This is a genomic window from Streptomyces sindenensis (assembly GCF_014649035.1).
GTDB classification, from domain to species: Bacteria; Actinomycetota; Actinomycetes; order Streptomycetales; family Streptomycetaceae; genus Streptomyces; species Streptomyces sindenensis.
This window is the reverse complement of the sequence record NZ_BMSG01000008.1, coordinates 1-57,671: the sequence shown is the minus strand read 5'-3', so window position 1 is coordinate 57,671 and position 57,671 is coordinate 1. Positions and strand designations below refer to the sequence as shown.

Annotated in this window: 48 protein-coding genes and 1 riboswitch (1 of these 49 running past the window's edge); of the genes, 31 read left to right on the top strand and 17 right to left on the bottom strand. The window is 71.7% G+C overall.

All coding sequences use genetic code 11. The features are described from left to right. From IE145_RS12075 to IE145_RS12065, 3 genes are all read right to left on the bottom strand, one after another. Window positions 1–165, bottom strand: the beginning of a protein-coding gene (locus IE145_RS12075; protein WP_010060032.1) for a phage tail protein. 276 nt of this gene lie to the left of the window's left edge; the window shows 165 of its 441 coding nt (coding positions 1–165); its start codon is at window positions 163–165; its stop codon lies off the left edge, out of view. A gap of 62 nt (window positions 166–227) precedes the next feature. Beyond that, complete coding sequence (locus tag IE145_RS12070; protein WP_189520926.1) at window positions 228–1,769, bottom strand: phage tail sheath family protein; 1,542 nt, start codon at window positions 1,767–1,769, stop codon at window positions 228–230. 816 nt (window positions 1,770–2,585) lie between these two features. Then, window positions 2,586–3,899, bottom strand: a complete 1,314-nt coding sequence (locus IE145_RS12065; protein ID WP_189521034.1) for a COG1470 family protein — start codon at window positions 3,897–3,899, stop codon at window positions 2,586–2,588. A gap of 237 nt (window positions 3,900–4,136) precedes the next feature. On the opposite strand from IE145_RS12065, the gene IE145_RS12060 reads away from it, so the two are divergent. The 4 genes from IE145_RS12060 to IE145_RS12045 all read left to right on the top strand — a co-directional run bounded on the left by IE145_RS12060 (window position 4,137) and on the right by IE145_RS12045 (window position 11,198). Then, window positions 4,137–4,859 (top strand): helix-turn-helix transcriptional regulator, encoded by a 723-nt coding sequence (locus tag IE145_RS12060; RefSeq protein WP_189520925.1) that lies wholly within the window; start codon window positions 4,137–4,139, stop codon window positions 4,857–4,859. Between the two features lie 224 nt (window positions 4,860–5,083). Continuing rightward, window positions 5,084–8,371, top strand: a complete 3,288-nt coding sequence (locus IE145_RS12055; protein ID WP_229825521.1) for a DUF11 domain-containing protein — start codon at window positions 5,084–5,086, stop codon at window positions 8,369–8,371. After that, the gene (locus tag IE145_RS12050) at window positions 8,368–9,072 is read left to right on the top strand and encodes a Pvc16 family protein (protein ID WP_189520924.1); all 705 of its coding nucleotides are present in this window, start codon (window positions 8,368–8,370) and stop codon (window positions 9,070–9,072) included. Before IE145_RS12055 ends, IE145_RS12050 begins: the two co-directional genes overlap by 4 nt. Further along, a complete protein-coding gene (locus tag IE145_RS12045; RefSeq protein WP_189520923.1) occupies window positions 9,069–11,198 on the top strand; it encodes an AAA family ATPase in 2,130 nt (709 codons plus the stop codon). The genes IE145_RS12050 and IE145_RS12045 overlap by 4 nt, the downstream gene beginning before the upstream one ends. Before the next feature lie 63 nt (window positions 11,199–11,261). On the opposite strand, the gene IE145_RS12040 is transcribed toward IE145_RS12045, so the two are convergent. The 8 genes from IE145_RS12040 to gcvT form a co-directional block, all read right to left on the bottom strand. Further along, window positions 11,262–12,518, bottom strand: coding sequence for an arginine deiminase (locus IE145_RS12040; RefSeq protein ID WP_189520922.1), 1,257 nt, complete (start codon window positions 12,516–12,518; stop codon window positions 11,262–11,264). A gap of 51 nt (window positions 12,519–12,569) precedes the next feature. Next, complete coding sequence (locus IE145_RS12035) at window positions 12,570–14,009, bottom strand: basic amino acid/polyamine antiporter (protein WP_189520921.1); 1,440 nt, start codon at window positions 14,007–14,009, stop codon at window positions 12,570–12,572. Window positions 14,010–14,236: 227 nt separating this feature from the next. Beyond that, window positions 14,237–14,932: a hypothetical protein gene (locus IE145_RS12030; protein ID WP_189520920.1), complete on the bottom strand. Its 696-nt coding sequence runs from the start codon at window positions 14,930–14,932 to the stop codon at window positions 14,237–14,239. A 202-nt stretch (window positions 14,933–15,134) separates the two neighbouring features. After that, window positions 15,135–15,782 carry a hypothetical protein gene (locus tag IE145_RS12025; RefSeq protein WP_189520919.1) on the bottom strand — a complete coding sequence of 216 codons (648 nt, stop codon included), beginning with the start codon at window positions 15,780–15,782 and terminating at the stop codon, window positions 15,135–15,137. Between the two features lie 509 nt (window positions 15,783–16,291). Next, window positions 16,292–17,677 carry an L-serine ammonia-lyase gene (locus IE145_RS12020; protein ID WP_189520918.1) on the bottom strand — a complete coding sequence of 462 codons (1,386 nt, stop codon included), beginning with the start codon at window positions 17,675–17,677 and terminating at the stop codon, window positions 16,292–16,294. Window positions 17,678–17,846: 169 nt separating this feature from the next. Further along, window positions 17,847–19,106: a serine hydroxymethyltransferase gene (gene glyA / locus IE145_RS12015; RefSeq protein WP_010060010.1), complete on the bottom strand. Its 1,260-nt coding sequence runs from the start codon at window positions 19,104–19,106 to the stop codon at window positions 17,847–17,849. Between the two features lie 19 nt (window positions 19,107–19,125). Continuing rightward, on the bottom strand, window positions 19,126–19,503 hold the full coding sequence (gene gcvH, locus IE145_RS12010; RefSeq protein WP_006127740.1) for a glycine cleavage system protein GcvH: 378 nt from the start codon (window positions 19,501–19,503) through the stop codon (window positions 19,126–19,128). Window positions 19,504–19,635: 132 nt separating this feature from the next. Further along, on the bottom strand, window positions 19,636–20,751 hold the full coding sequence (gcvT, locus tag IE145_RS12005) for a glycine cleavage system aminomethyltransferase GcvT (protein ID WP_189520917.1): 1,116 nt from the start codon (window positions 20,749–20,751) through the stop codon (window positions 19,636–19,638). Between the two features lie 177 nt (window positions 20,752–20,928). After that, window positions 20,929–21,026, bottom strand: a riboswitch (glycine riboswitch). A 175-nt stretch (window positions 21,027–21,201) separates the two neighbouring features. Between gcvT and IE145_RS12000 the strand changes: the two genes are divergently transcribed. The 10 genes from IE145_RS12000 (at window position 21,202) to IE145_RS11955 (ending at window position 31,632) form a co-directional block, all read left to right on the top strand. Then, window positions 21,202–21,894: an AAA family ATPase gene (locus IE145_RS12000; RefSeq protein ID WP_189520916.1), complete on the top strand. Its 693-nt coding sequence runs from the start codon at window positions 21,202–21,204 to the stop codon at window positions 21,892–21,894. 71 nt (window positions 21,895–21,965) lie between these two features. Further along, window positions 21,966–22,736, top strand: coding sequence for an enhanced serine sensitivity protein SseB (locus IE145_RS11995; RefSeq protein WP_189520915.1), 771 nt, complete (start codon window positions 21,966–21,968; stop codon window positions 22,734–22,736). A 223-nt stretch (window positions 22,737–22,959) separates the two neighbouring features. Continuing rightward, the gene (locus tag IE145_RS11990; protein WP_189520914.1) at window positions 22,960–23,748 is read left to right on the top strand and encodes an enhanced serine sensitivity protein SseB C-terminal domain-containing protein; all 789 of its coding nucleotides are present in this window, start codon (window positions 22,960–22,962) and stop codon (window positions 23,746–23,748) included. Between the two features lie 252 nt (window positions 23,749–24,000). Next, a complete protein-coding gene (locus tag IE145_RS11985; protein ID WP_189520913.1) occupies window positions 24,001–25,671 on the top strand; it encodes an ABC transporter substrate-binding protein in 1,671 nt (556 codons plus the stop codon). A gap of 85 nt (window positions 25,672–25,756) precedes the next feature. After that, the gene (locus IE145_RS11980) at window positions 25,757–26,761 is read left to right on the top strand and encodes an ABC transporter permease (RefSeq protein WP_189520912.1); all 1,005 of its coding nucleotides are present in this window, start codon (window positions 25,757–25,759) and stop codon (window positions 26,759–26,761) included. Window position 26,762: 1 nt separating this feature from the next. Next, entirely contained in the window at window positions 26,763–27,725 is a 963-nt protein-coding gene (locus IE145_RS11975) for an ABC transporter permease (RefSeq protein ID WP_189520911.1), read from the top strand. Between the two features lie 6 nt (window positions 27,726–27,731). Then, on the top strand, window positions 27,732–28,724 hold the full coding sequence (locus tag IE145_RS11970; RefSeq protein ID WP_189520910.1) for an ABC transporter ATP-binding protein: 993 nt from the start codon (window positions 27,732–27,734) through the stop codon (window positions 28,722–28,724). Further along, window positions 28,721–29,977, top strand: a complete 1,257-nt coding sequence (locus IE145_RS11965) for an ABC transporter ATP-binding protein (RefSeq protein ID WP_189520909.1) — start codon at window positions 28,721–28,723, stop codon at window positions 29,975–29,977. Before IE145_RS11970 ends, IE145_RS11965 begins: the two co-directional genes overlap by 4 nt. 29 nt (window positions 29,978–30,006) lie before the next feature. Beyond that, entirely contained in the window at window positions 30,007–30,678 is a 672-nt protein-coding gene (locus tag IE145_RS11960) for a trimeric intracellular cation channel family protein (RefSeq protein WP_189520908.1), read from the top strand. Between the two features lie 72 nt (window positions 30,679–30,750). Further along, a complete protein-coding gene (locus tag IE145_RS11955; RefSeq protein ID WP_189520907.1) occupies window positions 30,751–31,632 on the top strand; it encodes a thioesterase family protein in 882 nt (293 codons plus the stop codon). Here IE145_RS11955 and IE145_RS11950 read toward each other — a convergent pair. From IE145_RS11950 to IE145_RS11940, 3 genes are all read right to left on the bottom strand, one after another. Next, window positions 31,629–32,441 (bottom strand): MerR family transcriptional regulator, encoded by an 813-nt coding sequence (locus IE145_RS11950; RefSeq protein ID WP_189520906.1) that lies wholly within the window; start codon window positions 32,439–32,441, stop codon window positions 31,629–31,631. The two genes, IE145_RS11955 and IE145_RS11950, sit on opposite strands and share 4 nt — an antisense overlap. A 47-nt stretch (window positions 32,442–32,488) precedes the next feature. Further along, window positions 32,489–33,373 (bottom strand): DUF2268 domain-containing putative Zn-dependent protease, encoded by an 885-nt coding sequence (locus IE145_RS11945; RefSeq protein WP_189520905.1) that lies wholly within the window; start codon window positions 33,371–33,373, stop codon window positions 32,489–32,491. Between the two features lie 204 nt (window positions 33,374–33,577). After that, window positions 33,578–34,204: a TetR family transcriptional regulator gene (locus IE145_RS11940; RefSeq protein WP_189520904.1), complete on the bottom strand. Its 627-nt coding sequence runs from the start codon at window positions 34,202–34,204 to the stop codon at window positions 33,578–33,580. A gap of 116 nt (window positions 34,205–34,320) precedes the next feature. Between IE145_RS11940 and IE145_RS11935 the strand changes: the two genes are divergently transcribed. The 3 genes from IE145_RS11935 to IE145_RS11925 all read left to right on the top strand — a co-directional run bounded on the left by IE145_RS11935 (window position 34,321) and on the right by IE145_RS11925 (window position 36,344). Next, complete coding sequence (locus IE145_RS11935) at window positions 34,321–34,476, top strand: hypothetical protein (protein ID WP_189520903.1); 156 nt, start codon at window positions 34,321–34,323, stop codon at window positions 34,474–34,476. 85 nt (window positions 34,477–34,561) lie between these two features. Beyond that, window positions 34,562–34,945: a DUF4190 domain-containing protein gene (locus IE145_RS11930; protein WP_189520902.1), complete on the top strand. Its 384-nt coding sequence runs from the start codon at window positions 34,562–34,564 to the stop codon at window positions 34,943–34,945. A 229-nt stretch (window positions 34,946–35,174) separates the two neighbouring features. Continuing rightward, window positions 35,175–36,344 carry a cysteine desulfurase family protein gene (locus tag IE145_RS11925; protein ID WP_189520901.1) on the top strand — a complete coding sequence of 390 codons (1,170 nt, stop codon included), beginning with the start codon at window positions 35,175–35,177 and terminating at the stop codon, window positions 36,342–36,344. Between the two features lie 75 nt (window positions 36,345–36,419). Here IE145_RS11925 and IE145_RS11920 read toward each other — a convergent pair whose 3' ends face one another. Then, window positions 36,420–37,157, bottom strand: a complete 738-nt coding sequence (locus IE145_RS11920) for an N-acetylmuramoyl-L-alanine amidase (RefSeq protein ID WP_189520900.1) — start codon at window positions 37,155–37,157, stop codon at window positions 36,420–36,422. A 61-nt stretch (window positions 37,158–37,218) separates the two neighbouring features. On the opposite strand from IE145_RS11920, the gene mnmA reads away from it, so the two are divergent. Further along, the gene (gene mnmA, locus IE145_RS11915; RefSeq protein ID WP_189520899.1) at window positions 37,219–38,355 is read left to right on the top strand and encodes a tRNA 2-thiouridine(34) synthase MnmA; all 1,137 of its coding nucleotides are present in this window, start codon (window positions 37,219–37,221) and stop codon (window positions 38,353–38,355) included. Window positions 38,356–38,498: 143 nt separating this feature from the next. Here the strand turns inward: mnmA and IE145_RS11910 are convergent, their stop codons facing one another. Then, the gene (locus IE145_RS11910; RefSeq protein ID WP_189520898.1) at window positions 38,499–39,302 is read right to left on the bottom strand and encodes an alpha/beta fold hydrolase; all 804 of its coding nucleotides are present in this window, start codon (window positions 39,300–39,302) and stop codon (window positions 38,499–38,501) included. Between the two features lie 77 nt (window positions 39,303–39,379). Then, a complete protein-coding gene (locus tag IE145_RS11905; RefSeq protein WP_189520897.1) occupies window positions 39,380–39,715 on the bottom strand; it encodes a DUF427 domain-containing protein in 336 nt (111 codons plus the stop codon). Window positions 39,716–39,845: 130 nt separating this feature from the next. Between IE145_RS11905 and IE145_RS11900 the strand changes: the two genes are divergently transcribed. The 13 genes from IE145_RS11900 (at window position 39,846) to IE145_RS11840 (ending at window position 57,425) form a co-directional block, all read left to right on the top strand. Next, a complete protein-coding gene (locus IE145_RS11900) occupies window positions 39,846–40,385 on the top strand; it encodes an LOG family protein (RefSeq protein ID WP_189520896.1) in 540 nt (179 codons plus the stop codon). A gap of 97 nt (window positions 40,386–40,482) precedes the next feature. Continuing rightward, window positions 40,483–41,172 carry an SDR family oxidoreductase gene (locus tag IE145_RS11895; protein ID WP_189520895.1) on the top strand — a complete coding sequence of 230 codons (690 nt, stop codon included), beginning with the start codon at window positions 40,483–40,485 and terminating at the stop codon, window positions 41,170–41,172. A gap of 45 nt (window positions 41,173–41,217) precedes the next feature. Continuing rightward, window positions 41,218–42,246, top strand: a complete 1,029-nt coding sequence (locus tag IE145_RS11890; protein ID WP_189520894.1) for a methionine synthase — start codon at window positions 41,218–41,220, stop codon at window positions 42,244–42,246. Window positions 42,247–42,278: 32 nt separating this feature from the next. Continuing rightward, window positions 42,279–44,510: an NAD-dependent DNA ligase LigA gene (gene ligA / locus IE145_RS11885; RefSeq protein WP_189520893.1), complete on the top strand. Its 2,232-nt coding sequence runs from the start codon at window positions 42,279–42,281 to the stop codon at window positions 44,508–44,510. Between the two features lie 417 nt (window positions 44,511–44,927). Then, a complete protein-coding gene (locus IE145_RS11880; protein WP_189520892.1) occupies window positions 44,928–47,108 on the top strand; it encodes a putative bifunctional diguanylate cyclase/phosphodiesterase in 2,181 nt (726 codons plus the stop codon). 182 nt (window positions 47,109–47,290) lie between these two features. Beyond that, window positions 47,291–47,587, top strand: coding sequence for an Asp-tRNA(Asn)/Glu-tRNA(Gln) amidotransferase subunit GatC (gene gatC, locus IE145_RS11875; RefSeq protein WP_003966094.1), 297 nt, complete (start codon window positions 47,291–47,293; stop codon window positions 47,585–47,587). 6 nt (window positions 47,588–47,593) lie between these two features. Beyond that, window positions 47,594–49,087: an Asp-tRNA(Asn)/Glu-tRNA(Gln) amidotransferase subunit GatA gene (gene gatA, locus IE145_RS11870; RefSeq protein WP_189520891.1), complete on the top strand. Its 1,494-nt coding sequence runs from the start codon at window positions 47,594–47,596 to the stop codon at window positions 49,085–49,087. A 5-nt stretch (window positions 49,088–49,092) separates the two neighbouring features. Then, entirely contained in the window at window positions 49,093–49,326 is a 234-nt protein-coding gene (locus IE145_RS11865; protein ID WP_069738393.1) for a hypothetical protein, read from the top strand. Between the two features lie 17 nt (window positions 49,327–49,343). Continuing rightward, entirely contained in the window at window positions 49,344–50,852 is a 1,509-nt protein-coding gene (gene gatB / locus IE145_RS11860; protein WP_189520890.1) for an Asp-tRNA(Asn)/Glu-tRNA(Gln) amidotransferase subunit GatB, read from the top strand. A 74-nt stretch (window positions 50,853–50,926) separates the two neighbouring features. Beyond that, window positions 50,927–52,222 carry an arsenic transporter gene (locus tag IE145_RS11855; RefSeq protein WP_229825519.1) on the top strand — a complete coding sequence of 432 codons (1,296 nt, stop codon included), beginning with the start codon at window positions 50,927–50,929 and terminating at the stop codon, window positions 52,220–52,222. Window positions 52,223–52,356: 134 nt separating this feature from the next. Further along, complete coding sequence (locus IE145_RS11850; protein WP_189520889.1) at window positions 52,357–54,459, top strand: phosphocholine-specific phospholipase C; 2,103 nt, start codon at window positions 52,357–52,359, stop codon at window positions 54,457–54,459. A 190-nt stretch (window positions 54,460–54,649) separates the two neighbouring features. Continuing rightward, window positions 54,650–56,890 carry an MMPL family transporter gene (locus IE145_RS11845; protein ID WP_189520888.1) on the top strand — a complete coding sequence of 747 codons (2,241 nt, stop codon included), beginning with the start codon at window positions 54,650–54,652 and terminating at the stop codon, window positions 56,888–56,890. Next, window positions 56,868–57,425, top strand: a complete 558-nt coding sequence (locus IE145_RS11840; RefSeq protein WP_189520887.1) for a GNAT family N-acetyltransferase — start codon at window positions 56,868–56,870, stop codon at window positions 57,423–57,425. The genes IE145_RS11845 and IE145_RS11840 overlap by 23 nt, the downstream gene beginning before the upstream one ends. Window positions 57,426–57,671: the final 246 nt, after the last annotated feature.

The window sequence follows — 57,671 nt, the reverse complement described above, 5'->3', positions numbered from 1 at the left end:
ACCCGGCTGCTTGCGGATGATCTGCTTGCCGTCGGCGGTCACCTGGCGGACCTCGACGACTTCTTCCTCGACGGTCATGCCGCTGATCTCCTGGATGGACTCCACGAGATAGCCGCCGAGCTGAACGCCGAAGATGTGGGTGGAAAGAGCGTCGCCCTCTGCCATGACTGTGTGTCACCTGTTCCGGTTGCGATGGTGCTGCGGGTGGTGGGGAAGGGCCGCGAGGGTCACTCGTCGACGAGGCTGGTGCTGTCCGAGAACTGCGAGAGCCGGAAGATCACGAACTCCGCGGGCTTCACCGGCGCCACCCCGATCTCGCAGACGACCTGACCGAGATCGATCGACTCCTGCGGGTTGTTGCTCCGGTCGCACCGCACGTAGAACGCCTCCTCGGCGGTGCGGCCGAACAGCGCTCCGCGTCGCCACTCCTCGGTGAGGAACGCGGTGACGTTGCGCCGGATGCTCGACCAGAGGCGGTCGTCGTTCGGCTCGAACACCACCCACTGGGTGCCCAGGAGGATGGACTCCTCCAGGTAGTTGAAGAGCCGGCGGACGTTGAGGTAGCGCCAGGCCGGGTCGGAGGAGAGGGTGCGCGCGCCCCAGATGCGGATGCCGCGGCCGGGGAAGGCGCGCACGCAGTTGACACCGATCGGGTTGAGGAGGTCCTGCTCGCCCTTGGAGAGCCGGATCTCCAGGTCCACGGCACCCCGGATGACCTCGTTGGCGGGGGCCTTGTGGACTCCGCGCTCGTTGTCGCTGCGGGCCCAGACACCGGCCACGTGACCGCTCGGCGGGACCAGGGAGTTGCGGCCGCTCGCCGGGTCGAAGACCTTGACCCACGGGTAGTAGAGGGCGGCGTAGCGGGAGTCGTAGCCGGCGTCCTCGTTGCGCCAGGTGCGGACACGCTGGGCGTTCATGCCGGGCGGGGTGTCGAGGACGGCGACGCGGTCGCCCATCTGCTCGCAGTGCGAGATGACCGCGAGCTGCACGGTCTTGACGCCCTCGGCGTCGATGTCGCCGCGCTGGAAGGCGCTCATCAGGTCCGGGACGGCGACCATCGTGATCTCGTCGATCGCTTCGAGCCCGGCGAACCCGGTCCGCGCGGAGGCGTCGCCCACGTATTCGGAGGCGTCCAGCCGGGCCACGCCGCTGCCGGGCGCCGTTGCCGCCGCGGGGGCCAGGGCCACGGTCTGCTTCTCCGGGCGGCTCTGCGCCGTGCCGGGCTGCTCGGTGACCTGGATGAGCTTGGAGTCGCGGGTCTGGGTGACCAGATAGCCCTTGACGTTCTTGCGGGTGGAGACGTCGTACGTCTCCACGGCCTTGCCGCCCTGGCGCACCAGCAGCCGGAAGCGGTCCTCCGGCGGGTTCTCGCCCTCGGCGTCGGCGATCTCCACGGAGAGGCCGTCGCCCGTGCCGGGCCTGGCGGCGACCAGGAAGCCGCCGAGCGCGACGGGGGCGGGGGCCTGGGCGACGGAGCCCTGGCCGGCGGGCTCGGCGCCCTGCGCGGGGCCGCCGATGCGCACGATGTAGGCCGCGCCGCCACCGTTGGCGAAGAAGCCGTGGACGGCGTGCGCCAGATAGGTGTCGGCGGTGAAGGCACCGAACGTCTGCACGTACTGGTCCCAGTTGGTCACCAGCGTCGGCTGGTGGAAGGGGCCCGTCCCCGCGAAGCCGACGAAGGCTGCGACCGCGGTGCCGACTCCTTCGATGGGCCGTGCTCCGGACTGCACCTCCTCCACGTAAACACCGGGGGTGAGGTACGACGGCATGCTCGCTCCTTCTGGACGGTCACTCGATCACCGCCCAGTCTTGACCGGCCGCACGGGCCGGGAGTAGGCCCCGGAGTCCTGGACACGGGGCAAGGAGACTGCCCTTTCCGGGCTCTCGTACGCCGGGTAACCCTGCCCTCGGCGGCCAGGTCGCAACCCTTCGCCGCTATTCCCGTTCACCCACGCGCATTTCACCTTCCTCGTGAAGAGAAGGAAAACACCGTGTTACGGAAGGGATCAAACCGGCCACATCACACGGGCTCGGGGGAAGGGTAGACGGCGCGCCGGGGACCCCATGTGTTGGGTATCTCTTTTTCCCGGTAAACCGTCGACGGCCCATATCCGTCCGGGGGGTGCGGGGCAAGCGCGCCGAGGTGATGTGATTCGGCCAGAATGGGTCGCGAAGACTGGCGGATTCGATCGGGTGCGGACGAGGGAAACGGGCGCGAAAGCGCTCCGAACGGGCATCAGTCGACCTTCGTCGAACCATCAGAACCGCTTCTGAGCAGGCTTGTTCGTGCGCACGGCCACCGGAAGCAGATATTCTTCCGGTGCCGCTGACGTCGCGGACGACCGAATCGGGGGAGATCTTCGGCGCGGCGGGGAGGGGGTATTCGCCACCGCCCGGCACGCCGGGTTTCCTCCCGGCCGGGTTTCTGTTGTTGTCTCGTCAAGAGGCGCGACAGAGGGTTCGGCGTCGCTGATTCCGCCGTGCTCCGAACGCCCTCCGCGCGCCCTTCTCCTGCCCTTCCGCCGTCCTTCTATCGTCCCTTCAACGCCCCTCCAGCGTCCTTCCAATGTCCTTCTAACGTCTTTCTATCGAGCGAGATCGCTCAGTACGCCGCTGACATTCAGAACCTGATGGCACCCGGAAGCCTGTGTTCCGGTTGCCGGAGTGCCGGGCTTGGCGCAGGTGACGGAAGCGGTGACGGCGGCGTTCTCCGGAACCTGAATGGGGGTGACCCAGTGATAGTCCTGGTTGCGGAAGGTTTCCAGAGCGATCGTCGTGATCTTGTTCTCGCCGAAGGAGATCGTCACGAGGCCCTCGTCGCCCTGGAAGTTCGCCACCACGACGTCCGTGACGCGGAACACCTTCCCGGCCGGAACCTTGTAGGTGCCTTCCCCCGTGGCCCCCGCACGGGTCTGTACGTCGATGGTCCTGGAGGCCTGCTCGCCCCCGCCGCCACCGCTCCCGCCCGTGCCGCCGCCCCCGCCGGGGGAGTCCGGGCCGGATCCGGCCCCGCCGGGGCCCGTGCCGTCCGGACCGGTCCCCCGGCCCTGGCCGCCTGCCGGGTTCTCCGCACCGCCGGGCGGCGCCGACCCCTGCTCCTTGCCCCGCTCGGTCTCCTCCTGCGCGGCCTTCGTTCCGGCCTGCTCGGCGGTGCTCCGCACCGCGGGCCGCACCAGGGCGAACCAGGCGAGCAGCAGGGCCAGCAGCGCGGCCAGCACGATCAGCAGCCACTTGGGCAGCACGGGTATCTGCGCGAACTCCCCGGGCAGCGGCTCGGCTTCACCGGGCTGTCCGGCCTCGGCGGCCGTCCCGGCCTCGGCGTCCGCTTCACCGCCCTCGGCCGCCAGGACCTCGAACGGCCAGGTGACGGGCTCGCCGAACCAGATCAGCTTCCGGGCCCGGACCTTCAGCGCCACCTCCGCGGACTCGCCCGGCTCCAGCCGCTTCTTGTCCGGCGTGAAGGCGAGGCGCAGATCCTCCCCGTCCTGCCGGCCCGTCAGGGCCACGTCGACCGGAGTGTTGCCCCTGTTCTGCACGGCGGTACGGAACCGGGCCCCCAGCCAGCCCCGGCGGCGGCGCGGTTCCAGCTCCGCGCGCAGCTCGTGAAAGGGCTCAACGGTCACCGTGGACTCGGGGACCACCACCGACTCGGGGCGCTCGGCGGGCAGCACCCGTACGGCCAGGGGGGTCTCGCCCGCCCGGACCTCGTGGGATCGGGGCGGGGCGAAGGTGAGGGTCACCGTCTCGGAGGTGCCCGGGTAGAGCGACACACGCGCCGGCTCGACGGTGGTCCAGGCGGCACAGTCACCGACCACTGCGAGGGAGTAGGCCTCGACGATGTCGCCGTCGTTGCGCACGGTCAGGGTGGTCGTCGCGGTGCCGCCCGGCGACACCGTCACCGTGGGGCTTGCGAGTTCGGCAGATGTGGTCACTCTGCGACGTTAGGCCGCCGGTGCGGCCCGGCAGCAGAGACGCAAGGGCAAGAAGCGGGCAGCGGTGGTGCCCCGCGGGCCCACCGGCACGGTGTCCCCGCGCCCCCGCGCCGGGCCCGCTCGCCCTGCCCCGGCCGGCACGGGCGATCACGAGCACAGCAGGCATATCGGGCTGAAGTACCTGAGGAAGACGGGCACGGAACGATGACGATCACGGAAACGACGACCAGCACGGCGGCGCGCGGGCAGTACCGCAGGCCCGACGCAGCCGACCGCCGCACCCCCGGAGCCGGGGGAGCGCCCGGGGGCAGGGTCTCCGTCGCGGTGTACGCGGAGGACCTGATCCTGCAGACCGGCATGATCCACCAACTGCGCGTGCGTCCCGAGATAGAACTGCTGCCGGAGGCCGAGGCGGACCGGGCGCAGGTCTCCCTGGTCGTGGTGGACACGGTGGGCGAGCACACCGTCCAGCTCCTGCACCGCCTCCAGCGCAACACCTCCACCCGCACCGGACTGGTCGTCGGGTACTTCGAGTCGGGCGCCCTCCAGACCATGATCGAGTGCGGGGTCGCCGCCGTCCTCCGGCGCGGTGAGGCCGACCAGGACCGGCTCGTCCACCTGGTGCGGGCGATGGCCAACGGTGAGGGCGTCCTGCCGGGCGATCTGCTCGGCAAGCTCCTCGACCACGTCAGCTCCCTCCAGCGCACGGTCCTCGACCCCCGGGGGCTCACCCTGTCCACCCTCACCGCGCGCGAGGCGGAGATGATCCGGCTGGTCTCGGAGGGCTGCGACACCGCGGAGATCGCGCGGAAGACCTCGTACTCGGAACGCACCGTCAAGAACGTGCTGCACGAGGTCGCGACCCGCCTCGAACTGCGCAACCGGGCCCACGCGGTGGGGTACGCGATGCGCCACGGGCTGATCTGAGGCGGGGCGACCGCAGCAAAGGGGCCGTAGTTCCCGCGATGACCGCCGCAAAGGGGCAGTGGTTCCCGCGACGACCGCCGCGAAGGGGCGGCGGTCCGCGGGGCGACCGCCGCAAAGGGCAGCGGTCCCTTCCCCCGTTCCGGGTACTCGCGGCCTGTTCCCCGGCCCCGCCCGAGCGCGAGGCTGGCCGGTGGAGAGTCGATCGACAGACTGTGAGGTGGGCCGTGACCGGCACTGCTGGCCCGGCGAAGCGTTCCCGGCTGGGCCGACTGACCGGCGCGGTGGTGCTGTTGGCGCCGCTGCTGCTGGTCGGTTCGGCCGCCGCACCGGACGGGGCGGGCCAGGCCGTCGCCGCTCCGGCGGATACCGGACCGGCCCAGGCGGGGCGTATCGCCTTCGCCGGTACCGAACACCGCAGCCTGGGACGGGCCAACGACCAGGACCACACCGACCCGCTGTTCGGCGACGGGCCCGCCCACTACGACCAGGACCCCTCCGCCCGCGGTGACGTCCTGGTCTTCACCAGCCTGCGCGACAGCGCCAAGCCCCAGGTGTACCTGCGCGGCGCGGACGGGTCGGTGCGCCGGCTCACCGACGGCCGGGACGCGGCCCGCCCCGAACTCTCCCCGGACGGACGGACCGTGGTCTTCGACTCGGCGGAGCCCGGCCCCGGCGGAACGGTCCAGCGCGATCTGTGGTCGGTAGGTGTCGACGGCTCGAACCCGCGGCGGCTCACCGACACCGCCGACAACGAGGAGTCCCCGACCTGGTCCCCGGACGGCACGAGGATCGCGTACGCCTGCGACGGCGACGCCCCGCGCGGCTGGCAGATCTACGTGCGGGACGTCGCGGGCGGCCCGCAGACCCGGATCAGCGACGCGGGGGCCGGCGACGCCACCGAGCCGTCCTGGAACCCGGGCACCGACCCCGCCGACCGGAACACCGTCGCGTACACCCTCACCACCGACCCGGACCCGGACGTCGACGACGGCACCGAACTGCGGGCCACCGAGGGGCTCGGCACCGACCGCCCGCTGCTGGCCGGCGGGCACGCCGAGTGGGGCACCCGGTCGGCCTCCTGGCTGCCCGACGGCAAGGACGTCGTCTTCCTCAGCCCGTACCACACCTGCGGCTGCGACGACTTCGACCACGTCTACCGGGTGACCGCCTTCGACGGCACGAACCCGCCGGACCAACTGGTCAACGAGAACCGCCAGGTGGGGCCGCCCACCTGGTTCCCCCCGGCCGGGACCGTCGTCGTCCCCCGGATCACACCGGATCCCGAGACCGTCAGGAAGCCCGACGAACTCCTGGCCGCCGCGCAGATCGTGACGCTCCAGGACGTACGCCAGGACGGCTCCGACCCCCGCGACCTGGGCCTCACCATCCTCAAGGAGGACCCGGCGGCCCGCACCAACGAGAACCCCGCCGTGGACCCGCTGTTCAGTCCGGCCGCGGGCTTCGACCCCTGGACCGAGCGGCAGAGCTACACCCCCGACGGCCGCCGGATCGTCGTCACCCGCTTCGAGGACACCGACGCCGGGCGGACCGAGCGGATCTGGATGGCCGACGCCGACGGCGGGAACGCGGCGGTGCTGCCGCTCGCCGGGCGAGGCCCGAACGACTGGGACACCGACCCCGCCTTCTCGCCCGACGGCACCAAGCTCGCCTTCACCCGCACCTCGCCCGGCGGCACCGGCGACGCGGCGGGCCCCAGCCGCATCCTCCTCGCCGATGTCGCCAGCGGTGAGATCCTCGACGAGATCCGGCCGCCCGAGGGGCAGCAGACCGGCGGTGACGCCCAGCCCACCTGGTCCTCCGACGGGGTCAACCTCGCCTTCACCCGTAACCACGTCATCAACGGCCACGGCGGCAACAAGCACATCTGGGTCGTGCCGGTCGCCGACCTCCGCCGGCAGCGGGACCTGAGCTCCACCATCTGCCCCGGCGACTGCGACGTCATCGACGACAGCCCCGCGTTCTCCCCGGACGGCCTGAAGGTGGCGTTCAACCGCAAGGACGGCGGCGGCAGGGTCAACCAGCAGGCCGGCGTCCTCATCAAGCCCCTGCGCGGCGGCGGCTGCCGCGTCGTGCTGCCCTCCGTCCAGAAGGACAACCCCGACGGCTGCGACCTGCCGGTCCCCGACACCACCGTGACCGGCCCCCACCAGCCCCGCGACGTGGCCTGGACCCCCGGCGGCGACAAGCTCGTGTTCACCGCGCGCCGCGAACTCGCCCCGAACTCCATGGAGCAGCTCTCCGTCCTCGACATCGCCTCCGGCGACCTGACCGCCGTCGACGACACGCATGCCGGACGGCAGAAGGAGCCCGCCCTCCAGCAGTCCGTCGACCTGTCGCTGACCGCGCCGCCCGACCGGCCCGCCGTGGAGGTCGGCTCCGAGACCGAGGTGACCATCACCGTCACCAACCGGGGCCCGGCCCCCTCGCCCGGCACCACCCTCACCGTCGACGCCCCGCCCGGCGTACGGCTGGAGGAACTCTCCACCGACACCGCGACCTGCGCACCCGGCACCCCCCAGTGCGACCTGGGCACCGTCCCGCCCGGCACCGACGTGGAGATCACCGCACGGCTGACCGGCGTCACCACCGGAATCCAGCGCGTCAACTGGTCCGTCACCGGCGCCGTCATCGACCCCAGCCCCACGGACAACGCCACCGGCACGATCGTCCCGGTCGAGGACGCCCCACCGCCCACCCCGCCCCCGACGACACCCCCACCGACCACGGCCCCGCCGACCACACCTCCGCCGCCCCCGACCGCCACGCCGACACCCCCCGCACCCACCCCGCCGCCCACGACGACACCCCCGCCGCCCCCGGCCCCCGCACCCCTGCCGCCCGCGCCCGAGGCGGGACCCGCCGTCACCGTGCGGGCCCAGCCCAGCCCCGGGTACGTCGGCGGCAGGGTGGTCGTCACGTACACCGTGCGCAACGGCAGGAACGCCCTGGCCACAGGCCTCCGGCTGGACCTCGGACTGCCCCGGGGCACCCCCGCCGGCCCGCTCCCGGCAGGCTGCGCCGCGGGCGCCTGCACGCTCCCCGACCTCGCGCCCGGCGCCGCCACGGTCATCAGCGTCGTCCTCTCGCCCGACAAGGCGCTCCGTACGACGATCACCGCGTCGCTCACCACCACCGGCACCGACGCGAACCTCCGCGACAACGTCTCCCGGATCCCGCTGCGCATCCTCCAGCCCCGGATCATCGCGGTGCCCAAGGTCGGCAAACCCGGCTTCGTCACCTCCGTACGCGGCAAGGACTTCCCGCCCGGCGCGCCTGTCACGCTCAGCTGGAAGCCGGGCATCACCGCCGCTGCCGCCCCGGCCCGGCCGCTGGGCGACGGCACGTTCATCGCCCAGCTCCTCATCCTGGCCAAGGACGAGATCGGGCCGCGCGACATCACGGCGAAGGGCCCCGGGTTCAGCCCGGTGAAGACGGACTTCCTCGTCGTGCTCGGCACCATCACCCCGCCCGACGAGGTGATCCGCCGATGATCCACGAAGTCGACGAGGGGCTGCGGCTGTTGCTCGCCGAGGCCGGACTGGAGGACAGCGGCGTCGACCTGGTCTTCGACGCCCCGACGAAGGACTGGTCCGCCCGCCGCAACGCCCCGACCATCAGCGTCTTCCTGCACGGCATCCGCGAGGACGCGGCCCGGCGGCGTACCGGCACGGCCGGGACGCACGACGAGGAGGGTGTCGTCACCGGGTGGCGGACCCCGCCGCGCTGGTTCGAGCTGACCTATCTGGTCACCGCCTGGACCAACCGCCCGCAGGACGAGCACCGTCTGCTCTCCGAGGTGCTGCGGACCCTCGTGCGTACGGACACGCTGCCTGCGCGGCTGCACACCGGCAGCCTCGCCGAACTCGGCCTGACCGTCGAGCTGGAGGCGGCGGGTCCCGGAGCCGGCGGCCCGTCCGCCTCCGACGTCTGGTCCGCGCTCGGCGGCGAGCTGAAGGCCGCCATCGACCTCCGGGTCCTCGCCCCGCTGGCCGGCGAACGCACCGCCGCCGGACCTCCGGTCACCGAGGGCCTCGTCATGAAGGCCGCACCGCACGTGGACGGCGAACCCGGCGACCCCGGCCGCCGCCTGCGCTACGACGGGGCGGCCGACCCCGGCGGGCAGGGTTTCGCCGCACCCCGGGAACGGCGACTGCCGCCCGGCCGACGCAGGCGGGGGAACGCCGCACGATGACCCTGGTAGCACAACAGGACGGACAGGAACGCGAGTCGGCCGGCACCGAGGTGCTCTGGGAGCGGCTCGGCCAGGTCGAACAGCGGGTCAGGGAAGCCGTCGCCGCCCGCCGCGCCGCCGACCCGGACCCCGACGACCCCTACCGGGGGCAGTACCTCACCCCCGAGGCGGCGGCCCGCATCCTGGAGACTCGCGACGCGTTCACGCCCGTACCGGCGTACGGGGACGGGGACCGGGTTCCTTCCGGCGCGGGGGACGGCGGCCGGCTCGGCGAACTGGCCGGACGCTTCGGTCTGGCGCCGCCGGACGTCGACCTCCTGCTCATCGCCCTGGCCCCGGACATCGACCCCCGGTTCGAGCGGCTGTACGGGTACCTCAACGACGATCTCACCCGCCGCCGCCCCACCATCGGCCTGGCCCTGGAACTGCGCGGGCTGCCCGCCGCCGGTCCGGGCCGCTTCCGGTTCGCGCCCGCCGCCCCGCTCGTCGCGGGCGGCCTGCTGGAGATCGCAGAGCCCGAACGCCCCCTGCTCTCGCGGCTCTTGCGTGTACCCGACCGGGTCACCGCGTATCTCCTCGGCGACGACGGGATCGACGGCCGACTGCGCGGGATCGTCCGGGAGGACACCCGCACCCCGGAGCCGGACGAGCGGCCCGAGGTCCCCCGGATCGCCGCCGCCCTCGGCACGGGCAGCGGCCTGGTGCACCTGCTCGACCGGGGCGGCGACCCGCACGGCCTCGCGGTCGCGGCCCTGCGCGCAGCGGCCCGGCGCCCGCTCGTCGTCGACATCGCCGCGCTCGCGATCGCACCCCAACCGACCGCTCTCGTACGGGCACTGGCGACCGAAGCCCGCCTCGGCCGCGCCGGAGTGGTCCTCGGCCCGCTCGAAACACTCGCCCCCGAACGCCCCGAGGGGGCCCGGCTGCTCGGGTCCCTGTGCGCGGCGCTCGGCTCCACGCCCCTGATCGCGTACGGGAAGAAGAACTGGGACCCGCTGTGGACGCCGGAGAGCCCGGTGCCCGTCACCGTCCCGCCCCCCGGCCCCGACGGCATGGCCCGGCAGTGGCGGCGGGCGCTCGCCGAAGCGGGCCGCTCGGCCGGCCTCTCCACCGCGCACGCCGCCGCCGACGACACGCTGATCGAGGCGGCCGTCGCCTACCGGCTCGACTCCGGCCAGCTGCGCCGGGCCGCGACCGTCGCCTCCCGGCTCGCCGCCCTGGAGCCCCGACCGGTCGGCCCGGACGACCTGCGGGCGGCGGTCCGCGCCCAGAACGGCGCGGGCCTGGAACGGCTCGCCCGCCGCATCGAGCCCGGCGTCGGCTGGGACGACCTGGTGCTGCCCCCGGCCACCCGCACCCAGCTCGCCGAACTCGCCCTGCGCGCGCGCCACCGCGAGACGGTCCTCGGGCAGTGGCGGATGCGGCCGGGCGGCGGCCGGGGGAGAGGCGTCATCGCCCTGTTCGCCGGGGAGTCCGGCACCGGGAAGACCATGTCCGCCGAGGTGGTCGCCGCCGAACTGGGCATGGAACTCTACGTGGTGGACCTGTCCACGGTGGTCGACAAGTACATCGGGGAGACCGAGAAGAACCTGGAGCGCATCTTCGTCGAGGCGTCCGACGTCAACGGCATCCTGCTGTTCGACGAGGCCGACGCGATCTTCGGCAAGCGCTCCCAGGTGAACGACTCCCGGGACAAACACGCCAACATGGAGTCCGCCTACCTCCTCCAGCGCATGGAGTCCTTCGACGGCATCGCCGTGCTCACCACCAACCTCCGGTCCAACCTCGACGAGGCGTTCACCCGCCGCCTCGACGTGATCGCCGAGTTCCCGATGCCCGACGCCCGCCAGCGCCTCGCCCTGTGGGACCGCTGCCTGGGCCCGGCGGTCCCGCGCGACACCACGCTCGACCTGGAGTTCTGCGCGGACCGCTTCGAGCTGGCGGGCGGCTCGATCCGGGCCTGCGCGGTGACCGCCGCCTACCTCGCGGCGGAGGCCGGGGCCCCGCTGACCATGGACCAGCTCATCACGGCGGTTCTCCAGGAGTACCGCAAGCTGGGGCGGCTGGTGCTGGAGAGCGAGTTCGGCCCGTGGCTGGCGAAGGAGCGGGCGCGCGCGGGGCGGTAGCCCGTACGGTACGCACACGAGGTGCCGCGCCCCACGGGGATCCGTACCCGTGGCCGTACCGCGTCAGAAGTCCACCGCGTCGCGGATCAGCGGGCAGGTCATGCAGTGCCCGCCGCCCCGGCCCCGCCCCAGCTCCGCGCCGACGATCGTGATGACCTCCACCCCGGCCCGCCGCAGCAGGGCGTTGGTCTGGGTATTGCGGTCGTAGGTGAAGACGACCCCCGGCTCCAGGGCCACCGCGTTGTTGCCGCTGTCCCACTGCTGGCGCTCCGAGGCGTAGACGTCGCCGCCCGTCTCGATCACCCGCAGCTGGGGCAGGCCGAGGGCACGCGCCACGACCTCGGTGAACGGTGTCGAACCCTCGTCGGTGATCTCGATCCCGGGCGCCCGGTCCGAGGGCCGCAGCGAGAACGTGTGGACGGCATCCATGATGCGCGGGTACAGCGTGACGATGTCCCGGTCGGCGAACGTGAACACCGTGTCGAGGTGCATCGCCGAACGCAGCTTCGGCATCCCGGCGACGATGACGTGCCCGGCCGCCCCCTCGGCGAACAGCGCCGCCGCGACCTGGGTGATCGCCTGGCGGGAGGTCCGTTCGCTCATGCCCATGAGGACGACGCCGTTGCCGACCGGCATGATGTCCCCGCCCTCGAACGTGGCCCGGCCCCAGTCCCTCTCCGGGTCGCCCCACCAGATCGTGGAGCCCCGGAAGTCCGGGTGGAAGGTGTAGATCGCCTTCATCAGCAGGGTCTCGTCGTGCCGGGCGGGCCAGTACAGCGGGTTGAGCGTCACCCCGCCGTAGAGCCAGCAGGTGGTGTCCCGGGTGTAGAGGGTGTTGGGCAGCGGCGGCATCAGGTACTCCCGCGCCCCCGTGCCCTCCCGGGCGAGACCCACGTACGCCGAACGGAACTCCGCCGGGAGATCCGCGATGGCCAGACCACCGATGAGATGGTCGGACAGCCGGCGCGGCGTCAGGGAATCCAGGAAGGCGCGGGTGTCGTCGACCAGCCCGAGACCCACCTCGTTCGCGTCGATCTTCCGGTCGAGCAGCCAGGATCTGGCCTCCGGGATCTCCATGGTGGCGGCGAGCAGCGCGTGCAGTTCGACGACCTCCACCCCGCGGTCGGTGAGCTGGGCAACGAAGTCGGCGTGGTCCCGCTGGGCGTTCTCCACCCACATCACGTCGTCGAACAGCAGATCGTCGGAGTTGGTCGGGGTCAGCCGGCGGTGGGCCATGCCGGGGGCGCAGACCAGGACCTTGCGCAGCCGCCCCACTTCGGAGTGGACGCCGAGGACGGAAGCGGGGCCGGTGGGTGTCACGGTGAGCCTTTCACTCGATGCATCGGGGTTCTGTCCGTACGGGGCCGGCGCTCACAGCTCGATCCAGCCGAGGGCCAGCGCCGCGACGCCGACGGCGGCACCCGCCACCGACACCGCGCAGATGACCGCTTCACCGGGGGAGAAGACCCGGCGCCCCTGCTCCCGGCGGGACATGACGAAGAGGAAGGTCGCCGGGGCGTAGAGGATGAAGGAGACGAGGACGAACTTCGGCCCGGCCGCGTACAGCAGGAATGCGGTGTAGAGCGTCGCCACGACGGCGATGACCAGCTCGCGGCGGGCGGAGCGCCCGACCGCGCCCCAGCGCTCGGGCCGGGCCGCGACCTTCACCGCGAAGGCGGCGGCCAGCAGGAACGGGATCAGGCTCAGCGCGCTGGTCAGATCGAGGGCGAAGGTGAACGCGTCGTCGGAGAAGAGGGTCACGACGAGCACGACCTGGCTCAGGCACGTGGTCAGGAGCAGCGCGTTCACGGGCACGTCCGCCGCCGTCGACTGCCCCAGGAAGCGCGGCATGTCCTTGTCCTGGGCGGCGACGAAGAGGACCTCGGCGGCCATCAGGGTCCAGGCGAGGTAGGCGCCGAGCACGGAGACGATGAGGCCGACGCTGATGAAGACCTTCCCCCACGTGCCGACGGCCGACTCCAGCACCTCGGCCATCGACGGCTGCCGCAGGTCGGCGATCTCGGCCATCGGCAGCAGCCCGTAACTGACGATCGTGACGGAGGCGAAGACGGCGAACACGCTCAGGAAGCCCAGAACGGTGGCCCGGCCGACGTCCTCGCGGCGCTTGGCGTGCCGCGAGTACACGCTGGCCCCCTCGACACCGAGGAACACGAAGACGGTCGCGAGCATGGTGCCCCGGACCTGGTCGAAGAGGGTGCCGGCCTCGGCGGTCCCGCTGAAGTTGTCGGCGAAGACGGACGGTTCGAAGTAGAAGAGCGCCAGGACGACGAAGAAGAGGATCGGCACGACCTTCGCGACGGTGACGATCCGGTTGATCGCCGCCGCCTCCTTCACACCTCGCCGGATCAGCAGGAAGAACCCCCACAGCCCCACCGAGGAGACGACCACCGCCGTCACCGTGTCGCCGTCACCCAGCACGGGCGCCACCGCGCCGACGGTCGACATGATGAGCACCCAGTAGGTGACATTGCCGACGCAGGCGCTGGCCCAGTAGCCGAAGGCGGAGAAGAAGCCGAGATACTCCCCGAACCCCGCCTTCGCGTACGCGTACACCCCGGCGTCCAGGTCCGGCCGCCGCACGGCGAGCGCCTGGAAGACGAAGGCGAGCATCAGCATGCCCGTCCCGGCGACCGCCCAGGCGATCAGGGCCCCCGCGACCCCGGTCTCCTGCGCGAACCGACTGGGCAGCGAGAAGACTCCGGCCCCGACCATCGAGCCGACCACCATCGCGGTCAGGGTCAGGAGCGACAGTTTGGCGGCCGGGCGGGGCGGGGCCTCGGGGTGGCTCATGGGTTCCCTCGTCGATGCGGTCATCGGCCAACCAGGGAAAGCTAGCAATAGGGCGGGTGTTTTGTCCCGAAATGGGGGTCAGGTGCGACCGGGGGCCGTTCGCCTGGTCGTGCGAGCGGCCCTCGGGGCCGGTTCGGTGAGGGACGTGCCCGCGGGGAGATCGTTGCGGTTGCCGCCCCTGCCCCCATGCCGCACAGACATGTTCGGAATCAGGGTCAAGGCCCTTCTCAGTGGTCGTACGGGGACGGCGGATACACCACGCCCTCCAGGACGACACCCCTGCTTCCTTGCGCAGCGGCGCTGTTCGGCTCAGGGATGAGCTGCGATTCCCACGCGGCCCAACTCTCCGCCATCTGCTGACTGGTCGGTCGGGGTTCTGCCGGCCGCTCTCGGGGCTGCGAGTGCGCAGCGGCCTCGGCCGGGGGCGAGTCGGCCGCGTTGCCTCGCTTACGGTGGCGGCCCCTTGCCGGGGTGCCGCTGTCTTCCCGCAGCATCCCCAGCGTGGACAAGTCCTTCAACCGATCCACGATGCTTGCTACATCGGTGCCGACCTGGGCCGCAAGCACCTGCAGATCCACTCCTTGGCTCCAGCCGTGGCTGAGAGCGGCGTCCAGGTCTGTGGTCCATTCGGTTCGAGGGCCGTCGTCGGAAGCCCTTGAGGCATGGAGCAAGTCGTCCGCAGCGGCCCGGGCGCTGTTCTTGCCCACCTCGCGCCGGACCGACCTGACCTCACGTTCCTGCAGGCCCAACAGATCGGCAACGGACCTGTCCCGGCCCACTGTGACAGCGAATGCGGCGAGCGAGCGACTGCGCCGCATCTGTGCTTCGCGGAGCGCTGCTTCCGCGAATCCGACTTGCTCATCGTGCAAACAGAACTCCTCCGCCAGAACCTTGTGGTGACTCCAGGACTGCTGTGGACCCATGGCTGAATCAACGTTTCTGCTGCCGGAATGTCCTGGCCAGTAACAGATCTTCACTCGAAGGTGGTGATACCTCCGCGGCGGGTAGGCTGGCCTGCGAAAATGAGGTGACCCCTCGGATCGGATCGACTGAGCCTGTAGTTCCGCATGAGGCCACGCAGGCAGGCCGGCGGTGAGCGTCGAGCGCCCGCACTCTGACCCCGCGTCACTCCTGCGCCGTCTGGGCTGTGCGCCGGTCAGCGCGTCTGTCGTCGACCGGGTCCCCGTTCGACGGAGCGGTGGCGCTCATGACGGCGACAAGGGCCATGAAGGTCGCGGTAGCCCCGAACACGGCGCGGCTGAGGGTGCTGGCACGGCGTTCGCTGGCGGTCCGGATGGACCAGGGCTGGACGAAGGTGGCGACAGACGCGCCCTTGACGCGCTTTCTGAGTGCCTGGCGAGAGCTGTCGGCCGAGGTGTCCGGCATCTGCCGGCGGAAGGCGGTGCGGGCATTCTGGAGCCTGGCGGCGGTGGCGGTGGTGCTCGCCTGCGTCTCGAACGCGGCTTCCGCCACACTCAAGTCCAAGCCGTCGCAGAGCAGCACCGTTCGGCGCTGCCACTGCGGAAGTTCCAGTAGTGCCTGCACCACGGGGTCGGAGGACAGCGGATCCGGGCGGTTCAGGCCGGGCCGCAATCGGTGCCAGGGAGACAGCGCGTATTCATGGGTGCGCGCTCGCGCCCACCCTGCGGGGTCGGGATCGCGCGCGACTTCGGGCCAGTGTTCCCAAACCTGGCGGAAGGCGTGTTCGGCGGACTCGAAGGCGAGCGTGCGGCACCCGGTCAGGACATAGGCCTGCTGGGTGAGGCCCTGCACAGTGGAGAGGTACAGCGCGTCGAAGGCCGACTCGGGCGTCGGGGGCGGGAGGTCAGCCGCCGCAGGGGCCGGGCCCGAGCGACTGGTCGGGTCGTGGTGAATGGTGGTGCCCCCGGTTGGTCATGTGATGTCGAATGGTGTCGAGAGTCGGCGGAGGAAACCTTTCTCCGAACCCGTCGGCACGCCTCTCGCGTCCGGATAACGAACAAGTCCCGAGGCCGGGGTATCCGGCGATCGGGTGATCGAATCACGCGAACGAGTCGCGCAGGACGCAACGCAGAACATGCATTCGATATTGTGCGACGCAGTCGGCCGTGGTCTCCTTCGGCAGCCCCATGGAATCCTAATGTCTGACGTGCGCGCCTTTCGCCTGCTTCCGGCACAACCCAGGGACTTTTCCAGGACTTCCACGTCTGTCCCAGGGGGTTCTGAAGGACTTCCCGCCGCGCCGGCAGGGAAGTCCCCGGCAGCGCTGAAAGCGGCGAACGCGCCGGCCGGGGCCCATCCGCCTAGCACTCGATGATGTTCACCGCGAGCCCGCCCCGAGCCGTCTCCTTGTACTTCACGCTCATGTCGGCCCCGGTCTCCTTCATGGTCTTGATGACCTTGTCGAGGGAGACCTTGTGGCTGCCGTCGCCCCGCAGCGCCATCCGCGCCGCCGTGACCGCCTTCACCGCCGCCATGCCGTTGCGCTCGATGCAGGGGATCTGGACGAGCCCGCCGACCGGGTCGCAGGTCAGGCCCAGGTTGTGTTCCATGCCGATCTCGGCGGCGTTCTCCACCTGCTCGGGGGAGCCGCCGAGGACCTCGGCCAGGGCGCCGGCCGCCATCGAGCAGGCCGAGCCGACCTCGCCCTGGCAGCCGACCTCGGCGCCGGAGATCGAGGCGTTCTCCTTGAAGAGGAGGCCGATCGCGCCCGCCGCGAGGAGGAAGCGGACGACGCTGTCCTCCTTCTCCGCCTCGGTGCAGCCGTGGGACGCGAAGTTCATGTAGTAGTGCAGAACGGCCGGGATGATGCCCGCCGCGCCGTTCGTGGGGGCGGTGACGACGCGGCCGCCCGCCGCGTTCTCCTCGTTGACCGCCATCGCGTAGAGGGTGATCCACTCCATCGCGTGGGCCTGCGGGTCGCCCTCGGCGCGCAGCTGGCGGGCCGAGTTCGCCGCGCGGCGGCGGACCTTGAGGCCGCCGGGGAGGATGCCCTCGCGGGACATGCCGCGCGAGACGCAGGCCTGCATGACGCGCCAGATGTCCAGCAGACCGGAGCGGATCTCCGCCTCCGTGCGCCAGGCCAGCTCGTTCTCCAGCATCATCGAGGAGATGGACAGGCCGGTCTCGCGGGAGAGCCGCAGCAGCTCGTCGCCGGTGCGGAAGGGGTGCTTGAGGGCCGTGTCGTCCGGGACGATCGGGTTCTCCCCGGCCACCGCGTCCTCGTCCACGACGAAGCCGCCGCCGACCGAGTAGTACGTCTTCTCCAGGACCGGGGCGCCTTCGGTGTCGTACGCGAAGACCGTCATGCCGTTGGCGTGGTACGGGAGCGCCTTGCGGCGGTGCAGGACCAGGTCGTCGTCGAAGGCGAACGGGATCTCGTGCATGCCCAGCAGGTTGATCCGCCCGCTGGAGCGGATCTCGTCCACGCGCGTGTCGGCGCTCTCCACGTCGACCGTCTGCGGCGACTCGCCCTCCAGGCCGAGCAGGACCGCCTTCGGCGTCCCGTGCCCGTGGCCGGTCGCGCCGAGTGAGCCGTACAGCTCGGCCCGTATCGAGGCGGTGTGCGCGAGCAGGCCCTCGTTCTTCAGGCGGCGCGCGAACATCCGGGCGGCCCTCATCGGGCCCACCGTGTGGGAGCTGGAGGGGCCGATGCCGACCGAGAAGAGGTCGAAGACCGAGATGGCCACGGGAGGACTCCTTGGGGGGTGGGAAGACGCCGTTGTCTGCCTGGGTGGTGCGGGACAAGCGGGGCAAGCGGGATGAGACGGACCGACGGAGGCAAGGAACAGGGCACCGCGCTCACCTCTCCAGTGTGCGCGGTGCCCCGTCACGATGCGCGGAACCGCAGGCCAGGTGCTACTTCAGGCCGGGGTACAGCGGGAACTTCTCGGCCAGCGCGGCGACGCGGGCCTTCAGGTCGTCCGCGTCGTACGACGGCTTGAGCGCGGAGGCGATGATCTCCGCGACCTCCGCGAAGTCCTCGGCACCGAAGCCGCGGGTGGCCAGCGCCGGGGTGCCGATCCGCAGGCCCGAGGTGACCATCGGGGGGCGCGGGTCGTTCGGGATGGCGTTCCGGTTGACCGTGATGCCCAGCTCGTGGAGCCGGTCCTCGGCCTGCTGGCCGTCCAGCTCGGAGTTGCGCAGGTCGACGAGGACCAGGTGCACGTCGGTGCCGCCGGAGAGGACGGAGACGCCCACCTCGGTGACGTCCGGCTGGACCAGGCGCTCGGCCAGGATCCGGGCGCCGTCCAGGGTGCGCTGCTGGCGCTCCTTGAACTCCTCGCCCGCCGCGACCTTGAACGAGACCGCCTTCGCCGCGATCACGTGCTCCAGCGGACCGCCCTGCTGACCGGGGAAGACCGCCGAGTTGATCTTCTTGGCGAGCTCCTGGGTGGAGAGGATCACGCCACCGCGCGGACCGCCCAGCGTCTTGTGCGTGGTGGTGGTGACGACGTGGGCGTGCGGCACCGGGTTGGGGTGCAGCCCGGCCGCGACCAGGCCCGCGAAGTGCGCCATGTCGACCATCAGGTACGCGCCGACCTCGTCCGCGATCCGGCGGAAGGCGGCGAAGTCCAGCTGGCGCGGGTAGGCGGACCAGCCGGCCACGATCAGCTTCGGCTGGGACTCCTTGGCGAGGCGCTCGACCTCCTCCATGTCCACGGTGCCGCTCTCGTCGACGTGGTACGGGACCACGTTGTAGAGCTTGCCGGAGAAGTTGATCTTCATGCCGTGGGTCAGGTGACCGCCGTGGGCCAGGTTCAGGCCCATGATCGTGTCGCCCGGCTTCAGCAGCGCGAACATCGCGGCGGCGTTCGCCTGCGCACCGGAGTGCGGCTGGACGTTCGCGGCCTCGGCGCCGAACAGGGCCTTGATCCGGTCGATCGCGATCTGCTCGACGACGTCGACGTGCTCACAGCCGCCGTAGTAGCGGCGGCCGGGGTAGCCCTCGGCGTACTTGTTGGTGAGGACGGAGCCCTGCGCCTCCATGACGGCGACCGGAGCGAAGTTCTCCGAGGCGATCATTTCGAGGGTGGACTGCTGACGGTGGAGCTCGGCGTCGACGGCGGCGGCGACGTCCGGGTCCAGCTCGTGGAGGGAGGAGTTCAGAAGCGACATCAGGGGGTCCCTTAAGGTCTCAGTTGCCGGAGAACGCGGTGTACTCGTCGGCGGAGAGCAGATCGGCCGGCTCCTCCGCGACGCGCACCTTGAACAGCCAGCCGCCCTCGAAGGGAGCGGAGTTCACCAGCGAGGGGTCGTCCACGACGTCCTGGTTGGCCGCCGTCACCTCACCGGTCACCGGCGAGTACAGATCGCTGACGGACTTGGTCGACTCCAGTTCGCCGCAGGTCTCGCCCGCGGTCACCGTGTCACCGACCTCCGGGAGCTGGGCGTAGACGACGTCACCGAGCGCGTTGGCCGCGTACTCCGTGATGCCGATCGTGGCCACGCCGTCCTCGACGGCCGACAGCCACTCGTGCTCCTTGCTGTACCGCAGCTGCTGGGGGTTGCTCATGACCTGAATTCTCCTGTACGCGGGGGAGTGCTGATGAACGGTGGTCTTGCGGTGTGAGACGGAGGTACGTCACTTCCGTGACGCCTGCGTGCCGGTGCGGAGGGCCCGGAATGCGCCGTTCCCTCCGGGATATCACTTCTGGCGCTTGTAGAACGGCAGCGCGACGACCTCGTACGGCTCGTGCGTGCCCCGGATGTCCACGCCCACGCCCTCGGTGCCCGGCGCGGCGAAGGCCGCGTCCACGTACGCCATGGCGATCGGCTTGCCCAGGGTGGGGGAGGGGGCGCCGGAGGTCACCTCACCGATCACCTGACCGTCCGCCACGACCGGGAAACCGGCGCGCGGGACCCGGCGGCCCTCGGCGATCAGGCCGACCAGCTTGCGCGGCGGGGCGGTCTCGGCGCGCTCGGCGGCGGCCTTCAGCGCCTCGCGGCCGACGAAGTCGCCCTCCTTCTCGAACTTCACGACCCGGCCGAGGCCCGCGTCGAACGGGGTCAGCGCGGTCGTCAGCTCGTGCCCGTACAGCGGCATGCCCGCCTCCAGGCGCAGCGTGTCCCGGCAGGAGAGCCCGCACGGGACCAGGCCGTGCGGCGCGCCGGCCTCGGTCAGCGCCTGCCACAGCTGCTCGGCGTGCTCGGGCGCGACGAAGAGTTCAAAGCCGTCCTCGCCGGTGTAGCCGGTACGGGCGATGAGCGCCGGAACCCCGGCCACCGTGCCCGGCAGGCCCGCGTAGTACTTCAGCCCGTCCAGATCGGCGTCGGTGACGGCCTTCATGATCGCGGGCGACTCGGGGCCCTGGACCGCGAGCAGCGCGTAGGCGTCCCGGTCGTCGCGCACCTCGGCGTCGAAGCCGCCGGCACGCTCGGTCAGCGCGTCCAGCACGATCTGGGCGTTGCCCGCGTTGGCGACGACCATGTACTCGGTCTCTCCGAGGCGGTAGACGATCAGGTCGTCCACGATCCCGCCGTCCTCCTGGACGATCATCGTGTAGCGGGCCCGGCCGTTGCCCACGGTGGCGATGTTGCCCACCAGCGCGTAGCTCAGGAAGGCGGCGGCCTCCGGCCCGGTGACGGTGATCTCGCCCATGTGGGAGAGGTCGAAGAGACCGGCCCGGGTGCGTACGGCGTTGTGCTCCTCGCGCTCGCTGGCGTACCGCAGGGGCATGTCCCAGCCCGCGAAGTCGGTCATGGTGGCGCCGAGCGAGCGGTGCAAAGCGTCGAGGGCGGTGAGACGGGGGGCAGTGCTCATGGATACGGCTCCAGGGCATGACGACGTCAGGACGGAAAATCCTCCCCATCTGTCATCGGAACCTGAGAGGTTCGCCGATAGCCCCTGACGGGGTGTGCCCCCGGAGGGCGCCCCTGTTCAGGGGGCTCGGCTTGCACCTTGGGTGGAGTCGCGGGGCGACTCGCTTTTCAGATCTGCCTCATCCACGCGGTACGGGGCCTGAGAGATTCAAGGGAGGATCTTGCTCCTTCGGCGCCCGGCTCACACTGTGGCCGGAACTCTCCCGCGCGGATTCGAACGGCCGGTATGCAGTTGGCGGGGTCATCATCGCACGCATCGGGGGAGAGTGGGGGGTCAGGTCTCCCCGCAGGTGAAGGCATCGCCGACAGGCCCGAAGCCGGTTGTGCCGTATTGCCTTTTCTTTACACTTCAGGGGCAGACGTGCAAGACCCGACGGCAGGGGGATGGGCGATGACGTTGCAGCGGTCGGTACCGACCGCGGGGGTCGCGCACGGCGCGATGCCCGCACAGCCCGGCGCACCCGTGCGCGAGCTGCTGGGGACCCGCGCGCCGGTGGTACGTGACCTGCGCGGGCGCACCGGCTACGGCCCGCACAGCCTCGATCTCGCCGCCGGTGACATCGTCGTGGTCTCCGGACTCCCCGGCAGCGGCAAGTCCACCCTCATCCGCAGGGCCGTGCAGGGGCGTGCCATCGACTCCCAGAACACCCGCGACAGCTGGGCCGCCGCCATGCCCGGGTTACTGCCCTACGCCCTCTACCGCCCCCTCGTGCGCGCCGCGCACTACCTCGGCCTCCGGAAAGCCCTGCGTTCCGGTGAATCCGTCGTCGTGCACGACTGCGGCACCCAGACCTGGGTACGCCGCTGGCTCGCCCGGCACGCGGCCGCCCGGGGCCGCACCCTCCACCTGATCCTGCTCGACGTGACGCCCGAGGTGGCCCGGCAGGGGCAGCGCGCACGCGGGCGCGGGGTCTCCGGCTACGCCTTCGCCCGCCACCGGCACGCGGTGGCCCGGCTGCTCCGCGACACCGAACAGGGCCTCCTGCCCGCCGGCTGCACCTCCGCCGTGCTGCTCGACCGCGAGTCCGCGGGGGCGCTCGGCCGGATCTCCTTCGCGGACGCCGGAGCTTCCACCGCCGGCTGAGGTTAGGGTGCTGGCCGGAGCAGAGGGCCGCCGCGGCGCGGCCCGGGCGGTTGAGAGAGGGCACAGAGCCAGTGGACATTCCGGCACCCGCACCGGCCCACCCCCAGCAGGGGTGGCCCGCCAACGAGCTCGAAGAGGTGCTGTCGGCCTCGATCGGCGTCCCGGACGCGGGCGGCCGCCTCGTCGAGGTGCTCGGCCGCAGCTCCGTCTGGGTGCCCCTGCCGAACGGCGGCACCCCCGCGAGCGCGGACCTCGACCTGCCGATGATGGAGATCGACGGCGCGGCCTTCGTCCCCGTCTTCAGCTCCGAGGCCCAGTTCCTCAGCTGCGTCGGCAGCCACATGTCCTTCACCGTCGCGCCCGCCCGCGACTTCGCCCGCGGCCTGCCCCCGCAGGTCGGCATCGCCGTGAACCCGGGCGGCGCCGTCGGCATACCGCTGCCGCCGCCCGCCGTCGCCGAGCTCTGCCGGGCGGGCCGCACCGCCCTGGACGGGCCCGCCACCGGCGGCCGGGTCCGGCTGTTCGAGCCGGACTGGCAGCACGACCCGGTCGACTTCCTCACCGCCGTGTCCGAGGAGTTCGAGGCCACCGGAGTCGTGAGCACCGCCCGCCGGACGCTGGCCAGCATCGAGGGCGGCGACCCGGTCCTCTTCGTCGGCGTCGAGTTCGCCACCTGGGACGGAGCGGGGCAGAGCGCCCCCATGGACGCCATCGGCCGCGCGCTCGGCCGGGTCCAGGTGCCCTGGCCGGTCAACCTGGTCCTGCTCGATGTGGCCCAGGACCTCGTCGGCGACTGGATGCGGGAGAAGGTACGCCCGTTCTACCGCCGCGAGGGCCACTGAGGGCACCGGACCCGTCGGCGTGGAGGCCACCGGGGGCCCATCGTATCCACCGGCGTGAGGGCCACCGAGAGCCCCGGGACCGGGCGCCGCGGGACCGTGGCGTCAAGTCGGTGTCTGAAGTGGCGCATAAGCTGGTTTGATGGCGTGGTCGCTCCCGTGTGCCCGGGAACGATGGCGTGAATGCGACGGATCTGCGACGGATCGACGAGGGGCGGAACCCAGGGTGAGTGCGTCAGGCACCGCGGCGGCCGGAAAGGTGGAGCATGTGCTCCGCCAGGTGACCCCCGGGCGTTACGACGCCTACGAGGAGCTGCTCTCCGCTGTCGCCGAGGGCCGGATCTGGATGCTGCTCTGGCACGGCACGGCCGGCTCGCCGGACGCCCAGTACGGGAACATGGAGATCGACGGCCTGGGGTACGCCCCCTGCGTCACCTCCGCCCAGGAGCTCTCCGCCAGTGGCTGGAACCGTGCCCACGAGCTGGTCACCGGACGCGACATCGCCCGCGCCCTCTTCCCCGACCGCTGGGGCATCTGGCTCAACCCGCACGCCCCCGGGGGCGGCGTCGGCATCCCCTGGCTCGATCTGCGCCGTATCGCCACCGGCCTGGACCGGCTGCCCGCCGGACCGCTCCGGCTGAGCGAACCCGCCATCGAGCTCCCGCAGTTCTACGCCCTGCTCACCCAGAACGCCCACCGCACCCCCGCGATCCGCTCCCTGCGCCGCGCCTGGGTGCACCCCGCGGTCGGCGTCCCGTATCTCGCGATCGGCCTCGACCTCTACGACACCGGCCGCGCCTCCGTCGAATCGGCGCGCGAGATGATGCGGCAGTCGGTCGGCGCGGTCCCCGAGGGGCTGCCGGTCTCCACCGTCGCGCTGTCCGACGAGTACGACCCGGTCGGCATGTGGCTGCGCGCCAACACGCGCCCGTTCTACGACCGCGAGGCCCACGCCCCGGCGGGCCCCGCGCAGGCCGCCGCGCCCGGCTACGGCTACCCGCCGCTTCCTCGCTGAGCCGAAGGGCCCCGCAGAACCGAAGGACCCCCGTCGCGGGGAAGAGCTCCGCCCTCGGTCACCCTCCGTCGAACCCCCCTCGATGTCCGGCTTGTTAACTTCCCCCGTGAGGATGTCCCGGAACTGGACGGTTTGTTAACTGTCCGGGTCTCGACTAGGTCTCACCGCTATCCGGACTGTTCTCTTGCGGCAGGCACCGTCTGTAGTGTGCGGCCATCAAACCTCACCACATGGCGAACCAGGGGTGGACCCATGCGAATATTCAAGTCCCGGGCTGTCCGGGCGATCACGACGGCGGTCGCTGTCGGTCTGGTCGCCACGGGCTGTTCCAGCGATCGGGACGGGGGTGACGCCAAGGGTGGCGACAAGGACACCTTCGTCTTCGCCGGAGCCGGTGACCCCGGTTCCCTCGACCCTGCCCTCGCGAGCGACGGCGAGACGTTCCGCGTCACCCGTCAGGCCTTCGAGGCGCTGCTGGAGCACGAGCCCGGCGGCAGCAAGCTCGTCGGCGGTCTCGCCGAGAAGTGGTCGAGCGACGAGGCCGGCAAGGTCTGGACGTTCAACCTCCGCCAGAACGTCAAGTTCCACGACGGCGAGGCGTTCAACGCCGCCGCGGTCTGCGCGAACTACGACCACTGGTTCAACTGGAAGGGCACGTACCAGTCCAGCGCGGTCTCCTACTACTGGCAGACCATCATGGGCGGGTTCGCGAAGAACGAGGACGCCGAGGCGCCCGAGCCCAACTACAAGTCCTGCACCGCCAAGGACGAGAACACGGCCGTCATCGAGGTCAACGAGCCCTCGGCGAACCTGCCGGGCGGCTTCTCGCTCCAGGCCCTGGCGATCCACTCGCCGAAGGCCATCAAGGAGTACGAGAAGCAGGACGCGACCGCCAAGGGCGACGCGATCACGTACCCCAAGTACAGCCAGGAGGCCGGCACGGTCGCCGGTACCGGCCCGTACAAGATCGTCAAGTGGAACAAGGGGAACAAGGAAGTCTCCCTGGAGCGCTTCGACGACTACTGGGGTGAGAAGGCCAAGGTGAAGAACCTGGTCTTCCGCACCATCTCCACCGAGGAGACCCGCCGTCAGGCGCTCCAGGCGGGTGACATCGACGGCTACGACCTGGTCGCGCCGGCCGATGTGACGACGCTGGAGAAGGAGGGTTACGAGGTTCCGACCCGTGACGTCTTCAACATCTTCTACCTCGGCATGAGCCAGTCCGCCAACCCGGCGCTGAAGAAGCCCGAGGTCCGGCAGGCGATCACCCACGCCATCGACCGCGAGAACATCGTCAACACCCAGCTGCCCGAGGGCGGCAAGGTCGCGACCCAGTTCATGCCCGACACGGTCGCCGGCTACTCGGACAAGGTGAAGACCTACCCGTTCGACACCGCCAAGGCGAAGGACCTCCTCAAGCAGGCCGGCGAGGAGAAGCTCTCCATCGAGTTCTGCTACCCGACCGAGGTCACCCGCCCGTACATGCCTGCCCCGCAGGACATGTTCGAGCTGATGAAGGCCGACCTGGAGAAGGCCGGCATCACCGTCAAGCCGAAGGCCATGAAGTGGGCCCCGGACTACCTGGACGCCACCGAGGCGGGCTCCTGCGCCCTGCACATGCTCGGCTGGACCGGTGACTTCAACGACGGCTACAACTTCATCGGCACCTGGTTCGCCGGACCGGACAAGCAGTGGGGCTTCAAGGACCAGAAGGTCTTCGACGCCGTGAACGCCGCTTCGAAGGTCACGGACCCGGCCGGCCGCACCGAGGCCTACAAGAAGGCCAACGAGGCCATCGCCGAGTACGTCCCGGGCGTGCCGATCTCCTCGTCGCCCCCGGCCATCGCGTTCGCCAAGAACGTCAACCCGCCGAAGGTCTCCCCGCTGACGCAGGAGAACTTCGCCGAGGTCTCCTTCAAGTAATCGCACACCAGCGGGTCCGCCCGGCCACAGCAACCAGGTGGCCGGGCGGACCCGCATCGACGCACGTGAGAAAGGGGCATGCGGGGTGCTGCGACTCGTCGTAAGAAGACTTCTCCAGCTCATTCCCACCCTGCTCGGCCTGTCGGTCCTGCTGTTCCTCTGGCTGAACCGACTGCCCGGCGGACCCGCCTCAGCGATCCTGGGCGAGCGGGCCACCGAAGCCGAAGTGGCGAGAATCAACCGTGCACTCGGGCTCGACGAGCCGGTGCACGTCCAGTACTGGCGCTTCCTCAAGCGCATCTTCGAGCTCGACCTCGGAACCTCCACCCAGACCGGCCAGCCGGTGTGGGACGAGTTCGCCCTGCGTTTCCCGGCAACCGTGGAGCTCAGCGTCGCCGCGATCCTGATCGCCGTCGCCGTCGGCATCCCGATGGGCTACCTGGCGGCCAAGCGGCGCGGCGGCTGGCTGGACGTCGCCTCGGTCTCCGGATCGCTGCTCGGCATCTGCATCCCGGTCTTCTTCCTGGCGATGCTGCTGCGCGGGATCTTCTCCGTGGAGCTGGGCTGGTTCCCCAGCCAGGGCCGCCTCACCACCGGCATCAACGCCACCGACGTCACCGGATTCGCGGTACTGGACGGGTTGTTGACCGGCGAGTTCGACGCCAGCTGGGACGCGATCACGCACCTGGTCCTGCCCGCCGTCGCCCTCGCCTCCATCCCGCTCGCCGTGATCGTCCGGATGACCCGGGCCAGCGTCCTGGAGGTGCTCGGCGAGGACTACATCCGTACCGCCGAGTCCAAGGGCCTCGACAAGGGCACCGTGCGCGGCCGGCACGTGCTGCGCAACGCGCTGCTGCCGGTGATCACCGCGGTCGGCCTGCTGACCGGCAGCCTGCTCTCCGGTGCGGTGCTCACGGAGTCCGTCTTCGACTTCGGCGGCATCGGCTCCTTCATCCGTACCGCGATCGACGGCCGCGACTACCCGGTCCTCGTCGGGTTCATTCTCTTCATCGCGATGGTGTACGTGCTGATCAACCTGCTGGTCGACCTCGCGTACAGCATCATCGACCCGAGAGTGCGGGTGCACTGACGTGACGATCCTGACCAACAAAGCAGACAAGATCGACCGTCTTGCCGAGCTGACCCAGAGCAACGAGAGCGTCAACGGCAGCAGCCTGTGGCGCGAGGCGTTCCGGCGCATGCGCTCCAGCAAGATGGCGATCATCGGCGCGGCGATCATCGCCGCGTTCGTCCTCGTCGCCGTCGTGGGGCCGATGCTGGCCCCGCACGGTGCGACCGCGCAGACCTGGCGCAGCGAGGTCTTCCCCAACCAGGGCAAGTTCATCGGCATGCGCGGCGAGAACTGGTTCGGCCTGGACCACCTGGGCCGCGACATGTTCTCCCGCTGGCTCGTCGGCGCCCGGCAGACGCTGCTCGTCGGTGTGGTCTCCATGCTCATCGGCCTGATCGTCGGCGCGCTCGTCGGTGTGCTCTCCGGAGCCGCCGCGACCCTCGGCGGCAAGGCCGGGCAGCGCATCGACACCGTGATCATGCGCTTCACCGACATCATGCTGTCGCTGCCCTCGCTGCTGCTCGCGGTCTCCATCGCCGCCGTGCTCGGCCAGTCGCTGACCACCGTGATGATCGCCGTGGGTGTCGTCCAGATCCCCATCTTCGCCCGCCTGCTGCGCGGTTCGATGCTGGTGCAGGGCGGCGCGGACTACGTGCTGGCCGCCAAGGCGGTCGGTATCCGGCGCAAGCGGATCGTGCTCACGCAGATCCTGCCGAACTCGCTGAGCCCCGTGATCGTCCAGGCCACGCTGAGCCTGGCCACCGCGATCATCGAGGCCGCCGCCCTGTCCTACCTGGGGCTCGGCAACCCCGACCCGGCCGTTCCCGAGTGGGGCGTGATGCTCTCGCAGGCGCAGCGCTTCTTCGACAACGAGCCGATGATGGCGGCGTACCCGGCCATCGGGATCATCATCACCGCCCTCGGCTTCACCCTGCTCGGCGAGGCCATGCGCGAAGCCCTCGACCCGAAGTTGCGAGGCTGAAGCCCCATGTCACTGCTCTCCGTTGAGGAACTCAGCGTCACCTTCACCGCCCGCGGCCGCAAGGACGCCACGGCCGTGGACGGCGTCTCCTTCGCCGTCGACCAGGGCCAGGTCGTGGGCCTGGTCGGCGAGTCGGGCTGCGGCAAGTCCGTCACCTCGCTCGCGCTGATGGGGCTGCTGCCCCGCAAGGGCGTGCGGATCGGCGGCCGTGCCGAGTTCGACGGCCAGGACCTGCTGACCATGAACGAGCGCAAGCTCCGCGACATGCGCGGCAGCCAGCTCGCGATGATCTTCCAGGACCCGCTGTCCTCGCTGAACCCGGTCGTCCCGATCGGCATCCAGGTCACCGAGATCCTCCAGCGCCACCGCGGCCTGAAGGGCGAGAAGGCCCGGAAGGAAGCGGCGTCCCTGCTCGACCGGGTCGGCATCCCCGACCCGACGCGGCGGCTCAAGGAGTACCCGCACCAGCTCTCCGGCGGTATGCGCCAGCGGGCGCTGATCGCCATGGCGGTCGCCTGCGCCCCTCGGCTGCTGATCGCCGACGAGCCGACGACGGCCCTGGACGTCACCATCCAGGCGCAGATCCTGGAACTCCTGAAGGAACTGGTCGACCAGGAGGGCACCGCCCTGCTGATGATCACGCACGACCTCGGCGTCGTCGCGGGTCTCTGCGACGAGGTCAACGTCCTCTACGCCGGACGGGCGGTGGAATCGGCGGGCCGCCGCGAGCTGTTCGCCCACCCCACCCACCCGTACGCGCACGGACTGCTCGGCTCCATCCCGCGACTGGACGCACCGCGCGGCGAGCCGCTCAACCCGATCCGCGGCTCCATCAACGACAAGATCGCCTGGGCCGACGGCTGCGCGTTCGCACCCCGGTGCGACCACTACACGATGGAGTGCCTCACCGGCACCCCCGAACTGACCGAACCACGCGCGGCCGGACACCAGGTGCGCTGCGTCAACCCGGTCCTGCCCACGGCGGAGGTCCCGGCATGAGCCTTCTCGAACTGGACGACGTCAAGGTCCACTTCCCGGTCAAGAAGGGCCTCTTCTTCGACCGTACGGTGGGCCACGTCTACGCGGTCGACGGCGTTTCGCTGTCCATCGAGGCCGGCCAGACGTACGGCCTGGTCGGCGAGTCGGGCTGCGGCAAGACGACGCTCGGCCGCGCGGTCCTGCGGCTGAACGACATCACCGACGGCGGGGTCGTCTTCGACGGCACCGACCTGGCGAAGCTGCCGGGCGAGGAGATGCGGGCCTTCCGCCGCCGCCTCCAGATGGTCTTCCAGGACCCGCTGGGCAGCCTCAACCCCCGGCAGAACATCGAGTCGATCCTGTCCGAGGGCATGGCCGCCCACGGCATCGGCAAGGACCAGGCGGAGCGCCGGGAGAAGATCAAGGACATCCTGGCCAAGGTCGGCCTGCCGTCCAACGCGCTCTCCCGCTACCCGCACGAGTTCTCCGGCGGCCAGCGCCAGCGCATCGGCATCGCCCGCGCGCTGGTCCTGGAGCCGGACGTGATCATCTGCGACGAGCCGGTCTCCGCGCTCGACGTCTCGGTCCAGGCGCAGGTCATCAACCTGCTGGAGGAGCTCCAGGAGTCCCTCGGCCTGACCTACCTGGTGATCGCGCACGACCTCGCGGTCGTCCGGCACATCTCGGACGTCATCGGGGTGATGTACCTCGGCGGGCTCGTCGAGGAGGCCCCGAGCGACGCGCTGTACGCGGGGCCCCGGCACCCGTACACCAAGGCGCTGATGTCGGCCGTCCCGGTGCCCGACCCCGAGATCGAGGACCGCCGCGAGCGCATCCTGCTCCACGGCGACCTGCCCTCCCCGGCGAACCCGCCGGCCGGCTGCCGGTTCCACACCCGCTGCCCGTGGGTGCAGGAGACCAAGTGCGCCACGGAGCGCCCGCCGCTGCTGGACACCGGCGACGGTCACAAGGTGGCCTGCCACTTCACGGCCGAGATCGAGGCCGGAACGGTGAAGCGGACCCTGGCGACCGGCATCGAGGCGGTCGTCGGTACGGAGACGGTCGCGGCCGAGGCCGAGGAGGTCTCGGAGGCCGAGACCGAGGCCCCGGCAGCGGACGCCCCGAAGAAGGAGCCCGCGACCGTACCGGCCCAGGCCGACGCGAACGCCAGGGCGAAGGCGACGGACGCCGGGGAGGCCAGGACGAAGGCGGCCGACGCCACGGAAGAGGCCGCGGACGCCCCGGAGAAGGCGGAGGACAGCCCCAAGACCTAGGGAACGTCCGGGACCGGCACAATTGCCCGGTGCTCACCGAACTGTTCACGCCCTCCGTCCAGCATGCGCTCGACCTCGTCGGGATCTTCGTCTTCGCGATCTCGGGCGCGCTGCTCGCCGTCCGCAAGAACTTCGATGTCTTCGGCATCGCGGTTCTCGCGGAGGTGACAGCGCTGGGCGGAGGGCTGTTCCGTGACGTCATGATCGGCGCGATCCCGCCCGCCGCCTTCACCGACCTCGGCTACTTCATCACCCCGCTCTTCGCCGCCGGCCTGGTCTTCTTCCTCCACCCGCACGTGGAGCGCATCCAGGTCGGCGTCAACGTCTTCGACGCGGCGGGGCTCGGCCTGTTCTGCGTGACCGGCACGGTCAAGGCGTACGAGTACGGCCTCGGGCTCACCGCGTCCGCGGCGCTCGGCCTGGCCACGGCGGTCGGCGGCGGTGTGCTGCGCGATGTGCTCGCCAACGAGGTCCCCTCGCTGCTGCGCTGGGACCGGGACCTGTACGCGGTGCCCGCGATCGTCGGCGCGACCATGGTGGTGCTGTGCATCCGCTTCGACACCCTCAACGCCCTGACCAGCGGGATGGCGGTGATCGCCGCGTTCGTCCTGCGGCTGCTGGCGCTGCGCTTCCACTGGCGGGCGCCCCGGGCCTACAACCGGACCTCCGCACGGGCCGAGGAGGGGCCGGCGGCGACGTAGGGCGGGTCGGCCGGGTAACGGAGCTCACAAAAAGCTACCGCTCAGTAGGGTGGTGGATGTACCGTGCATGCCATGGCACAGGCAGCGACTGAGGCAGTGACCGGAGCGGCGCCGACCGCACCGGCGACCATCGGCGACAGCGAGTTCGACCGGGACACGGCGGTCACCCTGCGCGAGGACGGCGTCTACGACGCCGAGCTCTCCGCCGGCTGGACGATCATCCACGCCGTCAACGGGGGCTATCTGCTGGCCCTGCTCGGCCGGGCCCTGGGCGAGGCCCTGCCGCACCCGGACCCGTTCTCCGTCTCGGCGCACTACCTCACCGCCTCCGTGCCCGGCCCGGCGGTGATCCGCACCCAGACCGTCCGGACCGGCCGGACCCTCTCCACGGGTCAGGCATCCCTCTTCCAGTACGCGGAGGACGGCAGCGAGGTCGAGCGCATCCGGGTCCTGGCCACCTACGGCGACCTGGACACGCTCCCCGACGATGTCCGCACCACGGCCCTGCCGCCCGCCATGCCCGACCGGGACCACTGCCTCGGCCCCAGCGACGGGGCACCCAAGATCCCCGGCAGCTCCGCCATCACCGACCGCCTCGACATCAAGCTCGACCCGGCCACCGTCGGCTGGGCGGTCGGCGCACCCTCCGGCAAGGGCGAGATGCGCGGCTGGTTCGGCCTGGCCGACGGCCGCGATCCGGACCCGCTGTCGCTGCTCCTCACCGTGGACGCCCTGCCGCCGACCTCGTTCGAGCTGGGCCTGACCGGCTGGACGCCCACCGTCGAGCTGACCACCCACATCCGCTGCCGCCCCGCCCCGGGCCCGCTGCGCGTCGCCATCACCACCCGCAACCTCGCGGGCGGCTTCCTGGAGGAGGACGCCGAGGTCTGGGACAGCGCCGACCGCCTCGTCGCCCAGTCCCGGCAGCTCGCCAAGGCCCCGCGGACTTCCTAGAGGGTGTCCGGGTCCACCCCGTGGGCCCGGGCGTTCGCGGTGATCACCCGGCACAGCCAGCCGCCCAGGCCCGGGGCGACGGAGTCGTAGTGCGCGACCCACCCGGGGTCCTCGGCATACGTCCGGCCGATGCACACCTGGAGGGCGTACGTGCAGTCGAAGTACGTCGAGATCAGCGCGTGGTGCCGTTCGGCGAGGGCGTTCGCGCGGTCCGAGCCCGGTGCGGCGCCGTCGCGGTGGGCGGCGGCCAGGCCGGCCTCCAGCGCCTCGTTGGCCGCCGCCACGTCCTTCCAGTCCTCGGGGCTCATCGCGGCCGCCCGCTGCGTGTACTGCGCCCACTGCTCCGTTCCGCCCCAGCGCTCCTCGGCCTCCTCGGTCCAGGAGGGCTGCCAGTCGGCCCCGAAGATCTCCACCTGCTCCTCGGGCGTCAGCCGGATGCCGGGCCTCGACTCCAGCAGCATCCGGTCGACCGCGCCGACCATCCGCTCCAGCCGGGAGATCCGGTCCACGAGCTGCCCCCGCTGCCGGCGCAGATGCTCGCGCGCATCGGCCTCCGGGTCGTCCAGGAGCCGCCCGATCGCGGACAGCGGGATGCCGATCTCCCGGTAGACGAGGACCCGGTGGAGCCGGGCGACGTCGTCGTCCCCGTACACCCGGTAGCCGGACCGGGTGCGTCCGCCCGGCCGCACCAGGCCGATCGCGTCCCAGTGGTGCAGCGTCTTCACGCTGACCCCGACGAGCGCGGCGGTCCGCCCCACGGTCAGCCCGTCGGCGGGCGGTTCCCCGGGGCGGTGGTCCTTGTCCCTCACCGGACCAGTCTCCCGTGGCCGGGGCGCGGCGGGCGCGGGCCGGCCGGTCACGCGCTCGTGGCCACGCCCGCGCGTCCGAGGATCTGCCGGGCGGGCAGGGCGACGCTCGCGGCGGCGGTCAGCCCGGTGGCGGCGAGGTGGGCGTCCACGAACCGCAGCCCGGCCGCGTACCCGGCGAAGTCCGGCAGCCCCACCGGCCGCTGCCCCAGCTGAAACGCGGTGCGGTCGCCGAACACGTACGGGGACAGGTTCCGCATCCCCGCCACGTCGATCCCGGCCGCCACCTTCGCGCAGACCTCGTCCAGCTCCGGGCCGCGCAGGGACGCCGTCCAGGGGCCCATGGCGGCCTCGCCGGCCAGCTCCCGCACGAACGCCTCGGCCAGCCCCTCGGCCACGACCTGCTCGCCGACCGTGACCGCCATCGGGTCCCAGGCCACGTTGGCGTAGCGGACGTTGTGGTGCAGCTCATGGGCGGCGGCGTGCTCGATCTTGGCCAGAGCGGTCCCGGTGGGCCACATCATCAGCAGGATCGCGCCCGGGATGCCGCCGAGGCCGAAGTACCCCTGATTGAGGGCCATCAGCGGGTCGTCCGGGTCGCCGAGCACCAGGACCACATGCACCGTGCCGGCGGTCCGCACCCCGGGCGCCGCCGCGCCCAGCAGCTCCCGCGCGGCGGCGAGGGAGTCCTCGACCCGCCGCCACACCCCGGCCTCCCGCATCCGGCCCAGGGCGGGCAGGAGGCGCGGGTCGTCCCGGTCGATCGGGAATCCGCTGCCGGCGCGGTGCGTCTCGACCAGGTCGCCGACCCCCACCCCGGACATCACCTCCTGCAACGGGGCGAATATCTCGCGCAGGGCGTCGGGCCGCTGGGCCACGGGGCGGTGCAGGAGGTCGAGCAGGGCGGACGCGGTGTCATGGACGACGATCTTCATACCCGGGGACCGTAGAGCCTCCTGTTACGGGAGGGTCAAGGGCGACCGAGGGAGACCGAGGAGCGCCGGGGTGGCCGGGGGCGGCGGGGGGCGTTCCATGGGCCGTCCAGGGCGGCCGGGGGCGTTCCATGGGCCGTCCAGGGCGGCCGGGGGTGACCGGGGCGTTCCCTGGGGCGTCCAGGGGCCAAGAGCGGTGGGGGGCGGTCAGCCCTCGTCCAGCCAGTGCGCCCGGCCGATGGTGACCAGTCGCAGCCGCCGCCGGGCCACCCGGACGACCTCCGCCTCACCCTCCGGCCCGGCCTCCAGCAGGGTCGACGTGGTGATCACCATGTGGTCCACATAGAGGCCGCCGAGCATCAGCAGGTCCTCCTCGCTCCAGCCGGCGGACCCCGGCTCCTGGCCGAGCGCGCACGCCACCTCCTCGGCGAACCGCCGCAGTTGAGCCGCGATGGCCGCGCGCACCGGGCCGACCCCACCGTGCTGCTCCCGTGCGATGAACCGGAAGTGGGCGGGCTGCGCGCCGACATGACGCGCGATCACCGCCACGCTGCGGTCCAGCCGCTCCTCGCTGTCGCCCGTCTCCGCGAGCACCGCGGCGATCAGCCCGTGCAGGCTGCCCAGGGTCTCCTCGACCAGGGCCACGCCGAGCGCCGCGGTGTCCTCGAAGTGCCGGTAGAAGGCCGTCGGGGTGACCCCGGCGGCCCGGGTGACCTCCCGCAGTCCCAGGCTGCTCAGACTCTGGTGCTCCAGGAGGTCGAGCGCCGCGTCCAGGAGGGCCTGGCGCGTCCTGAGCTTCTGGGTCCGGCGAACGCCGACGGGAGTGTGACTCATGCCATTCAGTAAACAACCGTTCTCCGAGTCAGGGGAAGGGTGCGGGGTTTAGACTTTCAAGTCAGTGAACACTCGTACTCCGAACGGCCTTCGTCGTCGCACAGAGAGGTTCCGCCGTGCTCGTCCTCGTCGCCGCGCTGCTCCTGCTGGGAATCCTCCTCGGGGCGGTCGCCCACCTCCCGCTGCCGCTGAGCCTGGCCGCCGCGGCTGTGATCGGCTGCTGGCTGCTGATCTTCGCCGTACGCGAGCGCGCGTCGCGCCGCCTTCACTGACCCGCCGCACGCACCGATCCGCAGCACCCGCACCCGCACCCGCCGAGCCTGCCGTTTCCCGGACCGATCCGAAGGAGCTCGCACCATGACCCTCACCCTCATCGACCGCACCCGCCGCACGGACGCGGCCCCTGACAAGGGCATCGACAAGAACGTCGGCAAGGGCGTCGTCGACCCGGGCGCGGTGCCGGAACCGGAGGAGATCCGCGACGCCGCTCCGCGCCGGGCCCCCGGCCGTGAGGCGGACGGTCTCGCCGTCGCCTCGTTCGTCCTCGGGCTGGTCGGGTTGCTGGTCTTCAACATCGTGCTCGGGCCCACGGCGATCGTGATGGGGCTGCTGGCCCTGGTCCGTCACACCCGCCGTCGCGGACGTGCCTGGCTCGGACTCGCCCTGGGCGTCGCCGATCTCGCCGTGCTCGCCGCCCTGGTCACCGCCAACGGCACGGTCGCCTGGAGCGTCGGCGGCTGACGTACGGCCCCTCGCGGCCCCGCGAGCCGCCGCCCGGAGCATCGGCGGCGGAAACGCACGCCTCCACGCGTACCCGCGAGCCGCTCTCCCCGTACCGGATCGGGCTCCGGGCCGGGGTCCTCGGCCGCCCTTCGCGCCGGTCCGCCGCCCCCTTTGAAGCGTGCGCGGGGGCCGGGCCGTGACGCGCCCGGCATGCGCCCCACCCCGGGCTCGTAGAATCGGCCCCACCATGGCTTACCTCGACCACGCCGCGACCACCCCGATGCTTCCCGAAGCGATCGAGGCGATGACCGCCCAGCTCTCCGTCACCGGCAACGCGTCCTCGCTGCACGCCGCCGGACGCCGGGCCCGCCGCACCGTCGAGGAGTCCAGAGAAGCCCTCGCCGACTCCCTCGGCGCCCGCCCCAGCGAGGTGGTGTTCACCTCCGGCGGCACGGAGGCCGACAACCTCGCCGTCAAGGGCCTCTACTGGTCCCGCCGCGACGCCGACCCCCGCCGCACCCGGGTCCTCGCCGGCCCCGTCGAACACCACGCCGTCCTCGACGCCGTCGACTGGCTCGCCGAACACGAGGGCGCGAACGTCGACCACCTCCCCGTCGACCGGCACGGCCGTGTCCATCCCGAGGCCCTGCGCGAGGCGATCCTCCGCAACCCCGACGACATCGCGATGATCACCGTGATGTGGGCCAACAACGAGATCGGCACGATCATGCCGGTACGGGAACTGGCTTCGGTGGCAGCGGAGTTCGGGATCCCCATGCACGCCGACGCGGTCCAGGCCTTCGGTCAGCTGGAGGTCGACTTCGCCCGCTCGGGACTGGCCGCGATGACGGTCAGCGGGCACAAGATCGGCGGCCCGTTCGGCATCGGCGCCCTGCTGCTGGGCCGCGACCACACCCCCGTGCCCGTGCTGCACGGCGGCGGCCAGGAGCGGCACGTCCGCTCCGGCACCCTGGACGTGCCCGCCGTCGCCTCCTTCGCGGTCGCCGGACGGCTGGCGGCCGAGCGGCGCGAGGAGTTCGCCCGGAGGGTCGGCGCCCTGCGCGACGAGCTCGTGACCGCCGTGCGCCTCGCCGTGCCGGACGCCGTGCTCGGCGGCGACCCGGATCCGGCCGGCCGCCTGCCCGCCAACGCCCACTTCAGCTTCCCCGGCTGCGAGGGCGACTCCCTGCTCCTGCTGCTGGACGCACAGGGCATCGAATGCTCCACCGGCTCCGCCTGCACCGCCGGGATCGCCCAGCCCAGCCACGTACTCCTGGCCACCGGGACCGATCCGGACCTGGCCCGGGGCACCCTGCGTTTCTCGCTCGGCCACACCTCGACCGAGGACGACGTGAAGGCGCTGGCCGAGGCGATCGGCCCGGCGGTCGAGCGGGCGAGGACGGCCGGACTCAGCTGAGGCGGGCGCGCACGCCGGGCTCAGCTGGGGGCGCGCACGCCGGGCTCAACTGACGAGGGCCGCCCCCCAGAGGCGCTACGCCTTCGCCGTCGGCGAGGGCGTGGGGCTCGGCGGGGCCGTCGCGGCCCGCCGCACCAGCTTCATGTACCGGTCCCAGTCCCAGTGCGGCCCCGGGTCGGTGTGGTCGGTGCCCGGCACCTCCACATGCCCGATGATGTGCTCCCGGTCGATGGGTATGCCGTGCCGCGCGCAGATCGACGCCGTGAGCCGCGCCGACGCCGCGTACATCTCCTTGGTGAGGTCCTTCGGCCGGTCCACGAACCCCTCGTGCTCGATGCCGACCGCGCGCTCGTTGTAGGAGCGGTTGCCCGCCTGGTACGCCACGTCCAGCTCGCGGATCATCTGCACCACCCGCCCGTCCTGCCCCACGATGTAGTGCGTCGCGGCCCGGTGCGCGGGGTCCTGGAACACCTTCACCGCGCTGGCGAAGCTGCCCTGGGTGACATGGATGATCACCCGGTCGACGCGGAAGTCGTCGGGCCGGTCCGCGCGCCGCCAGTTCGCCTCCGACGCGGCCACCCAGGTCGCTCCCGGGTAGTCCAGCTCGCCCGGCTTCCGGGGCTTCTCGACGCCGGGGACCTGCCACCACAGGCGCTTCACCTCGTCGCGCGCGAGCACGGCGGCGGTACCGGCGGCCGCCACCGCGCCACCGCCGATCAGCAGCGCGCGGCGGCTGACGCCGTCCGCCGGCTTCTTCCGCGAAGGCTTTCCCGACGGCTTTCGCCCGGCCCGGGTGCTCCCGTTCTTCCCCATGTGGTCGTCAACGCTTATCCGTGAGCGTTCGGTTCCCGGTGACCCGTACCCTGGAGGGGCTATGACTCAGACTTCCCAGCGCCCCCTGCGTGTCCTCGCCGCGATGTCGGGCGGCGTGGACTCCGCCGTCGCCGCCGCCCGCGCGGTCGAGGCGGGCCACGACGTGACCGGTGTCCACCTCGCCCTGTCCGCGAACCCCCAGTCCTTCCGGACCGGCGCGCGCGGCTGTTGCACCATCGAGGACTCCCGGGACGCCCGCCGCGCGGCCGACGTCATCGGTATCCCGTTCTACGTCTGGGACCTGGCGGAACGCTTCCGCGAGGATGTCGTGGAGGACTTCGTCGCGGAGTACGAGGCCGGGCGCACGCCCAACCCCTGCCTGCGCTGCAACGAGAAGATCAAGTTCGCCGCGCTGCTCGACAAGGCGCTCGCCCTCGGCTTCGACGCCGTCTGCACCGGCCACTACGCCACGGTCGTGCTCACCGAGGACGGCAGCCGCGAGCTGCACCGTGCGTCCGACATGGCCAAGGACCAGAGCTATGTGCTCGGCGTCCTGGACGAGAAGCAGCTCGCCCACGCCATGTTCCCGCTCGGCGACACCCTCACCACCAAGGACGAGATCCGCGCCGAGGCCGAGCGCCGGGGCCTGGCCGTCGCCAAGAAGCCCGACAGCCACGACATCTGCTTCATCGCCGACGGCGACACCCAGGGCTTCCTCGCCGACCGTCTCGGCGGCCCGGCCGAGGGCGACATCCTCGACGAGTCGGGTACGAAGCTGGGCACCCACGAGGGCGCGTTCGGCTTCACCATCGGCCAGCGCAAGGGCCTGAAGATCGGCCACCCGGCCCCCGACGGCAAGCCGCGCTACGTCCTCGACATCTCCCCGGTGAACAACACGGTCACCGTCGGCCCCGTCGAGGCCCTGGACGTCACCGCCCTCACCGCGATCAAGCCCCGCTGGTGCGGAACACCCCCGTCCGGCCCGGGGACGTACACCGCCCAGCTGCGCGCCCACGGCGGCGAGACCGAGGTCACCGCCGAGCTGGTCGACGGCTCCGAGCTGCACGTCACCTTCACCGAGCCGGTCCGGGGCGTCGCCCCCGGCCAGGCGGTCGTCCTCTACGACGGCACGCGCGTGGTCGGCTCGGCCACCATCGCCACGACGGTCCGCCGCGAACGGGTGGCGGCGGGCGGCTGAGACCGGCGCCGCGTACCGGCCACGGCCCCCACCGGCACGTGTGCGTGTCCTACGACGCGCCCGCCGGTACGCGTACGTGTCCTACGACGCGCCCGCCGGTACGCGTACGTGTCCTACGACGCCCGCCGGTACACGTACACGTCCTACGACGCCCGCCCGTACGCGTACACGTCCCTGGCGAAGAACTCCGTCAGCACCGGCGCCAGCACCTGCGGCGCCACCTCGCGCATCTGGCCCGTCAGCGTGCGGTGCCGGCCGCGCGGCAGGGCTTCGGCCAGTGTCCGGGTCGCCGCCCGTGCCGGGGCGCTGCTGAAGCCCCCGCAGATCACCAGGGCCCGGGCGGTGACGGCCGAGAACCGCTCGGCGGGGATCGCCCCGTCGCCCAGCAGTGCGTCGTCGTACGCCAGCGTGTGCGCGATGGCCTCCAGCTCCGCCCACACCGGGGTGCGCCGCATCCGGGCGGCCGTCTCCTCGGCGACCCCCGTCAGGGACAGGAACAGCTCCACCGCCCCGCCCCGGTCCCCGGCCGCCAGCAGCCCCCGCAGCCGGGCCGTGCAGCGGGCCTTGAACCGCAGCCCGGACGTCCCCGGCGTGTAGGGCGGCTCGTACACGGCGAGCAGCTCCACCGGCAGCCCGGCGGCGGCCGCCTCCAGGGCCAGCGCCCCGCCGGAGGACATCCCGAACACCGACGTGCCCGCCCCGGCCGCACCGACGACGGCGGCCAGGTCCTCGACCTCCCGCGCCACGGTGCAGCGCCCGGTGTCACCGCTGGCGCCCCGGCCCCGCCGGTCGTAGGTGACCACCGTGAAGCGCGGTGCCAGCAGAGCGGCCAGCACGGCGTCGGTCGCCGCGGCGCTCAGCGCCCCGCCGACCAGCACCAGCGGCGGTCCCTCGCCCTGGCGGCGGTAGGCGATCGGCGTGCCGTCGGCGGAGAGAATCCTGTCCATGGGAGGGGAGACCGGGGCGGCCCGGAAAACTCATCGCTCGCCCGGAGAAAAACTTTCCCGGGCGAGCGGATCGAGGATCAGTCCGCCACCGTCTCCGTGGCGTAGAAGCAGAAGTGGTCCTTGATCGCGGCGACTTCGGGCTTCGGGTCCGGGTAGGCCCAGACGAGATCGGCGGCCCCGGGCCGGGACCAGTATGAGGCGTCGCCCTTGAACGGGCAGTGGGTGGAGGTGTCCGACGGGGCGAGCAGTTCGGTGCGGACGTCCTCGGGCGGCAGGTAGTAGCGGACCGGACAGCCGGTCTCGCGGAGCACGAGCGGGCGGCGGCTCTCGGCCAGCACCTGTCCGTCGTGCACGACCCGGACGTGCTCGGTGCCCTGCTCGACGGTGATGCGGTGTCCTCGGGTTGCAGTCATGCCTGTATCAGCGGCGTAGGGGGCCGGGTTCTTCCCCGTACGCCGAACCCCTGTGTTGATCGGCCCGTGATCGGCCCGTGATCCGTCCCCGGAACGGAGGAGTGTCCGAGGCGGGTCGTACGGTGGCCCCATGAACATCTGCGTCTTCCTTTCCGCCGCCGACCTCGACGACCGCTACACCGTGCCGGCCCGCGAGTTCGCCGAGCTGCTCGGCCGAGGCGGGCACACCCTCGTCTGGGGCGGATCGGAGAGCGGGCTGATGAAGGTCGTCGCGGACGGCGTGCAGGCGGCGGGCGGGCGGCTCGTGGGCGTATCGGTCGACTTCCTCGCCGCGAAGGCCCGCACCAACGCCGACGAGATGGTCATCGCCCGTGACCTCGCCGAGCGCAAGGCGCTCCTCCTGGAGAAGGCCGACGCCGTGGTGATCATGGTCGGCGGGACCGGGACGCTCGACGAGGCCACCGAGATCCTGGAGCTGAAGAAGCACGGCAAGCACACCAAGCCCGTCGTCCTGCTCAACACGGCGGGTTTCTACGACGGCCTGCGCCAGCAGTTCCAGCGTATGGAGGACGAGGGCTTCCTGCCGCTGCCCCTGACCGACCTCGTCTTCTTCGCCAAGGACGGCGTCGGTGCGCTCGCCTACCTGGAGGAGGCCGCCGGACTCCAGTGAGCGGCCCTGAAGTGAGCGGCCTGATCCGGGATGGCCGCTCGTCCACCCGGAGGAGTCCGCCGGTCGCAGGTAAGAGGCCCGGATCTAGGATCGATCCATGGCTACCCACCTCATCACCGGCGCCGGCTCCGGCATCGGCGCCGCTGTCGCCCGCCGTCTCCAGGAGCGCGGTGACGACCTCGTCCTGCTCGCCCGCGACGCCGGCCGCGCCAAGGAGTTCGCCGAGCGCTATCCGGGCGCGCGCACGCTCGTCGGCGACCTCGGGAACCCCGACCGGCTGTCCTGGGCGTTCGGCCAGCAGACCATGCCCGAGCGGATCGACACCCTGCTGCACATCGCGGGCGTCGTCGAACTCGGCGAGGTCGGGGAGCTCACCCCCAAGGCCTGGCACTTCCAGATCGACGCCAACCTGATCGCCCCCGCCGAGGTCACCCGCCTTCTCCTGCCGCAACTCCGCGTCGCCCGGGGCCATGTCCTCTTCGTGAACTCTGGCGCCGGACTGAACGCCCATGCCGGGTGGAGCGCGTACGCCGCGAGCAAGCACGGCCTCAAGGCGCTCGCCGACTCGCTGCGCCACGAGGAGCACGGCAACGGGGTGCGCGTCACCTCCGTCTACCCGGGCCGCACCGCCAGCCCCATGCAGGCCAAGGTGCACCAGCAGGAGGGCAAGGAGTACGACGCCGAGCGCTGGATCGACCCCGAGTCGGTGGCCACCACGATCCTCATGGCGATCGACCTGCCGCGCGATGCCGAGGTCAACGACCTCACGGTCCGGCCCGGCCGCTGACGCCCTGGCGAGCGGACGCCCCGCCGGTGACCGTAGGCTTCCCGGGTGAGCGAGAAGAGCAAGTTCAGCGGGTGTCCGGCGACCGGCATCGGTTCGATGCCCGGGGGAGACGCGAGGGAGGCGGCGAAGACCGTCACCGGGTCTTTCGCCGACGGTCAGGGCATGCCGTATCTGGCCGAACTGCCCGCGCGCGGGCCGGGCGCCGACATGATCGGCCGGAGCGTCGGCCTGCTCGTCGAGATGTACGGACACGTCGAGCCAAGCGGCTGGCGGATCAGCGACCGGCCCGGCCGCGACACCCGCCGGGCCCGTTCCTGGCTGGGGGAGGACCTGGACGCCCTGGAGGAGTTCACCCAGGGGTACGAGGGGCTGCTCAAGGTCCAGGCGGTCGGGCCCTGGACGCTCGCCGCCGCCCTCGAACTGCGCGGCGGCGAAGCCATGCTGGCCGACGCGGGCGCCTGCCGTGACCTGGCCGGATCCCTGGCCGAGGGGCTCCGCGCCCACCTCGCGGAGGTCCGCCGCCGGATGCCCGGGGCGAACGTCGTCCTCCAGCTCGACGAACCCTCCCTGACCGCCGTCCTGCTGGGCCGGGTCCGCTCGGCCAGCGGCTACCGCACCTACCGCGCCGTCGACCGCCAGATCGTCGAGGCGACCCTGCGCGACGTCCTCGCGGCGGCCGGCGAGGACGGGACGACCCTCGTCCACTCCTGCGCCCCCGAGGTGCCCGTCGCGCTGCTGCGCCGGGCCGGGGCCGACGGTATCTCGCTCGACTTCTCGTTGCTCACCGAGCGTGAGGAGGAGACGATCGGGGAAGCGGTCGAGGGCGGCACCCACCTCTTCCTGGGCGTGGTGCCCTCCACCGACGCGGCTTCGGAGGGATTGTCGGACCCGGGCGGTAGCGTCATGGGAGTCAGGACGCTGTGGCGCAGGCTGGGGCTGAATCCGGGGACTCTCGCCGAGTCCGTCACGATCACCCCGTCGTGCGGCCTCGCGGGTGCGTCGCCCGCGTACGCCCGTACCGCGCTCGCCCACAGCGCCCGGGCGGCGAAGTCGCTCGCGGACAACCCTGAGTGACGGGGACGACGGGTACACAGGAGGACGGGACGATGGCGGGCGAAGAGCGGGTGGAGCAGGACAGTTCTGTCCCGGCGGACGCGCGGGAGGAGCACGCGCTGCTGGCCGAGCAGATCGAGGAGCACCGCTTCCGGTATTACGTGAAGGACCAGCCGGTCGTCAGCGACGCCGAGTTCGACCGGCTGCTGCGCTCCCTGGAGGCCCTGGAGAAGGAGCACCCGGCGCTCCGCACCCCGGACTCCCCGACCCAGAAGGTCGCCGGGCCCTACATCACGGAGTTCACCTCCGTCGAGCACCGCGAGCGGATGCTCTCCCTGGACAACGCCTTCGACGACGAGGAACTGGCCGCCTGGGCCGACCGCGTCGCCAGGGAGACCGGCACCCCCGACCACCACTTCCTGTGCGAGCTGAAGGTCGACGGCCTCGCCGTCAACCTCACCTACGAGCACGGCCGCCTCACCCGGGCGGCCACCCGCGGCGACGGCCGCACCGGCGAGGACATCACCCCCAACGTCCGCACCATCGCCGAGATCCCGCACCGCCTCAAGGGCGAGGACGTCCCCGCGCTCGTCGAGATCCGTGGCGAGGTCTTCTTCCCCATGGAGGGTTTCGAGGAGCTGAACGCCCGGCTGGTCGCCGCCGACGACAAGCCGTTCGCCAACCCGCGCAACGCGGCGGCCGGATCGCTGCGGCAGAAGGACCCCAAGGTCACCGCGAGCCGCCCGCTGCACATGGTGGTGCACGGCATCGGCGCCCACGAGGGCCTGAGCATCGACCGCCTCTCCCAGGCCTACGACCTGTTCCACTCCTGGGGCCTGCCCACCGCCCAGCACAACAAGGTCGTCGACTCCCTCGCCGGCGTAAGGGAGTTCATCGCGTACTTCGGCGAGCACCGGCACTCCGTGGAGCACGAGATCGACGGCGTCGTCGTCAAGCTCGACGAGATCCCGCTCCAGGGCCGCCTCGGCTCCACCTCGCGCGCCCCCCGCTGGGCCATCGCCTGGAAGTACGCCCCCGAAGAGGTCAACACCAAGCTGGTCAACATCCGCGTCGGCGTCGGGCGTACGGGTCGCGTCACCCCGTACGCACAGGTCGATCCGATCGAAGTGGCCGGTTCCGAAGTCGAGTTCGCCACCCTCCACAACCAGAACGTGGTCAAGGCCAAGGGCGTCCTCATCGGGGACACCGTGGTCCTGCGCAAGGCGGGCGACGTCATCCCGGAGATCCTCGGCCCCGTCGTCGACAAGCGCGACGGCACCGAGAAGCCCTTCGAGATGCCGACCCACTGCCCCGAGTGCGGGACGGAGCTGCGCCCCATGAAGGAGGGCGACATCGACCTCCGCTGCCCCAACGCCCGCACCTGCCCCGCCCAGTTGCGCGAGCGCGTCTTCTACCTCGCCGGGCGCAAGAGCCTCGACATCGACCACTTCGGCTATGTGGCCGCCGCCGCCCTGACCTGCCCGCTGGAGCCCGCCGAGCCCGTCCTCAAGGACGAGAGCGATCTGTTCTCCCTCACCATCGAGCAACTGCTGCCGATCCGGGCGTACGTCCTGGACCAGGACAGCGGGCTGCCCAAGCGCGACCCGAAGACCGGCGAGGAGAAGATCGCGACGGTCTTCGCCAACCAGCAGGGCGAGCCGAAGAAGAACGCGGTGGCCATGCTGGAGGGCATCGCCGCCGCCAAGGAAGCGCCCCTCGCCCGGATCCTCACCGGCCTCTCGATCCGGCACGTGGGCCCGGTCGCCGCCCAGGAACTGGCCCGTCAGTTCCGGTCCGTCGACCGCATCGACGAGGCGACCGAGGAGGAGCTGGCCGCCGCCGACGGCGTCGGGCCGACCATCGCAGCCTCCGTCAAGCAGTGGTTCGCCGAGGACTGGCACCGCGAGATCCTGCGCAAGTGGCGCGAGGCCGGGGTGCGGATGGCCGACGAGGGCTCCGACGAGGACGAGGGCCCCCGCCCCCTCGAAGGGCTCACCGTCGTCGTCACCGGCACCCTCGCCGGCCACACCCGCGACGGCGCCAAGGAGGCGCTCCAGACGCTCGGCGCCAAGGTCACCGGATCGGTGTCGAAGAAGACCGCGTTCGTGGTCGTCGGCGACAACCCCGGCTCCAAGTACGACAAGGCGATGCAGCTGAAGGTGCCGGTGCTGGACGAGGACGGATTCGCGATCCTGCTCCAGGACGGCCCCGAACGCGCCCGGGAAGCCGCCCTGTCCGTCCCGGAAGCCGGGCCCGAGGCCGCCCCGGAGGACAGCGGATCGTAGGCGGGGTGCGGACAGGGGCGTAGGCGGGGGTGCGGACGGGGCGTAGCCGGGGGTGTGAACGGGGAGTGACCGCCCGCCGGGCCGCCGTTCGCCGCCCGTTCCCCGGATCGAGACGCCTTCGAGACGATGCCCCGGCGTGGCGCGGCCCGGGCGGGGAAGGAAACAGGGCAGAGGGGTGAAGTAGGGTCGGTCACTCCCCGAATGGCCCTGCCGTACCACTCGTTCGGACCAATAGCAGATGGTGACGGGTGGTCGGTTCGCATTCGGGCAAGAGCTGTAGAGCGCTGCCCCTGGAAGCCTTTCGCGGCCTACTGTTGAGAGGTGCGCCCGCCGTGCACGGCCCCTCGACGGGCCGTGGCGCCACGGAATCGGGCGCCACCGAGGGTCATCGGCACCGCCGGCTGTGAGAGGGACGGAATGAAACCGACCGAGAGCGCCGCCCCGGTGTCGCGGCTGCAAGGTTTCGTCGGCCTCACGCCCCCGGCGGGAGCCGTGGTCGTGGGGATCGCCGCGTTACTGCTGGTGGCCGGGTCCTACCGGACGGTCCAGCAGGGCCACGCGCTGTTCCCGGACGGGGTGGTCGGCTGGTCCTTCGCCGTGCTCACCGGGACCATCGTCGGCCATCTGGTGGCCCTCGGCCGCGACCGCTGGTGGGGCGGCACCGGCTCCGGCGCCGCCCTCACCCTCGCCGTGCTCCTGCTGTACGGCTGGCTGCCGGCCGTCCTGGTCAGCCTCGCCGTCGTGGTGCTCGTCGGGACCGCCCGCCGGCACCGCTGGTGGCAGGGGCTGTTGCACGGCGGCGTCGACATGCTCGGCATCGGCGCCGCGGCGCTCGTGCTGGCCGCGTTCGGCGTGGTCCCCACCGTCGAGGAGCCCTGGCGGCCACTCGACTGGGGCATCGCGGCCGTCCCGGAGCTGCTCCTGACCGCGTCGACGTACCTGCTCGTCACCCGGGTCCTCCTGTGGTACACCCAGGCCCCGCACAACGGCGGGCTGCCCACCATCGCCCGGACCGCGATGCTGCGCCAGGGGCTCGTCGCCGTCGCGCTCCTCGGGCTCGCCCCGCTGATCTGCGCCGTCGCGATGTCCATGCCCATCCTGCTGCCGCTCTTCGCGGTGCCGCTGATCGCCCTGGACTCCACGCTCTGGATCGCCCGCGCCCGCGCGGAGGAGCAGTTGCGCGACCCGCTGACCGGGCTGCCCAACCGCCAGTGGCTGCTGGAGCGGACCTGGTCGGCGCTGGAGGACGCCGAGTCCATCGGAACCCGCTCCGCGCTGGTCCTCATCGACCTGGACCGCTTCCGCGCGGTCAACGACACCCTCGGCCACCTGGCCGGGGACCGGCTGCTGCTCCAGATAGCGGAGCGACTGCGGCTCGCCCTGCCGCGCGGCGCGGAGGCGGCCCGCCTCGGCGGCGACGAGTTCGCGGTCCTGCTCCCGCACACCGACTCCACCACCAGCGCCCAGCAGGTCGCCCGCCATCTCGTCGCCGAGCTGTCCTCGCCGCTCGACCTCGACGGGCTCACCCTCGTCCTGGAGGCCAGCGCCGGGGTCGCCGTCTACCCCGACCACGCCCTGGACGCCGAAGGACTGCTGCGCCGGGCGGACGTCGCGATGTACCAGGCCAAGCGGGACCGCTCCGGCGTGGAGGTCTACGAGTCCAAGCGGGACAGCAACACCCCCGACCGGCTCGGGCTCCTCGGCGATCTGCGCCGCGCTCTGGACGCGGGCGAGGTCGAACTCCACTACCAGCCCAAGGTCCGTTTCGACGGGCAGGTCGCAGGGCTTGAGGCCCTGGTGCGCTGGGTGCACCCGGAGCGCGGCCGGGTCCCCCCGGACGAGTTCATCGCCATCGCCGAGTCCTCCGGCCTGATGCCGCACCTCACGGAGTACGTCCTGGAGACCGCGCTCGCCCAGGTCGCCCGCTGGCGGGCGCAGGGCCTGTGCGTGCCCGTCGCGGTCAACGTCTCCCCGCGCGACGTCCACACCCCCGGCTTCGCGGGAGGCGTCGCGGCCCGCCTCGCCCGCCACGGCGTGCCGGCGGGAGCGCTCCAACTGGAGATCACCGAACACGTGCTGCTGGAGGATCCGCAGCGCGCCGCCGACACCCTGGCGGGACTCACCGCGCACGGCGTGAAGATGTCGCTGGACGACTTCGGCACCGGCTACTCCTCGCTGGTCCACCTGCGCCGGCTCCCGGTCAGCGAGCTGAAGATCGACCGCTCGTTCGTGGCCCGGCTGGCCGTCGACCACGAGGACGCGGAGATCGTCCGCTGCACCATCGACCTGGCCCACTCGCTCGGCCTGGTCGTCGTCGCCGAGGGCGTCGAGGACGATACGACGTGGGAGCGGCTGCGGGATCTGCGGTGCGACGCGGTGCAGGGCTGGCTGGTGGCGGCCGCGATGCCGCCGCAGGAGACCACGGCCTGGCTGCGGGCGCGCGGCGAGCACGGCTGGCGCAGGCCCGCCGAGCTGAAGGCCCAGGCCGCGGCCGCCGCGGGGTCGGCGACGGCCTCGGCGACCGGCTCGATGAACGGGTCGCTGAACGGCGCGGTGAACGGAGCGGTGAACAGCGCGGCGGAGCCGGACGCCCCCTGAAGATCCCGGGGAGCGGACCAGGCAGAGGCGTAGCCCGATCGGGCGGGGGCACCCGCCCCCGGGAGACCCCATAGGATTGGGGGTCGGTGGCACATTTCCACCGGCCCGTCCTTCGGCCGGACGGTGGAAATGTGCCACCGACCCCCAGCCAAAACCACACACCAACCCCTGAGGATCGCTGCATGCCTGGCATCACGCGCGAGGAGGTCGCCCACCTCGCCCGGCTGGCGCGTCTGGAGCTGAAGGGCGAAGAGCTCGATCACTTCGCCGGTCAGCTCGACGACATCATCGGCGCGGTCGCCCGCGTCTCCGAGGTCGCCGACCAAGACGTACCGCCGACCTCCCACCCGCTGCCGCTGACCAACGTCATGCGCGCGGACGAGGTCCGTCCGTCGCTCACCCCCGCGCAGGCGCTCTCCGGCGCCCCGGCCCAGGAGCAGCAGCGTTTCAAGGTGCCGCAGATCCTGGGGGAGGACTAAACAGCCATGACGGACATCATCAAGCTCACCGCGGCCGAGATCGCCGCGAAGATCGCCTCCGGCGAGCTGACCGCCGTCGAGGTCACCGAGGCGCACCTCGCCCGGATCGACGCCGTCGACGAGAAGGTGCACGCCTTCCTGCACATCGACCGCGAGGGCGCGCTCGCCCAGGCCCGTGCCGTGGACGCCAAGCGTGAGGCGGGCGAGAAGCTCGGCCCGCTGGCCGGCGTCCCGCTCGCGCTGAAGGACATCTTCACCACCAAGGACATGCCGACCACCGTCGGTTCCAAGATCCTTGAGGGCTGGGTCCCGCCGTACGACGCCACGCTCACGCGGAAGCTGCGCGACGCCGACGTCGTCATCCTCGGCAAGACCAACATGGACGAGTTCGCCATGGGGTCCTCCACCGAGAACAGCGCCTACGGCCCCACCGGCAACCCCTGGGACCTCACCCGGATCCCCGGCGGCTCCGGCGGCGGCTCCTCCGCCGCCCTCGCCTCCTACGAGGCCCCGCTCGCCATCGGCACGGACACCGGCGGCTCGATCCGCCAGCCCGCCGCCGTCACCGGCACGGTCGGTGTCAAGCCCACCTACGGCGGCGTCTCCCGCTACGGCATGGTCGCCTTCTCGTCCTCCCTCGACCAGGGCGGGCCCTGCGCCCGTACGGTCCTGGACGCGGCGCTGCTGCACGAGGCCATCGCCGGGCACGACCCGCTGGACTCGACGTCCATCGACGCCCCGGTCCCGCCGGTCGTCGAGGCCGCCCGCAACGGCTCCGTACAGGGCATGCGCGTCGGCGTCGTCAAGCAGTTCCGCGGCGAGGGCTACCAGGCCGGTGTCCTCCAGCGCTTCGACGAGTCGGTCGAGCTGCTGAAGTCGCTGGGCGCCGACATCGTCGAGCTGGACTGCCCGTCCTTCGACCTGGCGCTCTCCGCGTACTACCTGATCGCGCCCTCCGAGTGCTCCTCCAACCTGGCCCGCTTCGACGCCATGCGCTACGGCCTGCGGGTCGGCGACGACGGCACGAAGTCGGCCGAGGAGGTCACCGCCCTCACCCGCGAGGCGGGCTTCGGCGACGAGGTCAAGCGCCGCGTCATCCTGGGCACGTACGCGCTCAGCTCCGGCTACTACGACGCGTACTACGGCTCGGCCCAGAAGGTCCGCACGCTCATCACCCAGGACTTCGAGAAGGCCTTCGAGCAGGTCGACGTGATCGTCTCCCCGACGACCCCGACCACCGCCTTCCCGATCGGCGAGCGCGCCGACGACCCGATGGCGATGTACCTCGCGGACCTGTGCACCATCCCCACCAACCTGGCCGGCAACTCCGCCATGTCGCTGCCCTGCGGCCTGGCCCCCGAGGACGGTCTGCCGGTCGGACTGCAGATCATCGCCCCCGCCATGAAGGACGACCGGCTCTACAAGGTCGGAGCGGCCGTCGAGGCCGCCTTCGTGCAAAAGTGGGGGCACCCGCTGCTTGAGGAGGCTCCGTCGCTGTGAGTGCCATGGCAAAGAAGGCCAGTAACTTCAAGAAGTCCAAGACCGGGCTGTACGTCTCGCTCGGCAGCACCGCGTTCGGCGCGATCAGCGTCGCCAAGCAGGCGAAGCTCGCCCGCAACGACAACGACGTGCTGCGGCTCGTCGACGCGGCGGTCTCCGCGGCCGCCATCGTCACCGGACTCGCGATCCTCTATCGCGAACTGAAGCGTCTCGGCGACGACGACGTTCTGCTGGGCTGAGAGGGAAAAGTTTCACCGTGACTGTCACTGACCTGGTGTCGTACGAGGACGCGCTCGCGTCCTACGACCCCGTCATGGGCCTCGAAGTCCATGTCGAGCTCGGCACCAAGACGAAGATGTTCTGCGGCTGCTCCACGGAGCTGAAGCAGGACGCCAACTCCCAGACCTGCCCGGTCTGCCTCGGACTGCCCGGCGCGCTGCCGGTCGTCAACGAGATCGGCGTGGAGTCGGCCATCAAGATCGGGCTCGCGCTCCACTGCGAGATCGCCGAGTGGTGCCGCTTCGCCCGGAAGAACTACTTCTATCCGGACATGCCGAAGAACTTCCAGACCTCGCAGTACGACGAGCCGATCGCCTTCAACGGCTATCTGGACGTCCAGCTGGAGGACGGCGAGATCTTCCGCGTGGAGATCGAGCGCGCCCACATGGAGGAGGACACCGGCAAGTCGACCCACGTCGGCGGCGCCGCCGGCCGTATCCACGGCGCGTCCCACTCCCTGCTCGACTACAACCGGGCCGGCATCCCGCTCATCGAGATCGTCACCAAGCCGATCGAGGGAGCCGGGGCCCGCGCCCCCGAGGTCGCCAAGGCGTACGTCGCCGAGCTCCGCGAGCTGATCAAGGCCCTCGGGGTCTCCGAGGCCCGCATGGAGATGGGCCAGATGCGCTGCGACGTCAACCTGTCGCTGCGCCCCAACGGCACCGAGACGTTCGGCACCCGCTCCGAGACGAAGAACGTGAACTCGCTGCGTTCCGTCGAGCGGGCCGCCCGCTTCGAGATCCAGCGGCACGCCGCCGTGCTGTCCTCGGGCGGCACGATCGTGCAGGAGACCCGGCACTTCCACGAGGAGGACGGCTCCACCACGGCCGGCCGCATCAAGGACAACGCCGAGGACTACCGCTACTTCCCCGAGCCGGACCTGGTCCCCGTCGCGCCCGCGCGCGACTGGGTCGAGGAGCTGCGCAAGGGCCTCCCCGAGCTGCCCCGGCTGCGCCGGGCGCGGCTCAAGGAGGAGTGGGGCGTCTCCGAGCACGACATGCAGTCCATCCTCAACGCGGGCGCGGTCGACCTGATCGTCGCCACGATCGAGGCGGGCGCCCCCTCGGACCAGGCCCGCAAGTGGTGGATGGGCGAGCTCGCCCGTAACGCCAACGAGACCGGCCGCGGCCTGGACGAGCTCCCGATCACCCCGGCGCAGGTCGCCCGGGTGGCCGCGCTCGTCGCCAAGGGCGACCTCAACGACAAGCTGGCCCGCCAGGTCATCGAGGGCGTCCTCGCGGGCGAGGGCGACCCGGACACCGTCGTCGAGAAGCGCGGCCTGAAGGTCGTCTCCGACGAGGGCGCGCTGTCCACGGCCGTCGACGAGGCCATCGCGGGCAACGCGGCCATCGCGGACAAGATCCGCGGCGGCAAGGTCGCGGCGGCGGGCGCGCTCGTCGGCGCGGTCATGAAGGCCACCCGGGGCCAGGCGGACGCCGCGCGCGTCCGCGAGCTGATCCTGGAGAAGCTCGGCGTCGAGGGCTGATCACCCGATCGTCCCCGAAGGGGCGGTGCACCCGTACGTACTCACGTACTCGCGGGCGCACCGCCCCTTCATCCGTGAACCCTCGTGGACCCTCGCTCCGAGAGACCCCCCTGAACACCGTCACCGCCGAGACCGTCTCCTTCGCCCTGCTCCTGGGCGTCCTCGCCTTCGCCGTCCTGCGCCCCCGGGGCCTGCCGGAGGCGACCGTCGCCGTGCCCGCCGCCGTGCTCGTGGTGGCCCTGGGCGCGGTGTCCTGGCCCGAGGCGCGGGAACAGGTCGGCGAGCTGCTGCCCGTCGTCGGGTTTCTCGCGGCGATCCTCGTGCTGGCCCGGCTCTGCGCGGACGAAGGGCTGTTCCGGGCCGCCGGGGATCTCGTCGCCCGCGCCTGTCGCGGGCAGACCCGGCCCCTGCTCGGCGGGGTCTTCGTCGTCGCCTCGACCGTCACCGCCGTGCTCAGCCTGGACGCCACCGTGGTCCTGCTCACCCCGGTCGTCCTCGCCACGGCGGCCCGGGTCGGCGCCCGGCCCCGCCCGTACGTCTACGCCTGCGCGCACCTCGCCAACTCCGCCTCCCTCCTGCTCCCCGTCTCCAACCTCACCAATCTCCTGGCGTTCACCGCGAGCGGTCTCTCCTTCACCCGGTTCGCCGCGCTGATGGCGCTGCCGTGGCTCGCCGCCATCGCCGTCGAGTACGTCGTCTTCCGCCGGGCCTTCCGGGACGACCTGGCCGCCGGGGCGCACGCGCCGGATCCCGGGGCGGAGCGCACACCGGTCCCCGTCTTCACGCTCGTCGTGCTGGCGCTGACCCTGGCCGGGTTCGTCGTCACCTCGTTCGAGGGGGCCGAGCCGCTTTGGGCGGCGCTGGCGGGGGCCCTGGTGCTCGCCGTACGGGCGCTCGCCAAGCGGGAGACCACACCGCTCGCCGTCGTCCGCTCGGCCAACCCGCTGTTCTGCCTCTTCGTCCTCGCGCTCGGCGTCGTCGTCCGGGCGGTCGTCGACAACGGCCTCGGCGACGGGATCGCCGCCCTGCTGCCGGACGGCGACACCCTGCCCGCCCTCCTCGGCGTCGCCGTGGTCGCGGCCCTGCTCGCCAACCTGATCAACAACCTGCCCGCGATCCTCGCTCTGCTGCCGATCGTCGCGGCGGCCGGGCCCGGACCACTGCTCGCCGCCCTCATCGGGGTGAACCTCGGGCCGAACCTCACGTACGTCGGATCGCTGGCCACGCTCCTGTGGCGGCGCATCCTGCACGTGCACGGGGACGCCCCCGAGCTGGGCCACTTCACCCGGCTGGGGATCGCGACCGTACCGGCGACGCTGCTGGCCTCCACCCTCGCCCTCTGGGGGTCCCTGCACCTCGTCGGGGTGTGAGGACGCGGTCACTCCGGGTTGGACTTTCGGGTCGGACCTCTTGGACGTTCACCACCGGGCCGTACGCAGTCCTTCCCGCCGCCACCCGGTCTGACTAGCTTCCCGGCTGTAACCACCGCGACCAGGAGGCTCTTTTGACCACGGACATGTCACGGCGACGGCTCTTCGCGCTGGGCGGCGGCGCACTCGGCGCCGCTGCGGCCGGATCGTTCCTGCCGCCGTCGCTCCAGGCCGCCATCGCCGCGCAGCCCGCCCACGCGGGGTCCGGCGGGCTGGGGTCGATCAAGCACGTGGTGATCCTGATGCAGGAGAACCGGTCCTTCGACCACTACTTCGGCACCCTGCGCGGCGTACGCGGATTCGGCGACCGCAACGCCATCGAGCTGCCCACCGGCGGGACCGTGTTCGAGCAGCCCGGGCCGGCCGGCTCCGCCGTGCTGCCCTTCCCCGTACGCGGCGCGGCCGAGGAACAGAAGAAGGACCTCCAGTACATCGGCGCCCTCGACCACTCCTGGAACGGCGGCGCGAAGGCCTGGGGCGGCGGCTGGATGAACGGCTGGATCAGCGCGAAGACCGCGGCCACGATGGCGTACTACGACCGCCGCGACATCCCGCTCCACTACGAGCTCGCCGACACCTTCACCGTCTGCGACGCCTACCACTCCTCCATCCACACCTCCACCAGCCCCAACCGCAACCACCTGTGGAGCGGCAGGACCGGCTTCGAGGCGAACGGGAAACGGGCCGTCGGCAACGACGCCTACAACGAGGGCACCCACCCCGGCTACGACTGGTCCACCTACGCCGAGCGGCTGGAGAAGGCGGGCCGCACGTGGCGGACGTACACCGAGTGGGAGAACTTCACCGACAACCAGATCGAGTTCTACGCCACCTTCAAGGCGATCGCCCGCAAGGCCCTGGCCAAGACCGGCGACCACACGTACATGGAAGCCTTCTACGCCAAGGTCCGCGGCGCCTCCGAGGCCGAGCGCGCCCGGCTGCTCGGGCTGCTCGAGGAGGGTGTCGCCACGCTCACCAAGCAGGAGCGCAGCCTGTTCGAGCGAGGGCTGCGCCGGGTGCCCACCGGGACCCTGGCGGACGAGTTCGCCAAGGACGTGGCGGCCGGGACGCTGCCGGAGGTCTCCTACCTGGTCCCCTCGGCGATCGACTCCGAGCACCCGAGCACCTCCTCGCCGGTGCACAGCGCCACCATCGTCTACAAGATCCTCGACGCGCTCGGCAGGCACCCCGACGTCTGGCGGCACACCGCCGTGCTGATCAACTACGACGAGAACGACGGCTTCTTCGACCACGTCCCGCCGCCCGTCGCACCCCCCGAGGTGACCGAGGAGCAGTGGGAGGGCCGCCCGACCGGCCTCGGGATCCGGGTGCCGCTGCTGGTCGTCTCGCCGTGGACCGTCGGCGGCTACGTCTGCTCCGAGGTCTTCGACCACACCTCCGTGATCCGCTTCCTGGAGCGCTGGACCGGGGTGAAGGAGCCCAACATCGGTGACTGGCGCCGCCGCGTCACCGGCGACCTCACCTCCGCCTTCGACTTCACCCGGGCCCGCCGGCAGCCCGCCGTGCAGAGCCCCGGAGCCATCCCGCCCTTCGAGGGCCGCTGGCAGCCGAAGCCGCCCGCCGTCCAGCACCTCCCCGAGCAGGAGCCCGGCCTGCGCCCGGCGCGCCCGCTGCCCTACCGGCCGGACGCCCGGGCGCGCCGGGTGGAGGACGGACTGCGGGTGGAGCTGGAGAACAGCGGCCGGTCGTCGGCGCACTTCGCGCTCTACCCGTACGCGGGCGAGTTCCCGGCCCCGCAGCACAAGGACGTCCGGGGCCGCGCGCACTGGACGGTCCCGGTGCCGGGGAAGACGTACCGCTTCACGGTCACCGGGCCGAACGGCTTCCGGCGCGAGTTCGCCGGACCGGCCGACGGGGGAGCGGAGGTCGCCGGCCGCATCGACCACCGCGACCGCGACATCCACCTCACGCTGCGCAACACCGGCCGCCGCCCGCTGACCTTCCTGGTGCGGCCGCTCGGTTACGTCGACGAGGACGACGTACGGGACTGGACCCGCCGCGTCACGGTCAAGCCGGGCCGCAGCCGGTCGCTGGTGCACTCGGCGGCCGACGCCCACGGCTGGTACGACCTCGACATCACCGTCGACGGGGAGGACGGCTTCCGGCGGCGGCTCATGGGGCACATCGAGAACGGCCGGGAGAGCGTCTCGGGCTGACCGACCGCGGCGGCCGACGGGCCTGATCTGTCCCGTATAAGGGGCAGATCAGGCCCTGTGACCATGGCCACGAAACGGACAAAGGATCACGATCTGCTGTCAGAGTTGGCGGCCTCAGGTCATGAGACGTTTACGGGCAGATCACGTCATCTGCGGGTAAAGGTCCTCGAACCCGCAGGGAGCTCGTCCGTTGGCTGCCATCGCCCGCTGGTGCATCAGGCACCGCCTCGTCGCCGTCCTCATCTGGCTCGCCGCCCTCGGCGGCACCGCCGCGGCGGCGGGCATCGCCGGTTCGGCGTACTCCAACGACTACGAGGTCCCCGGTACCGAATCCGGCCGGGCCACCGAGCTGCTCTCCCGCGGCTTCACCGACCTCGGCGGCGACACCGACACCGTCGTCTGGCACACCGCCGACTCCACGGTCACAGCCACCGACGTCGAACAGACGATGACCCGCACGCTCCACGCGATCGAGGACCTGCCGGGCATCGGCGCGGTCACCGGCCCCTACGGCACCGCGGGCCCCGGCCAGATCAGCCAGGACGGCCACACCGCCTACGCCACGGTCACCTTCGACCGCCCCGCCGACGAGATCCCCGCCGCCCAGGCCCAGGCCCTCGTCGACACCGCGAAGGCCGCCGAGGCCGACGGGCTCCAGGTCGAGCTGGGCGGCACCGCCGTCGCCCTCACCGAAGCGCCCTCCGTCCACTTCGCCGAGGGCATCGGCGTGATCGTCGCGGCCGTCGTGCTCTTCCTCGCCTTCGGCTCCCTGGCCGCCAGCCTGCTCCCCATCGCCACCGCCCTCGTCTCCGTCGGCACCGCCTACGCGGGCACCGTGCTTCTCGGCCACCTGATGACCGTGGCCGACTTCGCCCCGATGCTCGGCATGCTCATCGGGCTCGGCGTGGGCATCGACTACGCCCTGTTCATCGTCACCCGGCACCGCAGAGGACTCCGGCGCGGCATGTCCGTGCCCGAAGCGGCCCAGAACGCCGTCGCGACCACCGGCCGCGCCGTCGTCTTCGCCGGGGTCACCGTCTGCATCGCCCTGCTCGGCATGCTGATCCTGCGGCTCGACTTCCTCAACGGCGTCGCCATCGCCGCCTCGCTCACCGTCGTCCTCACCGTGCTGGCCTCGGTCACCCTGCTGCCCGCCCTGCTCTCCCTCATCGGGATGCGGGCGCTCAGCCGCCGCGAACGCCGGCAGCTCGCCGAACACGGACCGCGCCCCGAACTGCCCACCGGCTTCGCCGCCCGCTGGTCCGCCTTCGTCGAGCGCCACCCGAGGCTCCTCGGCGGGGTCGCGGCCGTCGTCATGCTGGTGCTCGCCCTGCCCGCCCTCGGCCTCCACCTGGGCACGTCCGACCAGGGCAACAACCCGGCCACCGCCACCACCCGGCAGGCCTACGACGTGCTCGCCGACGGCTTCGGGCCCGGCGTCAACGGCCCCCTCACCATCGCCGCCCAGCTCGACGGCGCGGACGACCGGCTCGCCCTGGACTCGCTGCCCGAGAAACTGCGCACCACCGAAGGCGTCGCGTCCGTCAGCCCGGTCACGTACAACAGCGGCGGCGACACCGCCTTCCTCACCGTCGTCCCCGACTCCTCGCCCCAGTCGCAGGAGACCAGCGAGCTGGTCGACCGGATCCGGGGCGACGTGCTGCCGCCGGTCCAGGCCAACACCTCGCTGGAGGCCCATGTCGGCGGGGTGACGGCGAGCTACGACGACTTCGCCGAGATCATCGTCGGGAAGCTGCCCCTGTTCGTCGGGGTCGTCATCGGACTCGGCTGCCTCCTGCTGCTCCTGGCGTTCCGGTCCATCGGCATCCCGATCAAGGCCGCCGTGATGAACGTGGCCGCCGTCGCCTCCTCCTTCGGCGTCGTCGTGGCCGTCTTCCAGTGGGGCTGGGGGAGCGAACTGCTCGGCCTCGGCAGCGCCGGGCCCATCGAACCCTTCCTCCCCGTGATCATGGTCTCCGTCCTCTTCGGCCTCTCCATGGACTACCAGGTCTTCCTGGTCGGCCGGATGTACGAGGAGTGGCTGGAGACCGGCGACAACCGGCGTTCCGTACGGGTCGGCCTCGCCGAGACCGGCCGGGTCATCAACTCCGCCGCCGTGATCATGATCTCCGTCTTCCTCGCCTTCGTGCTCAGCGGCGACCGGGTCATCGCCATGTTCGGCATCGCGCTCGCCACCGCCGTCGCCCTGGACGCCTTCGTCCTGCGCACCCTGCTGGTGCCCGCCCTGATGCACATGCTCGGCGGCGCGAACTGGTGGCTGCCGGGCTGGCTGGACAAGCGGCTGCCCCGGATCTCCATCGAGCCGCCCGACTGCGTACCGCTCCATGCGAAGATCCCCGGGGCGCGCGCCACCGAGGAGGGCGTCGCGCGGACGGAGGAGGAGCACGATGTTCGCCATATCCCTGGGTGACGACAAGGCGGAGCTGCGGCCGCTGGAGATCTGGCAGGACGAGGAGTTCCTCGCCCACATGGACCGGGCCCGCGAGCTGGTCGACCCCTGGATCCCCTTCGCCTCCTTCGCCACGGACCGGGAGACCGCCCGCGACCTGCTCCGGCGGTACGCGGAGAAGCAGGCCGCGGACACCGGGCGGCTGTACGGGATCTGGCTGGACGGCACCCTCGTCGGCGGCGTCCTCTTCCGGATCTTCGACACGGCCTCCGGCAACTGCGAGATCGGCGTCTGGCTGGAACCGGCGGCCCAGGGCCGCGGCCTGATCACCCGGGCCGCCGAGCGGCTGATCGACTGGGCGGTGCACGAGCGCGGCATGCACCGCGTCGAGTGGGTCGCCTCCGCCGCGAACACGAAGTCGATCGCGGTGGCGAAGCGGCTGGGCATGACCCGGGACGGGGTGCTCCGGCAGAACTACCTCTACCGGGGCGTCCGCCACGACTCCGAGGTCTGGTCGGTCCTCGCCCCGGAGTGGAAGGCCCGCGCAGGGCGCTGAGCTCCGGCGCACGCCCGGCGTCAAGGGGGCTCCCATCGGGGCCCCTGGGGTCTCGGCGGGCATGTACCTCGGCCTCTTCGTCTCCCTGCCCAGCGCGGGCACCCCGGCCGGCGGCTGACCCGGCTGAGCACCCGCGTAGGCCTAAGGCCCCCGCCCACCCCTCGGGCGCCGGACGGGCCCGCCTAAGAAAGTGTTGGGTAACTGATCAACTGCTGCTTGTAGTCGACGGCGGTGATCTTCGTGGTC

Coding starts and splice junctions, on each gene's coding strand:
- gcvT (WP_189520917.1), bottom strand. CDS start 20,751: ATGAGCACTGCCCCCCGTCTCACCGCCCTCGACGCTTTGCACCGCTCG.
- IE145_RS11970 (WP_189520910.1), top strand. CDS start 27,732: ATGTCACTGCTCTCCGTTGAGGAACTCAGCGTCACCTTCACCGCCCGC.
- IE145_RS12030 (WP_189520920.1), bottom strand. CDS start 14,932: ATGGGTCCACAGCAGTCCTGGAGTCACCACAAGGTTCTGGCGGAGGAG.
- IE145_RS11840 (WP_189520887.1), top strand. CDS start 56,868: ATGTTCGCCATATCCCTGGGTGACGACAAGGCGGAGCTGCGGCCGCTG.
- IE145_RS11920 (WP_189520900.1), bottom strand. CDS start 37,157: ATGGGGAAGAACGGGAGCACCCGGGCCGGGCGAAAGCCGTCGGGAAAG.
- mnmA (WP_189520899.1), top strand. CDS start 37,219: ATGACTCAGACTTCCCAGCGCCCCCTGCGTGTCCTCGCCGCGATGTCG.
- IE145_RS11880 (WP_189520892.1), top strand. CDS start 44,928: ATGAAACCGACCGAGAGCGCCGCCCCGGTGTCGCGGCTGCAAGGTTTC.
- IE145_RS12035 (WP_189520921.1), bottom strand. CDS start 14,009: ATGAGCCACCCCGAGGCCCCGCCCCGCCCGGCCGCCAAACTGTCGCTC.
- IE145_RS11900 (WP_189520896.1), top strand. CDS start 39,846: ATGAACATCTGCGTCTTCCTTTCCGCCGCCGACCTCGACGACCGCTAC.
- gatC (WP_003966094.1), top strand. CDS start 47,291: ATGCCTGGCATCACGCGCGAGGAGGTCGCCCACCTCGCCCGGCTGGCG.
- IE145_RS11895 (WP_189520895.1), top strand. CDS start 40,483: ATGGCTACCCACCTCATCACCGGCGCCGGCTCCGGCATCGGCGCCGCT.
- gatA (WP_189520891.1), top strand. CDS start 47,594: ATGACGGACATCATCAAGCTCACCGCGGCCGAGATCGCCGCGAAGATC.
- IE145_RS12045 (WP_189520923.1), top strand. CDS start 9,069: ATGACCCTGGTAGCACAACAGGACGGACAGGAACGCGAGTCGGCCGGC.
- IE145_RS11930 (WP_189520902.1), top strand. CDS start 34,562: ATGACCCTCACCCTCATCGACCGCACCCGCCGCACGGACGCGGCCCCT.
- IE145_RS12060 (WP_189520925.1), top strand. CDS start 4,137: ATGACGATCACGGAAACGACGACCAGCACGGCGGCGCGCGGGCAGTAC.
- IE145_RS11985 (WP_189520913.1), top strand. CDS start 24,001: ATGCGAATATTCAAGTCCCGGGCTGTCCGGGCGATCACGACGGCGGTC.
- IE145_RS11905 (WP_189520897.1), bottom strand. CDS start 39,715: ATGACTGCAACCCGAGGACACCGCATCACCGTCGAGCAGGGCACCGAG.
- IE145_RS11965 (WP_189520909.1), top strand. CDS start 28,721: ATGAGCCTTCTCGAACTGGACGACGTCAAGGTCCACTTCCCGGTCAAG.
- IE145_RS11955 (WP_189520907.1), top strand. CDS start 30,751: ATGGCACAGGCAGCGACTGAGGCAGTGACCGGAGCGGCGCCGACCGCA.
- IE145_RS11940 (WP_189520904.1), bottom strand. CDS start 34,204: ATGAGTCACACTCCCGTCGGCGTTCGCCGGACCCAGAAGCTCAGGACG.
- ligA (WP_189520893.1), top strand. CDS start 42,279: ATGGCGGGCGAAGAGCGGGTGGAGCAGGACAGTTCTGTCCCGGCGGAC.
- IE145_RS11925 (WP_189520901.1), top strand. CDS start 35,175: ATGGCTTACCTCGACCACGCCGCGACCACCCCGATGCTTCCCGAAGCG.
- glyA (WP_010060010.1), bottom strand. CDS start 19,106: ATGTCGCTTCTGAACTCCTCCCTCCACGAGCTGGACCCGGACGTCGCC.
- IE145_RS12070 (WP_189520926.1), bottom strand. CDS start 1,769: ATGCCGTCGTACCTCACCCCCGGTGTTTACGTGGAGGAGGTGCAGTCC.
- IE145_RS11910 (WP_189520898.1), bottom strand. CDS start 39,302: ATGGACAGGATTCTCTCCGCCGACGGCACGCCGATCGCCTACCGCCGC.
- IE145_RS12000 (WP_189520916.1), top strand. CDS start 21,202: ATGACGTTGCAGCGGTCGGTACCGACCGCGGGGGTCGCGCACGGCGCG.
- IE145_RS12050 (WP_189520924.1), top strand. CDS start 8,368: ATGATCCACGAAGTCGACGAGGGGCTGCGGCTGTTGCTCGCCGAGGCC.
- IE145_RS11945 (WP_189520905.1), bottom strand. CDS start 33,373: ATGAAGATCGTCGTCCATGACACCGCGTCCGCCCTGCTCGACCTCCTG.
- gcvH (WP_006127740.1), bottom strand. CDS start 19,503: ATGAGCAACCCCCAGCAGCTGCGGTACAGCAAGGAGCACGAGTGGCTG.
- IE145_RS11865 (WP_069738393.1), top strand. CDS start 49,093: ATGGCAAAGAAGGCCAGTAACTTCAAGAAGTCCAAGACCGGGCTGTAC.